This window comes from Methylobacterium sp. 001424705 (genome assembly GCF_059816145.1).
Genome location: NZ_JCBANU010000013.1, coordinates 1 through 57,671, shown reverse-complemented (window position 1 = coordinate 57,671; position 57,671 = coordinate 1). Strand labels below are relative to the sequence as shown.

The following is a 57,671-nucleotide window of genomic DNA, read 5'->3' as shown; positions in this document are numbered from 1 at the left end:
GATCGTCGAGGCTGCGCGCTGCCGGATCGGCAGCGCCTTGCGCCTGCGTCTGGCCGCACAGGCAGCCTGGCCTTGCAGCGAGACGCGGACGATGGCGGCCTGAGCCGAGGCCGCTCTCAAGGGAACGGTTCTCAGCGGGCCCGGTAGGGTGGCACGCCGGGATCCGGAAGCCAGACGGAATTCGGCGGCTCGCCCGTCTGCCAGAACACGTCGATGGGAATACCGCCGCGTGGGTACCAGAAGCCGCCGATGCGCAGGTAGCGGGGCGCCAGCAACTCGGTGAGGCGCAGGCCGATACCCACCGTGCAATCCTCGTGGAAGGCTCCGTGATTGCGGAAAGCCGTCAGATAGAGCTTCAGCGACTTCGATTCGACCAGCCACTGATCCGGTACGTAGTCGATCACCAGGATGGCGAAATCCGGCTGGCCGGTGACCGGGCACAGGGAGGTGAATTCCGGCACGGTGAAGCGGGCCAGATAGTCGGTGGTCGGATGTGGGTTCGGCACCCGGTCGAGTCGAGCCTCGTCCGGGCTGCCCGGCGGGGGCGTCATCTGTCCAAGTTGCAGGCTCTCGGCGCCTGAAGGCGGTGGCGTCATGGGCAAAATCTTCCGAAGACGAGGAGCGGACCACGTCGCAGGCGTCAGGCCTTATGACGAAATCCAATCATTTCGCCAGTCATGTGTCACCGACGAGTGGCAGGCGCGGGGTCCGCGTGCCATATGGAACGTATGAGCGACGAAAACACGGCTACCTACCCCTACACCCTGGAGATCCAGCCGCCCAAGGCGCCGGGCAGTCCATACCAGTGGGCGATTCGCCGGAAGGGGAAGCTGATTCAGCGATCCGACCGCAATCATCCCACCGAAGCCAAGGCGCGCGAGAACGGGATGGCCCAGATCGAGTTGCTTCTATCGGGCGCCGGAGACCGCTGACGCGATCCGGTCCAGACGGGACGCGGCAGATTCTGTCGGCCCGAAGGCAGCGGGTCACCGAGGGCGCTTGCCGGACGCGAAGCGTTGGCGGATAAGCCTCGGCGGGATCACCCCATCCCCGATGCGGCCAAATGGCGGCGTCCGGGAGGGGCCCGGCCTCACGCGATTGAGGCCTCGACAAGCCGAAACGTCCGGAAGGCGCCTGCATGACCGCGATCACCAACATCGCCGCCCGTGAGATCCTCGACAGCCGAGGCAACCCGACCATCGAGGTCGACGTGCTGCTCGAGGACGGCTCCTTCGGCCGCGCAGCCGTGCCGTCAGGCGCCTCCACCGGCGCGCACGAGGCGATGGAGCTGCGCGACGGCGACAAGGGCCGCTACGGCGGCAAGGGCGTGCGCAAGGCGGTCAACGCCGTGCAGTCCGACATCCTCGACGCCATCGGCGGCATGGATGCCGAGGACCAGATCGCCATCGACGAGGCGATGATCGAGCTCGACGGCACCCCGAACAAGAGCCGCCTCGGCGCCAACGCGATCCTCGGCGTCTCGCTGGCCGTCGCCAAGGCTGCTGCCGAGACGGCCGGACTGCCGCTTTATCGCTACATCGGCGGAACGCAGGGTCGGGTGCTGCCCGTACCGATGATGAACATCATCAACGGTGGCGCGCATGCCGACAATCCGATCGACTTCCAGGAATTCATGATCATGCCGGTGGGCGCATCGTCGCTCGCCGAGGCCGTTCGCATGGGCGCCGAGGTGTTCCACACTCTGAAGGGCGCTCTGAAGAAGGCCGGCCACAACACCAACGTGGGCGACGAGGGCGGCTTTGCCCCGAACCTGCCTTCGGCCGAGGCCGCCCTCGACTTCGTGATGCAGTCGATCCAGGCCGCCGGCTTCAAGCCCGGTACCGACATGGTCCTGGCCCTGGACTGCGCCGCGACGGAATTCTTCAAGGACGGTGCCTACCACTATGAGGGCGAGGGGCAGACCCGCGATATCGAAGCACAGGTCGCCTACCTCGCCGGCCTCGTGGATGCCTATCCGATCCTGTCGATCGAGGACGGCATGTCCGAGGACGACTGGGAGGGCTGGAAGCTGCTCACCGACCGGGTCGGCGACCGTTGCCAGCTCGTGGGCGACGACCTGTTCGTGACCAACGTCACCCGCCTCTCGCGGGGCATCGCCGAGCAGACCGGCAACTCGATCCTGGTGAAGGTCAACCAGATCGGGTCGCTCACCGAGACGCTGGCGGCCGTCGACATGGCCCAGCGCGCCGGCTACACCGCCGTGATGTCCCACCGCTCCGGCGAGACCGAGGATTCGACCATCGCCGACCTCGCGGTCGCGACGAATTGCGGACAGATCAAGACCGGCTCGCTCGCTCGCTCGGATCGGTTGGCCAAGTACAACCAGCTGATCCGCATCGAGGAGGGCCTCGGCTCGCAGGCGCTCTATGCCGGTCGCAACGCCCTGAAGGCGCTCGCACGCCGCTGAGGACTCGCGAGCGCGCCTGCAAAGGCGCCTGAGTGAATCCGACACGGCCGCGAAGTCCTTCGCGGCCGTGTTTCGTTGCAGGCCGTGCCCTATGTCTCGTCCATGTCCACCTCCCAGACCGCGCGCCCCGCGCTGACCGTCTATTACGACGGCGCCTGTCCTCTCTGTGCCGCGGAAATCCGGCTGTACCGGCGCTCCGAGGGGGCCGAGCGCATCGCCTGGGTCGATGTCGGGGCCGAAGGCCCTGCGGAACTCGGGCCCGGCCTCACGCGGGGTGCGGCCCAGGCGCGCTTCCACGTTCGGCGCCCCGATGGTGCCCTGGTCTCGGGGGCCGCCGGATTCGTCGCACTCTGGGCCGTGCTGCCGCGCTGGCGCTTCCTCGCATGGCTCGCCCGCCTACCGGGCGTGCTCGGTCTGGGCGAGTTCGCCTACCGCCTCTTTCTGCCGTTGCGGCCCTGGATCGCCCGGCGCGTTCGGGGCGGTGGACCACGCTGCGACAAGGCTTGCGGATAGGGCGCGCGTGGGCGCAGGAGCAGGGACGGAGCTCACTCCTGCGAGGCGGCGCATGCTCAATCCCATCCAGGCCTTCTGGCTCCGGCCGCGCCTCCTCGTCAGCGTCGGGCTCACCCTGGTGCTCGCCCTGATCCTGCCCTTCGCCGACCTGTCTGTCCGGCTTCTGATCGGTTGGTGTCTCGGCGTTCTCGTCTATTGCGGGCTCATCGTCGGCAAGGCTGCACGCCAGTCACGGGATTCCCTGCGGGCCGAGGCCTCGCGCCTTGATGACAGCGCCTTCACGGTCACGCTCTTCGCGATCCTGGCGGCGGCGGCGAGCTTCGGCGCCGTGGCCATGCTGGTTCTCGGAGGAAACGGCAGCGAAGCCTATCGCCTGACTCACCTGGCCCTCGCGGCCGCCACGATGATCTGTGCCTGGCTCTTCGTGCAGGTCGTGTTCACGGTGCACTACGCGCACCTCTACTACGGCGCCGATGCCGACACGTCCCGCGGCGGCCTCGACTTCAACGGCGACGAGAACCCAGACTTCTGGGACTTCTTCTACTTTTCCGCGACGATCGGGGCGACGTCCCAAACCTCGGACACCGACATCACCAGCAAGACGATGCGCCGGGTCGCCACGGTGCAGACGATCTATGCCTATGTCTTCAACACAAGCGTCCTGGCGCTGGCGATCAACATGGCGGCGGGTGTCGCCCAGCATTGAGCCTACAGGCGGCGCCGAACATCAGGGCGCGGCCTCCAGGGCTTCTCGAGCGTCCGCGTGATCGTCCACCGTAGCCTCCGGTGCCTCCTGCAGGTCCGGAGCTCGATCGCTGCGGCACAGGCTGATGAGGATCGGGAAATGGTCGGACTGGATATGGGGCAGGCGCTCGATCCGGCCAAGCAGGAAGTCGGCGCTGAAGAAGATATGATCGAGGGGCCAGCGCAGCAGCGGCCACTTCGCGTTGAAGGTCGGATAGAGACCGCGCCCGATGCGCGGATCGAGGAGCCCGCTGATCCGCTGGAAGAGGTCGTTGGTCTTGGACCAGGCGACGTCGTTGAGATCCCCCGCCACAACGGCGGGACGCCCCTCCGCCTTCACCTCGCGGGCCACCAGGACGAGCTCGGCGTCGCGTGCGGCGCTGCTCTGGCCCGGGTGGGGCGGGCGCGGATGCACGCCGAAGAACGTGAAGGTCTCGCCGGAACGCAGGGTCACGCCGGCGCGGACGGAGGGGACGTCGTCCTCCAGGAGGAAGCGCACCTGCGGGTCGGTGAGGGGGAGCTTCGAATAGAACATCAGCCCGTAGGTGTTGCCCTGCGGCTGGGCCAGCACGTGAGGATAGCGGGCCCGCAGGGGTTCGAGCGCCTGCGCCCAGGCTGCGTCGGTCTCGACCAGCAGCAGCAGGTCGGGGTCCTGAGCGGCGATGAGATCGAGGATCGGTGCGTAGGCGCGGTTGGACTCGAGCACGTTGGCGATCATGATCGACACGCCGGCGTCGGAGCGGCAGGCGCCGGCCTCCGCGGCCACGGCCTGCGGCGAGGACAGACGCGTGAACGGGTAGATGCAAGCCACTTGGTAGGCTAGGGCTGCCACGAGGCCCGCGGCGAGCATCAGCCCCGGGGCATCGGGGGCGACGAGAAGCAGGCCCAGGATCACCGGCACGATCAGGGCCGCAATCTGCAGTCGCGGAAAATCGAAGGTGCGGATGAAGCCGGAATTGCTCGGAACGAACGGCAGCAGCGTCGCTGCCACGAGGAGCACGCCGAAGGCCTTCAGGCCCAGTGCCATCCATGTCCCCGCCACACTTCACCTCCCGTGCCGTCGCCGGCACGCCGTGGCCGAGCGTTGCGAAACGTCCCAGGGCCGGAATGGTGCCCGCATGGCCCACCGGGAGGTCGGTCATGGAGCCTGACGCCGAGGAGACTGCCGCAGCGCGCGCACGGGTCGACGCGCTCCTCGCCCGCCTCGAATCCGCAGCCTTCATCGGCTTTTCCGGTGGCGAAGCCCGCGACCTCGGCGGCCTGCCCCTAGGGCGGGAAGCCCTGGCGGCCCGGCTCGGCGAGACCCCGCAACCACCGGCCTGGTGGGACCCGAAGCAGGCCGGATTCGCCCTCGCCGGTGCCGATCTCAGCGACGCGCACCTTGAGGACACGGATCTCACCGGCGCCAACCTCGCGGGGGCCAATCTCGCCGGGGCCCTCGGACGCTCTGCGGGCTTCGCCGGCGCCACGGTGGAGGAGGCGAATTTCGCCGGTGCCGATCTCAGCGGCGCCCGCTTCACCGGCATTGCCGGCGGCGAAGCCAATTTCGACGACGCCATGCTGGAGGATGCGCATTTCGGGGGCGCTGCGATGCGATTCGCCAAGCTCCGCCGGGCGCTCCTCGACGGCGCCAATTTCGACGGCGCAGACCTCTGGGGGGCCGACTTCACCGGTGCAGATGCCGACTACACGCATTTCCGCGGTGCACGCCTGGACGAGGTCAAGCTCGTGGGCGTCAACCTGACCTACGCGGATTTCGAGGGCGCCAGCCTGAAGAAGACCCAGCTCAGCGGGTCACGCCTGCGAGGGGCCAACCTCACCGGGGTGAAGCTCGACGGGGCCGACCTGTCCGGGGCCGACCTGTCCGAGACCAGCCTGGTGCGGCTCAATCTTTCCACCTGCGACCTGCGCCATGCGCGCTTCGCCGGGGCCTGGCTCAACGGCACCCGGATGCGGGTGGACCAGCTCGGCGGCGCGGTGGGCGAAGAGATCGCCCGGGACTACGTCGCCGCGCAGGCGAGCTACCTCGCCCTGGAACAGAACTTCAAGAGCATCGGCAGCCAGGATGCGGCGAGCTGGGCCTACAAGCGGGGCCGCCGGATGGGCCGGTTTCACGCGGGCGCCCAGGCACGGGCGGCCTGGGAGAAGCGCGTGGGCCCGGACCTCGCCCGCCACGGCTATCAATGGGTTGCCGACCGCTTCGTGGAGTGGCTCTGCGACTACGGCGAGAGCCTGTCGCGCATCGCCCGCGCCTTCGTCATCCTGATCTTCGTCTTCGCGGTTCTCTACGGCTTGACCGGTGGCCTGATCCCGGAGGGGGGCGACGGGGGGGCGACCTACAATCCCCTGGATCTCGTGAGCTACAGCGCCCTGAACATGATGACCGCCAATCCCCCCGAAATCGGCGTGAAGCCGGTCGGGCGCGTCACCAACCTGCTTGTGGGCATCGAGGGCGCGGCCGGCATCATCCTGATGGGCCTGTTCGGCTTCGTTCTCGGCAATCGGCTGCGGCGCTGATCGACCAACCCCGATCGGCCGTTCTGCCGCCATGACCTCACTCACCGCGCGCCTCGCCGGACTCTACGAAGGAAATACCGACGGGGCGCATCGCTTCCGCTACGGCCTCCTCGTCTTGGACGTGACCACCGTCGCCTACGTCGTGGTGACCTCGTTCCTGCCGCGCGCGCCCTGGATCGAGGGAATCGACGTCGTCCTCGGCCTCGTCGTCCTCCTCGACTTCCTGGCGCGCCTCGCCATCAGCCGGAACCGGGCGCAGGAATTTCTGCACCTCTCCACCTGGGCGGACATCGCCGCGGTGGTATCGTTCCTCGCGCCGGTGGTGGGGGAGGGGGTCGGCTTCCTACGCATCCTCCGGACCCTGCGCCTCCTGCGCACCTACCAACTCCTCGATCGCCTCCGCGCCGACAGCACCGTCTTTCGCGCCAACGAGGACGCGATCCTGGCCGCCACCAATCTCGCGGTCTTCGTCTTCGTGATGACCGGGATCGTCTACGCCACGCAGCACGGCAGCAACCCGGCGATCGGCAACGCCATCGACGCGCTCTATTTTACCGTGACCTCGCTGACGACCACCGGCTACGGCGACATCACCCTGCCGGGCCCGACCGGACGCCTGATCTCGGTCGTCGTCATGATCTTCGGCGTAACGCTGTTCCTGCGTCTCGCCCAGGTGCTGTTCCGCCCCCCCAAGGTACGGTTTCCCTGCCCGGCCTGCGGCCTGCAGCGCCACGACAGCGATGCGGTTCACTGCAAGGCCTGCGGCACGCGTCTCGCCATCCCGGACGAAGGTGCCGATTGAGCGGATATTGCACCGGGCGCGGTGAGCCCCGGGATGAACGGAAACGGCGCCGGCGCGTTTGCGAGCGTCGGACCCGTGATCCTGTTTCTCCGATCCTGTCGTGGTGGGGCTGGAGCACAACACCATCGCCGCCGCGACCACGCCGGCCCTTCCTCCCGCCCGCCCGGGCGTCAACCCCGTGAACCGCATCGCATGACCAGCGCCTACCCGAAGCGTCCCGATCGTGGTTGGCGCAAGCCCCGCATCCTCGCGGGCCTGCCGAGCTCCCCCCTCGCCCTGGTGCTCATCGGCATCGCGGTGGCAGCCGGCATCGGAAACTATCTGGCCGGCGAGGCCAGTCGCACCGAAGCGGCGCGCCAGCACGCGATCCTCAGGGAGAGCGAGCGCCTGCTGTCGAACATGGTCGAGCTCGAGACCGGCATGCGCGGCTACGTGCTGTTCGGTGAGGAACCCTACCTCGAGCCCTATCAGGCGGCCCAGAACACCATCGACGGGCAGCTCGATACCATCGAGACCCTGACGAAGCAGACCGATGCCCAGGCGCCCGAACACATGCGCGACCTGCGCCGTTTCGTGGAAGCGAAGCGGAACTACGCCGCCCACGTCATCGACCTGCGCCGGAACCAGGGCTACGACGCGGCCGTCTCGCTGGCTCGCCTGGGGGAGGGCAAGCGCACCATGGACGGCGTGCGGGGGGCCGCCAAGGGTGTCCAGAACCACGCTACCGCTGTCCTCGCCGTCAGCGAGGAGCGGGACCGGGTGCTCTCACTCGTGCTGCTGCTGGTGTCGATCGCCTCGGCCCTGGGTGCGGTCGGGCTGCTCGGGCGCCTCGCCTTGGTGCGCCGTCGCGACGAGCAGCGCACCGCCGCCCTCCTCGACGGCGTCTTCGCCAACGCACCCGTCGGCCTCGGCTTCCTCGACCGTGACCTGACGATTCAGAACATGAACCGGGCGCTCGCCACCATGAATGAGCGCGGATTCGGCGCCGATCTCGGTGCGCCGATCTGGGCGAACGTACCGACGCTGCAGGAGCAGCTCATCCCGAAGCTCAAAGCCGCCCGCGACGAGGGCTTGGTGACCACCAACGTTGACGTGGCGGTGCCCACCCCGAGCGCACCACGCGGGGTGCGCCACTTCCAGATGAGCTTCTATCCCCTGCGCGGACGGACCGGCTCCGCACGCACCGGCGGCGCCCAGGCCGACGGCGTCGGACTCGTGGTCTCGGACGAAACCCTGCGCAAGCTCTCCGAGGAGCGCATGCGCCACAGCGAGGAGCGCTTCCGCTCCCTCACCGAGGCCACCACCGCCATCGTCTGGACGACCAATCCGGAAGGCGGATTCGAGGTGACCCCCTCCGAATGGACCCGCTTCACCGGTCAGACGCCCCAGGAGGCCGCCGGAGCCGGATGGCTGGGCTCGATTCATCCCGACGACCGCGAACGCACCAACGCGGCCTGGCTCCAGGCCCTGGAAACCCTCGCGCCCTACGAGATCGAGCACCGTGTCCGCCGCCAGGACGGGGTGTGGCGGATCATGTCGGCCCGTGCCGTCCCGATCCTGGAAGAGAACGGCAGCATCCGCGAATGGGTCGGCACCCATTCCGACGTCACCGCCCGCAAGGAAGCGGAACTCGCCCTGGAGGCCGCCAAGGAGGCGGCCGAGGAGGCCAACCGCGCCAAGAGCCAGTTCCTGGCCAACATGAGCCACGAGTTGCGGACCCCGCTCTCGGCGGTGATCGGCTATTCCGAGATGCTGCAGGAGGAGATCGAGGATCTCGGCGAGGAGGGACTCCTCGCCGACATGCGCAAGATCGAGGCGAACGCCCGCCACCTGCTGGGCCTCATCAACGATGTCCTCGACCTTTCGAAGATCGAGGCCGAGCGCATGGAGATCTATGCCGAGGCCTTCCCGGTAGCCGAGACCGTGCGCGACGTCGCCGCCACCGTGGAATCGCTGGTCGACAAGAAGGGCAACAGCCTGGCCCTCGAGATCGCGGACGACCTCGGCGAGGCGCAGACCGACCAAACCAAGCTGCGCCAGTGCCTCATCAACCTCCTGAGCAATGCGGCGAAGTTCACCGAGGCCGGGCGCATCACCCTGGGGGTCACCCGCACGGCGCGCGAGGGGGCCGACTGGCTCGTCTTCCGCGTGACGGACACCGGTATCGGCATGACCCCCGAGCAGCAGGCCAAGCTGTTCCAGCGCTTCACCCAAGCCGACGCCTCGACCACCCGCCGGTTCGGCGGCACCGGCCTCGGCCTCGCCATCACCCGCGCCTTCGCCGAGATGCTGGGTGGCCGCATCGAGGTGGAGAGCGAGAAGGGAGCCGGCACGACCTTCACCCTAGCGGTGCCGGCGACCTACGTGCCTCCAAACCCGCTCGCGGCGGCTCATCAGGACCACGACTCTCTGCACCGGACCGGCGAGGCACGACCGATCGTCGGCGGCCATGTCCTGATCATCGACGACGACGCCGCGACGCGCGATCTCCTGGCGCGCTTCCTGGAACGCGACGGCTTCACCGTGGCCACCGCCCGTGACGGGCGCGAGGGCGTGGAGCGGGCCCGCGAGCTCAAGCCCCGGGTGATCCTCCTCGACGTGACGATGCCGCGCATGGATGGCTGGTCGGTGCTGCGTACCCTGCGGGCCGACCCGGAACTCGGCGCGACCCCGATCATCATGGTGACGGTGCTCGACGAGCAGAACCTCGCCTTCTCGCTGGGCGCCACCGACTACCTGCAGAAGCCGATTGAGTGGGGCCAGCTCAAGTCGGCCATGGAGCGGTTCAAGCCCTCCGAGCACAAGGGCCCGGTGCTGATCATCGATGACGATCCGGATGCCCGCGAGCGCCTCTCCGCGATGCTGACCCGCGAGGGCTGGCGCGTCGCCTCGGCCGAGAACGGTGTGGCCGGCCTGGAGGCGACGGCGGCCAAGAAGCCCTGCCTCATCCTCCTCGACCTGATGATGCCGGAGATGGACGGCTTCGGCTTTCTGAGAGCCCTGCGCGAGCAGGCCGAGTGGCGCGATATCCCGGTCGTCGTCCTCACCGCCAAGGACATCACGGCCGACGACCGCAGGCGGCTCGCGGGGCGTGCGGATCGGGTCCTGCAGAAGGGCGGCCTGAGCCTGACGGATCTGGCCGAATCCCTACGGCCGCTGGTGGCCCCCGGGGTCTGACGACGCCAGCCCGGCGGGCGCTCCGCGCGCGCTTGCCGGCCCCTGCGGGGCGGCCTATAGCCCTGGACCCACCATGACAGCCGCCCCTCCCAGCTTCCCCCACCGGCACCTGCTCGGGATCGAGGGGCTCACCCGACCCGACATCGAGATCCTCCTCGACCGGGCGGAGGACGCCGTAGCCCTCTCGCGTCAGGTCGAGAAGAAGCGCACCACCCTGCGCGGCCGCACCCAGATCAATCTGTTCTTCGAGCCCTCGACGCGGACGCAGAGTTCCTTCGAGCTCGCCGGCAAGCGCCTTGGAGCCGACGTGATGAACATGTCGGTGGCCTCGTCCTCGGTGAAGAAGGGTGAGACCCTCATCGACACCGCCGCCACCCTCAACGCCATGCGGCCCGATATCATCGTGGTGCGCCATCACGCGGCCGGCGCCGTGCACCTCCTGGCCCGCAAGGTCGACTGTGCGGTGGTCAATGCCGGCGACGGTGCCCACGAGCACCCGACGCAGGCGCTCCTCGACGCGCTGACGATCCGGCGCAACAAGGGCCGGATCGAAGGTTTGCGGGTCGCGATCTGCGGCGACGTCCTGCACAGTCGCGTGGCCCGCTCGAACCTCATCCTGCTGCAGGCCCTCGGTGCGCGGGTCCGGGTGATCGGACCCTCGACCCTGCTGCCCACCGGCATCGAGCGCTTCGGTGTCGAGGTCTTCACCGACATGCGCAAGGGCCTGGAGGGCTGCGACATCGTCATGATGCTGCGCCTGCAGCGCGAGCGCATGAACGGCTCCTTCGTGCCCTCCGTGAAGGAGTATTTCCGCTATTTCGGCCTCGATGCCGACAGGCTGCGGCTGGCCGCACCCGACGCCCTCGTGATGCATCCGGGCCCGATGAACCGCGGCGTCGAGATCTCTTCGGAAATCGCCGACGGGGCGCAGTCGCTCATCAGAGAGCAGGTCGAGATGGGCGTGGCCGTTCGCATGGCGGTGCTGGAAGCTCTGGCGACGCATCTGCCGAACGCGTGAGGCGGCTGCGGCGTCTGCCCGCCTACAGGCTGAGCAGCGCCCCCTCCGCCTCCGGCACCTCCTCCGAGAATACCACCCGCGCGCCATCGAGCCGGGCCTTTCCGCCCGCGACGAGAGCCAAGGCTTGGGGATAGAGCCGGTGCTCCTGCACCAGGATGCGAGCGGCAAGGGCGTCGGAATCGTCGCCGGGCCGGACCGGCACGGCCCCCTGTGCGATGATGGGGCCGGCATCGAGCTCGGGCACGACGTAATGCACGGTGCAGCCATGCAGCCGCACCCCGGCGGCGAGCGCCTGTTCATGGGTGTGCACGCCCTTGAACAACGGCAGCAGGGAGGGATGGATGTTGATCATCCGGCCGGCCCAGGTCTCGACGAACCCGGCGGTGAAGATCCGCATGAATCCGGCGAGACACACGAGGTCGATACCGGCCGCCTCCAATTCGACGTTCAGCGCGGCGTCGAAGGCCTCCCGGCTCGAATAGGCCCTGTGATCGAGGGCACGGGTCGGGATGCCACGCTCAGCGGCGTAGGTCAGGCCGGGCGCTTCGGGCCGGTTGGATGCCACCAGCACGATCTCGGCGGGATAATCCGGCGCCTCGGCCGCCGCGATCAGCGAAGCCATGTTCGAGCCGCGCCCCGAAATGAGGATCGCGACACGGGTCTTGCCTCCGACCGATGATGTCTGCGCGGCCGCCATCAGAAGGCGAGCCGGCCTTCGAAGGTCACGGGCTCGGCCCCACGCGGGGTGATGCGGCCGAGGCGGACCGGGGAGGCACCACCCAGGTCGAGGGCCTTCGACACGGCGCTCACGCTCTCGGGCGCCACCACCACGACCATGCCGATGCCGCAGTTGAAGGTGCGCAGCATCTCGGATTCGGCGACTCCGCCGACCTCCGACAGCCAGCCGAAGACCGGGGGCGGGATGATCGCGTCGAGGTCGATGCTGATGCCGACGCCGTCGGGCAGCACCCGGGGCAGGTTGTCAGGGAAACCGCCGCCGGTGATGTGGGCGAGGGCCTTGATCCCATCGGTGGTGCGCAGGGCCGCCAGCAGCGGCTTGACGTAGATCTGGGTTGGCTCCAGCAGGGCCTCGCCGAGGGTCCGGGCAGGCTCGAAGGGCGCGGGATCGTCGTAGGACAGGCCGCTCTTCTCGACGATGCGGCGCACCAGCGAAAAGCCGTTGGAATGGACGCCCGAGGACGGCAGGCCCAGGACGACATCGCCGGGCACGATGTTGCCGCGCGGCAGCAGGGTCCCGCGCTCGGCCGCCCCGACGCTGAAGCCGGCCAGATCGTAATCGGAGCCGTCGTAGAGGCCCGGCATCTCGGCAGTCTCGCCACCGATCAGCGCACAGCCGGCGAGCCGGCACCCGGCCGCGATGCCGCGCACGATGTCGGCGCCCACCCCCGGCACCAGCTTGGCGGTAGCGAAATAGTCGAGGAAAAACAGCGGCTCGGCGCCCTGTACGATGATGTCGTTGACGCACATGGCCACGAGATCGATGCCGATGGTGTCGTGCCGGTTCGTCTCGATGGCAATCTTCACCTTGGTGCCGACGCCGTCATTGGCCGCCACCAGGATCGGATCCTTGAAACCTGCGGCCTTCAGATCGAACAGGCCGCCGAACCCGCCGATCTCGGCATCCGCCCCCGGCCGGCGCGTGGCGCGCACCAGCGGCTTGATCGTCTCGACCATGGCGTTGCCAGCATCGATGTCGACGCCCGCGTCCGCGTAGGTCATTCCGTGTCTGGGCTCGCCGGTCATCCGCGCCGCTCTCCGAAGGTCCGTGTTCCGCGACCTCTAACCGCTCCCGCGCGCCTTCGCGAGTCCGTCCTCGCAGCGAGCGCATCGCAGGTCGCGGGGATTCGCACCAAGGTCCGCAGCCGAGGCTCCGACAGCGGCGCACGCGAAACGTCGGCATGCGCCCTGCAGCCTTGACCGCGTCCCCTCCCGTTCCCACTGTTGATCCGCGAACGGCGACGTCGCGCACACGACGATTGGGACGGGGAACGGCCGATGCGCGGCAGGGCGATGATCGGGCTGATGGCCCTCGTGGGCGTCGCCCTCCTGCTCTATCTGCTCGCCGACGTCATGCTGCCCTTCGTGGCGGGCCTCGCGTTGGCCTACCTCCTCGACCCGATCGCGGACCGACTCGAGCGCCTTGGGCTCGGGCGGCTCTCGGCCTCGCTCCTCATCCTTGCGGTCTTCGTCGTCGGGCTCGTGGTGGCCCTGCTTCTCGTGGTGCCGCTCGCCGCCAATCAGGTCTCCGCCCTCGTGGCGACTCTGCCCGGCATGGTCTCACGGCTGCAGGGCATCCTCGCCGAACGGGCCGGCCCACTGCTGCAGCGGGTGGGAGGCGCCGACGTGCTCACCGATCTGCAGTCGCAGGTCGGCACCTTGGTGGGACAGGGCGGCACCTGGTTCCTGACCTTCCTGAAATCCTTGTGGTCGGGCAGCCAAGCGCTGATCTCCATCGCGTCGCTCCTCGTCGTCACGCCCGTGGTGGCATTCTACCTCCTCGTCGATTGGGACCGGATGATCGCGACCCTCGACGGCTGGGTGCCTCCCCGGCATCGCCCGGTGGTCCGGCGCCTCGGGCGCGAGATCGACGGGGCGGTGACGGGGTTCGTCCGCGGGCAGACCCTGGTCTGCCTCATCCTCGGTACCTTCTACGCCGTCGGCCTCTTTTTCGTCGGATTGAACTTCGGCGTTCTCATCGGCCTGATCGCCGGCTTCCTCACCTTCATCCCCTACGTGGGGACGCTGACCGGCTTCCTGCTCTCGGTCGGGGTCGCCCTGGCGCAGTTCTGGCCAGGTTCCGACTGGCTGCATATCGGCCTGACCATCGGGGTGTTCGTGGTGGGACAGTTCCTCGAAGGCAACATCATCTCGCCCAAGCTCGTGGGCGAATCGGTGGGTCTTCACCCGGTCTGGCTGATGTTCGCACTCCTCGCCTTCGGCTCGCTGTTCGGATTCCTCGGGCTGTTGCTGGCCGTTCCGGTGGCGGCGTCCATCGGCGTGCTGGTCCGCTTCGTCCTGGAGCGTTACCTCCAGAGTCCGCTCTACTACGCGGACGCACCCGCGCTCCTGTCGAAGCCTGAACCCTGAATGGCAACCCGCGACACCGTCCCCCCGAAGCAGCTGGCCTTCGACCTGCCGGCCGACCCGCGCTACGGCCGCGAGGACTTCCTCGTAGGCCCGGCCAACGAGGCTGCCTATACGCTGGTCGAGGCTTGGCCCAACTGGCCCGACACGGTGTGCCTGCTCACCGGACCACCGGGGAGCGGCAAGAGCCATCTCGCCTCGATCTGGGCGACCCGCTCCCACGCCTGGACGGCCCAGGCTTCAGAGATCACCGCTGCGACGGTGCCGCGCTTCCTCTCCAACGGCGCCCTGGTGATCGAGGACATCGACCGAGTGGGAGCGGACGGGAGCGCGCCCCGCGACGAGGCGGCCCTGTTCCACCTCCTCAACCTCGCGCGCGAACGGGGCTGCCCGGTGCTGGTCACCTCCGCCACCTCGGTGGAGGGGCTGGGCCTGACGACGGCGGACCTGCGTTCCCGCCTGCGCCTCGCCCCCGGCGCCACCATCCTGCCCCCGGACGACGCCCTGTTGCGCGCGGTCCTCGTCAAGCTGTTCGTCGACCGGCAGCTGGTGGTGGATCTCGCCATCGTGGAGGCCCTGGCCCTGCGGATCGACCGCTCTCTCGGGCGCGCCCGAGAAGTGGTCACCGCCCTGGACCGGGATGCCCTGAGCCGGGGTCGACGCATCACCAAGCCACTGGCGCTGGCGGTGCTGGAGCGCCTTGGCTTCGGGGCCGAAGAACCGGAGGACGAGGACGAGACGGATCCCGGGGATCATGCCCCGATCTGACGGCGGCCTGGCTACACGACCAACGGCCGAAGATCGTCATGCAACCGTCACAAACGCCGGCCCGGCCCATGCTACGACGCCGACCCTCGAAGACCTGTAGGAGACGAACTCTTGGCGGACATGGACTCGGACACGACCGCATCGGATGCCGGAACCCCGCGTGTCACCGAGGGCCGCACGCGGGCTGCCCGGCCCGCCGCCCGGCGGACCGGGCAGCCCGCAGCGGTAGCCTCCAAACCTCAGCCGGGGAAGACGATCCGGGACGCGCTCGCGGATGCCAAGGCGCCCGTATCCAATGCCCTGCCCGATGCCGATCTCGACCTGCCGCCTCCCGGAGACCTGCCGCTCCCTCCCGCCGACGGCCTCCCAGGTGCGGAGGCGCGTGATTCCGTGCGGGAGGCAGGGCTCGCCCTGCGCCACTCGCCCGAGCGCTTCGTCAACCGCGAACTGTCCTGGCTCCAGTTCAATCGCCGGGTGCTGGAGGAGGCCTCGAACGCCAACCACCCCCTCCTGGAGCAGGTCCGGTTCCTCTCAATCTCGGCCAACAACCTCGACGAATTCTTCATGGTGCGGGTCGCTGGCCTGCACGACCAGGTTCGTGCCGGTCTCGTCCTGCCCTCGCAGGACGGCCTGACCCCGGCCGAGCAGCTGGCGCGGGTGGGAACCGAGGTCTCTCGCCTCGCCCTCGACCAGCAGGCGCGCTGGCGCGAGCTGCGCGGTGAACTCCTCGGCGTCGGCATCGAGCTCATGGAGCCCGCGGGCCTGACCCAGGATCACAAGGCGTGGCTGGAGGACTACTTCCTCAACCACGTCTTTCCGGTCCTGACGCCGCTCGCCATCGATCCGGCGCACCCGTTCCCGTTCATCCCGAATCTCGGCTCCACCATCGCACTGATGCTGGTGCGCCCCCGCGACGGCCGGACCCTACGCGCGTTGATCCGTCTGCCAGCGGTGCTCGACCGCTTCGTGCGCCTGCCGGATGCCGAGAACGATGCGACCGCCCGCTTCATCGCCATCGAGCAGGTCATCGTGCTGTTCACCGGGCGGCTCTTCCCCGGCTATGCCTTGCGCGGACAGGGCGCGTTCCGCGTCATCCGCGACTCGGACCTCGAGATCGAGGAGGAGGCCGAGGATCTCGTCCTGCATTTCGAGACGGCCCTCAAGCAGCGCCGCCGCGGCGTCGTCATCCGGCTGGAGGTCGAGGCCGGGATGCCCGAGGACCTGCGTGCCTTCGTGGCCGACGAGCTCGAGATCAGCAGCGACGCGGTGATCTTCGTGGAGGGGATGCTCGCCCTCAACGAGCTATCGCAGATCGTCGGCATCGATCGGCCGGACCTGAAGTTCAAGTCCTACAACCCCCGCTTCCCCGAGCGCATTCGCGAGAGCGGCGGCGACGTCTTCGCGGCGATCCGACAGAAGGACTTCATCGTCCACCACCCCTACGAATCCTTCGATGCGGTGGTGCAGTTCCTCGCCCAGGCCGCCCGCGACCCCAACGTGGTGGCGATCAAGCAGACGCTCTACCGCACCTCCTCGAACTCGCCGATCGTTGCGGCCCTGGCGGAAGCCGCCGAGCTCGGCAAGTCGGTGACGGCGCTGGTCGAGCTGAAGGCCCGCTTTGACGAGGAGGCCAACATCCGCTGGGCGCGCAACCTGGAGAAGGCCGGCGCGCAGGTCGTGTTCGGCTTCATCGAACTCAAAACCCATGCCAAGCTGTCGATGGTGGTCCGGCGCGAGGGCGACCGCCTCGTCACCTACTGCCACGTCGGCACCGGCAACTACCATCCGATCACCGCGCGCATTTACACCGACCTGTCCTTCTTCACCGCCGATCCCGCCGTGGCGCGGGACGTCAGCCGGATCTTCAACTTCATCACCGGCTACGCCGAGCCCGCCGAGCTGGAGCGGATGTCGGTCTCGCCGTTGACCCTGAAACCGCGCCTCTTGGAGAACATCGAGGCGGAGGTGGCCCATGCGAAGGCCGGACGCCCGGCCGCGATCTGGATCAAATGCAACTCGCTGGTCGACCAGCAGATCATCGATGCGCTCTACGACGCCTCCCAGGCGGGGGTCCAGATCGACTGCGTGGTGCGCGGCATCTGCTGTCTGCGCCCGGGAATCCCGGGGCTGTCGGAGACGATCCGCGTCAAATCGATCGTCGGGCGCTTCCTGGAGCATGGACGCATCTACTGCTTCGGCAACGGTGTCGGGCTGCCCCACCCCAAGGCCGTCGTCTACATCTCGTCAGCCGACCTGATGAGCCGGAATCTCGATCGGCGCGTCGAGGCGCTCCTGCCGATCACCAATCCAACGGTGCATCAGCAGGTGCTGGACCAGATCATGCTGGCCAATCTCCTCGACAACCGCCAAAGCTGGCGTGTACTGGCGTCTGGTGCCAGCGAACGGATCCAACCTGCCGAAGGGGAGGAGCCGTTCAATGCGCACAAGTATTTCATGACGAATCCGAGCCTCTCCGGGCGCGGCAAGTCGTCGAAGAAGTCGAGCCCGCGCGCCCTGAGCCGACGCGCGCAGCGTGGCTGACGGACCGTCCAGAGGAGCCCGCATGGGCCTCGACCCAGCCCGCCCCGCGCCCGTCCAGGGCATCCCCTTGTCCGGGGCCGGGGACCACATCGAGCCGGTGGCGATCATCGACATCGGCTCGAACTCGGTACGGCTTGTCGCCTATGACGGCCTAACCCGGGCGCCCACTCCGCTCTATAACGAGAAGGTGCTGTGCGGCCTCGGCCGCAACGTGCTCTCCACGGGCCGCCTCAACGAGGAGGCGGTGCGCCGGGCACTGGTCGCGCTCGCGCGCTTCCGCGTGCTGTGCGAAACCATGCGCGTGTCGCGCACCTTCGTGCTGGCCACCGCCGCCGCGCGCGACGCCGAGAACGGCCAAGAATTTCTCGCCGCGGCGGAAGCCGCCTGCGGCCAGCGCATCGAACTGCTCTCCGGCCGGCGCGAGGCCGAGCTCTCGGCGCTCGGCGTCATCTCGGGCTTCCACGCGCCCGACGGGGTCGTGGGCGACCTCGGCGGGGGCTCCCTGGAACTGGTGGATGTGCGCGGGGCCACGGTGGGGATGGGCGTGACGATGCCGCTCGGCGGCCTTGCCCTCCAGGATCTCTCGGGCGGCTCGGTCAAGAAGGCCCTCAAGATCGTCCGGGAGAACCTGAAGAAGGCGGCGCCCCAGCTGGAGACCCTGCGCGGGCGCAGCTTCTACGCCGTCGGGGGGACGTGGCGCGCGCTCGCGCGGCTGCACCAATCGGCCCGGGGATACCCGCTGCACGTCATGCACGGCTACAGCGTCGAGCCGTCGGACGAGCTGAACTTCCTCGAAGTGGTGGAGCGCACCGACGCGGCCCTGCTGCAGGATGTGGAGAGCGTCTCCGAAGCGCGCCGTCCCCTCCTCGCTTACGGGGCCGTGGTGCTGGAAGAGATCATCCGGATCGGACGTCCGCGCGAGCTCGCCGTCTCCGCCAGCGGCGTGCGCGAGGGCCTGCTCTACGAGCAGCTCGACCGCGACGCACGCCTTGCCGACCCGCTGCTGGCGGCGGCGGCCGAATTGAACACCTTGCGTGCCCGCTCGCCGGGCCATGCGGAGGACCTCATCACCTGGAGCGACCGCTTCATCGCCAGCCTCGATCAACCGGAGACTGCCGACGAGCGTCGCCTGCGCCACGCAGCCTGCCTCCTGTCCGATATCGGCTGGCGGGCGCACCCGGATTACCGCGGCGAGCAGAGCGTCAACGTGATCACCCACGCGGCTTTCGTCGGGATCGACCATCCAGGCCGGGCCTATCTGGCACTGGCCATCTACTTCCGCCACGAGGGAATCGCCCCCGAGAAGGCGAGCCCGATGCTGCGCAACCTGGCGGGCCCCCGCCTGTTCGAGCGCGCCCGTCTGCTCGGCGCCCTGCTGCGCCTCGCCTTTCCGCTCTCGGCCGGCATGGCGGGAGCCCTCGGGCGGATTCCCGTCACCATCGAGAGTGGCCGGGTGACGCTGACCCTTCCCGCGGACCTGGGTTCCCTTCCCGGTGATCGGATCCTCAACCGGGTGCGCGGTCTCGGTCGCCTGTTCGGCCTCGAAGGCCGGATCGTCGCAGCGGATTGAACCAAAACACAAGCGGAACCGTTTTCCGCGTCCGGCAAGGAGAATTACGGACATGAAGTCACTCTGTGCAGCGGCGGTTCTGGGGCTGACGGTCCTCGGCTCGGTGAGCCCTGTCCTGGCCCAGCCCTACCGCGGATACGAAGACGGCTATCGCGGCCGCGACGACGGATATCGGGGTAGGGACGACGGATATCGTGATCGCGATGGCGATTTCCGGGACCGCGGCCGCGGCTCCGGCCGACGGGACTATGGCTTCGACGAGGCCGAATACCTGCGCTGCAACCCCGATGTCCGCCGGGCCGTCAATCGCGGCCAGATGGAATCCGGCGCCGCACATTATCGGGTCTTCGGCCGTCGGGAAGGTCGGCGCCTGAGCTGCTGACGCACGCGATCGAAGTCGGCAACTCGGGGCGACGTCTCCGAGGGGCCGGCCCCGGTGCTGAGCCCAGGCTCCGTATAACTTCGTTCGGAGGGCACGAGCTGGGAGGCGGCAGCGAGAGCCGCGGCTCCGCCTCGGTTAATCTGTCTGTGCGGTCGAGACATCCCCGAGCAAAGACCGGGAGCCGCCGGACCGCCCGGATCGCGGGCTCAAGCCTCTCGCTCGGAACGTGGCGCTCGCGACCGGGACCCGCCCCGGTCGGTTCGGGGCGGCCCCTTGAGTCAGAAGGGCCTGACAGCGATGACGTGTTTCCAGGATCATTTTTCGGCCCATGCGGCCGAGTATGCAGCGCACCGACGGACCTAATCAGGGGGCCCTGGCCGATGCGCTCGCGGATGCCGCGCCGGGGCAGTCCGTGGCCCTCGATTGCGCCTGCGGCACCGGGCAGCTCTCAGTCCTGCTTGCCGATCGATTCGAACACGTCATCGCCGCGGATGCGAGCGCCGCGCAGGTTGCCCCTGCGAGGCCGCATGCCCGCGTCGCCTACAGCGTGGCGCCCGCCGAGCGGAGCGGTCAGCCGGCGGCGCGCGCGGCCTCGTGCCGGTCGCGCAGGCAGCCCACTGGCTCGAACTCCCGACCTTCTACACCGAGGTGCGACGGGTCGCGCATCCTGGCGCTCATCACATACTGGGTGCTGCACATCGATGATGCGGCGATCGATGCCGTGACGCAGCGCTTCTATGGCGGAACCCTCGGCCCCTATTGGCCGCCCGAGCGCCGCCACGTCGAAGACGGCTATCGCACGCTCCCGTTCCCCTTCCCGGCCGTTGCGATGCCAGAACTTGCCATCAGGCTGTCCTGGGGACGCTCCGAGCTGATCGGCTACACAGAGACCTGGTCGGCGGTCCGGGCATTGGAAACGGCGTTGGGCCGGGCGCTCATCACGGCATTCCAGGATGCCCTGGCCGCGGCCTGGGGCGCCCCCACCGTGCAGCGGGACATCCGCTGGCCCCTGTCCGTGCGCGCCGGTCGACTCTGACCGGCGCGAAGGCTGCGGATCAGGTTACTCGCACCGGGAAGATCGATTTCTTCACGATGGCGTGGACGCCCCAATTGCCGTCCACCACCTGAGTGATGCCGAAATCCACCGCGACGGACATGAGGGAGATCGCTTCGTCCTCGGTCAGTCCGTGTCCATGCATCAGGAACCGGCGCATCTTGCGGAAGGCATCGCGCATGGCGAGGTCGATGGAGGATTGGGCGAAGATCGCGGTCTGCGCGTCGGGCCCGAGATCGGCCAGATAGTTCGGGTAGCTGAAGCCCGAGAGCACCCAATCCTCGGCCGTCTCGATCATCGGGAAATCGAGGGTCTCGAGGGCCGTGCCCGGAAGGTCCGCCTTCTTGTGCAGGATGAACTGGAAGGTGCCGGTGAGCGAGCACTCGATGGCGGTGCCGCAGAGTTCGGAATCGCCCTGGCTCGCATGGGGGTCACCCACCGAGAACAGGGCGCCCGGCACGGCGACAGGATAGTAGAGGGTCGCGCCCTTGCCGATGCGCCAGTTGTCGATGTTGCCGCCGGTGTAGCTCGGCGGGATCGAGTTCACCATCTCGGCTTCCTTGGGTGCCAAGCCCATTGTCCCGAAATGCGGTCGGATCGGCACGCGGAAGCCCTTGAGCGCATCGAAATTACGCTGCGTGCGGGTGTGGTCCACCGGCAGGCCCGGATAGTCGATGGTCGGGTGGTCGACACCGGACGGGTCCGTCACGCCCGGCCAGCGAAAGCTGTAGACCGCCTGTGCCCAGTCGCGCGCGCCCGTGGCATCGACCTCGTAGATCGTCACCACCTCGCGGGGCCGATCACCGGTGATCATGTCTTTGTAGTGGTAACCCCAGTTCGCAGCGGCGTTGCTCCCGAAGGTGCGGCCCTTGAAGGTCGGGTTGGCCGAGGGGCGGGGCATCACGTCCAGGATGCGGACCTCGAGGACATCGCCGGGCTCGGCTCCACGGATCGCCACCGGGCCGGTACAGATATGCACGCCGAGGCCGCCGCCGGGTCCGAATTTGGTGTCCTCCGGGCCGGCCCCGCGCCGGGCGACGCCCTTCTTCTCCTTTGTCCAGAGAAAGACGCTCTCTGCACCGGGATCGCCGTTGACCATGCGCTCGGCATCGTCGTTGGCATGGTGCGTCAGGGTTTCGATGGTGACGTAATCGCCGGAATCGATCTCGATCTGCGGTTTCAGGCTGCGGCTGAAATAGCCCCAATGCACGGTCTCGGCCGTGGCCGGCAGGTGGTAATGCGCCGTCCGCTTGGGGCCACGCTGCGCGCTCGCCTGGGCAAGGGCGACACCGGGCAACGTGAGGCCACCGGCCATCAGAGCGGCGGCGCCACCCGAGGCGACGAAGCCGCTCTTCAGGAAGGCTCGCCGCTCCGGTTCGAGGTCGCCCAGCAGGCGCCGTCGGTGCTCGGGAAAGTGGCTACAACTCGGATCGTCACCTTGGCACATCGCGATCTCCCGCCTAACCCATTCAGCAGGAATATTGCATGCAAAGCAGCGGCCACGCTTCCCGGTCCGGAACATCTCGGCAACGAGTCGGACGCTCCTGCGTTTGTTCCTCGGGCGAACGGATTCGTTCGCGTGAGGGGCGCCGACGCACCCGGGCGTCCTCTCCGGTGTCGACGCCGCTTCTGTACACAGGATGCCAAAACCTTTGACGACGGGTGTCGACCGTTCTCAGCTGCACCAAATCATCGCCGGGCTCTCCGAGGGCGTGATCCTCATCGAGCCCGATCAGCGCATTGCCTGGGCCAATGAGGCCGCCCTCGCGATGCACGGGGCGGCTGACCTCGCCGAACTGGGCGGAACGGTCTCGGCATTTCGCGAGACCTTTGTCCTGCGCTACCGCAACAACCACGTCATCACGCGCACGCCGATCGAGCGCGTTCTCGCCGGCGAGACCTTCGATGAGGTCATCGTCAATGTCCGACGAACGGACCGGCCCGAATTCGATGTGATGCAGCGCATCCGCAGCCTCATCATCAGGGATGCGGCGGGCAAGCCCGATTGCCTCGTGCTGATCCTGGCCGACGTCACCTCGCAATTCGCGGCCGAAGAACGTTTCGAGAAGACATTCAACGCGAACCCGGCACCGGCCGTGATCTGCCGGCTGTCAGACCTCCGCCACGTGAAGGTCAATCTCGGCTTCCTGGAAATGACGGGCTATCGCAGCGCGGACATCATCGGGCGCAGCGTCTATGAGGTCGACGTGCTCAACGAGGCCCGCAGCCGGGACTTGGCCATCGCACGCCTCAACGCGGGCGAGACGATCCCGCAGATGGAGGCCTGCCTGCGTTTGCCCGACGGCGGTACCCGGTTCGTCATCGTGGCAGGCCAGCCCATCGACATGGGCGACGAGCCCTGCATGCTCTTCACCTTCGCCGATCTTGAATTGCGCAAGAAGGCCGAGACAGCCTTGCGCCACAGCGAGGAGCGCTTCGCAACGGCGTTCCGCCTCACGCCCGTTCCGACTCTGCTGTGTCGGGCCGATGGCCTCGCCGTGATCGGAATCAACCAAGCCTTCACGCGGACCTTCGGTCATGCGGAGGACGCCGTGGTGGGGCACGAACTCGATGCGATCGGCCTTTGGGCCAACGGCGCTCAGCGCGAGCGCTTCGGCCATGACCTTGCCGCGCAAGGCAGCGTTCTCGGCTTCGAGGCCTGCCTGCGCAGCCGGGATGGAATCGATCTCGACTGCCTCGTCTCGGCCGAGAGCGTCACCATCGGCGACGAACCCTGTCTCCTCGCGGTGCTGCAGGACATCAGCGATCGCAAGCGCTCCGAGCGTGAATTGTTCGATGCGATCGAGACCGTGATGGCCGACACCTCGTGGTTCAGCCGCGGTCTGATCGACAAGCTCGGCAGCCTGCGTCATCCGAGTTCGTCGGAGCCAGCGCCGGTCAGACCCGACCTCACCCGCCGCGAGGGCGAGGTGCTCCGCCTGATCTGTCAGGGCCTCGGCGACGGCGCCATCGCCAAGCGCCTGGGGCTGACCCCCAACACCGTGCGCAACCACGCTGCCGCACTCTATCGGAAGCTCGGCATTCATCGCCGCGGCGAGGCCATCATCTGGGGACGGGACAACGGCTTCGCATCGTAGGTCGCGGTCGCGTCTCTGCCCGAGCCGCCGCGTCCGTTTCGGATCAGCTCCCTCGGCAAAGAACCGCCCGCTCCCTGTTGGAAGCGGGCGGTTCTCGAGGTCCCCGGCGGGGGTGCCCTGGAGCCGATGCTAGAGCGCCGCTCGAATCGCCGCGGCGATGCGCTTCAGGCCGGCCTCGACTTGACCGCCCTTGATATGGACGCGCAGGGCCCGGCGTCTGCGCTCGGCCAGGACCGCGAAATCGCCCCGGGCCTGGGCCGCCACCACCGTGCCGAAACCGAGGCTGCGACCGGGAATCGCGAGATCCGCCGAGGGATCGGCCGTGATCTGCAGGAACACGCCAGTATCGGGCCCACCCTTGTAGGCCTGACCGGTGGAGTGCAGGAAGCGCGGCCCGAATTCGAGGCAAGTGGCGAGGCGGCGCGTGTCGCGCAGCGCCACCCGGGCCTCCTGCAGGATCGCGTGGTGGCCGGGATTGCGGGCCACATAGGCCAGGAGCGCGACGTAGTCGCCGTCCTTCGCCCGGGCGAGATGGGCCGCGATGGCCGCCTCGAGCCCTTCGGTGGCCCGGGGCAGGGCGCCGGCATTGCACGGATCCGCGTAGAGGGCCATCGTCTCGTCGGCGAAGATCGGTGTCTCGCCCGGCAGGGCACCGCTCTTCTCGGCCGCATCGAACAGCTTCTTCGTCTCGATCTTGCTCGCCTCGACGTCGGGCTGGTCGAAGGGATTGATACCGAGCATCGCGCCCGCGACCGCCGTGGCGATCTCGAAGCGGAAGAATTCCTGTGGCAGCTGCTCCTCGTTGGCCAGGGTGATGTGCGCCACCGGGTGGCCTTCTCGCTCGAGGTTGCGCACCGCCTCGTCCTGGTGAGGATCGGCGCGGCCGTCGAGGCGCAGGTAGACGAAGAAGCGGTCGCGGCCGTAGACGGCGGGTACGTCGACGGGCTCGCCGTCGATGGGGATCAGGCCCTTGCCCGCCTTGCCGGTGGATTCGGCGATGAGTTGCTCGGCCCAGGCGCCGAAGGTGTCGATGCCGGGGGACGCGACGATCGTGACCTTGTCACGGCCAGCGCTCAGCGCAGCCGCCCCCATGGCGGTGCCGAGGAGCACGCCCGGGTTCTGGGCAGGCGGCACGGCTGGGCCACAGGAGCGGACCATGGTCCGGGCGGTGTCGAGGAAGGACCTCACGTCGATACCTGAGGCCGCCGCCGGGACGAGGCCGAACGCCGACAGGACCGAGTAGCGCCCGCCGATCTGCGGCACGCCGTAGAAGATCTTTCGGAAATTGTCCGTCTTCGCGGCCTTTTCCATGGCCGAACCCGGGTCGGTGACGGCGACGAAATGGGCACCGGCCTTGTCGGCCCCCACCGTCTCCTTCATCCGGCCGAGGAAGTAATCCCGGAAGACGTTGGGCTCGAGGGTCGAGCCCGACTTGCTCGCCACGATGAACAGCGTGGTCGGCAGGCTGATCGCAGCCTCCGTCTCGCGGACCTGATCCGGATCGGTGGAGTCGAGAATCCGCAGACGGGGGAAGCCCTCGCGGCTGCCGTAAGTCTCGGCGAGCACTTCCGGGCCGAGGCTCGAGCCGCCCATTCCAAGAACGACGACGTCGCTGAAGCCGCCCGCCCGCACGTCCTCGGCAAAGGCCTCGTAGTCGGCGACATGGTCGAGCTCGTCCTCGACGATGCGCAACCAGCCGAGCCAGCGGTCTTCGTCCGTCCCGCTCCAAACGGTCTTGTCGTGCGCCCAGAGCCGGCGGATCTTGCCGGACGCGCGCCACTCCTCGACCGCCTTCTTGGCGGCGGCGCCGAGCGTCTCGCCCAACACGAGAGTCTGCGCGTCGAGCTTCGGCCCCAGGAAGTCGATGCGCTTGGCCGCCACCGCACTGAGGAGCTTATCGGCGGCGTCGATGAAGAGTTGCACGCCCTCGTCGACCAGGGTGTCGGCGACCGTCTCGATGTGGATGCCGGCCTCGGCGAGGCGCGCCATCACGGCCTGCGCGCCCGAGACGTCGCTCTCGATGGCGGCCTTGACGGTGCCGTGATCGCGGAACGCGTCCATGGTGGCCGGCGGCATGGTGTTGACGGTATCGGGGCCGATCAGCGCCTCGACGTAGAGAACGTCGGAATAAGCCTTGTTCTTCACGCCCGTCGAGGCCCAGAGCAGGCGCTGCGCCTTGGCACCCTTCTGCGCGAGGGCCTGCCATTGCGGCTCGGCGTGGATAGCCTTGTAGCGCTGGTAGGCGAGCTTGGCATTGGCGATGGCGACCTTGCCCTTGAGGTCGTCGAAGCCGCCGGCCTCGTCCAAGGCCTTGTCGACCGCGACATCGATCCGGCTGATGAAGAAGCTCGCAACGCTCGCGACCTTCGATACGTCACCGCCTTTGGCCGCGAAGGCCTGCAGGCCGGCGATGAAGGCGCGGGCCACCGCCTCGTAGGTGTCGACCGAGAACAGAAGGGTGACGTTGATGCTGATGCCGTCCGCGGTCAGGGCCTGGATCGCCGGAATGCCCTCCCGGGTCGCCGGCACCTTCACCATCAGGTTGTCGCGGGCCACCATCGCGTGGAGGCGGCGGGCCTCGGCCAAGGTCTCCTCGGTGTCGAGAGCCAAGTAAGGCGACACCTCAAGACTGACGTAGCCGTCGGCGCCGTCGCTCTCGTCGTAGACCGGGCGCAGCACATCGGCGGCGGCCTGGATGTCGGCCACCGCGCAACCTTCGTAGAGGTCGATGACGCGGGCATCGCCTTGATCCATCACGGATTTCAGGGCGTCATCGTATTCCGACGATCCGCCGATGGCCTTCTCGAAGATCGAGGGGTTCGAGGTGACGCCGCGCAGGCCGTCCTCGTCCACCAAAGCCTTCAGCTTGCCTTGCGCAACGAAGCCGCGGGCGACGAAATCGAGCCACACGGCCTGCCCCTGTTCGGGAAAGAGAGCCTTGAGCGGGTTCATGGGAAACTCCTCGTCGTCCGGGCGCCGGGCGGGGAGACCCGTCGCCGACATCCATCACCGGTTCTGTGCATCTCCCCCCAACGAGGGGAGGAGAGGATGGTAGGGTGGCCGGTCACGCTGACCGGCTGGGGAAGCTGGCGGCGCCGACTCGGCCCTCGGCCCTCCCCCAGAAGGGGAGGGGAAAACGTTCGCGCCGCCTACTTCCTGTGTCGAGCGATCTGATCGCGGGCGGCCTGGAGCACCTTCTCGGGGGTGAAGCCGAACTTGGTCTGCAGGTCCTTGATCGGCGCCGAGGAGCCGAAGGTGTGCATGCCGATGATCGTGCCCGCCGAGCCCGCAAAGCGGTCCCAGCCGATCACCGAGCCCTGCTCGACGGCGACGCGGGCCAGCACCTCGGGGATCAGCACGCTGTTGCGGTAGCCCTCGTCCTGACGCTCGAACAGGTCCCAGGACGGCATCGAGACGACGCGGGCCTTGACACCCTCTGCCGTCAGCGCCTCGTAGGCCGAGACACAGAGCTGTACCTCCGAGCCCGTGCCGATGAGGATGACCTCTGGCGTTCCCTCGCAATCGGCGAGGACATAGGCCCCCTTGGCGGTGCCGGACGCCGCGGCGTACGTCGACCGGTCCAGGGTCGGCAGCGGCTGGCGGCTCAGCGCCAGCACCGCCGGCTGATCCTTCAGGCTCATGATCACCCGATAGGATTCCGCGACCTCGTTGGCGTCCGCCGGGCGGAGGGTGACGAGCCCCGGGATCGCCCGCAGCGTCAGCAGTTGCTCCACCGGCTGGTGGGTGGGACCATCCTCGCCGACGCCGATCGAATCGTGCGTGAAGACGTGGAAGACCGGCACCTCCATCAAGGCCGCCAAACGAATCGGCGGGCGCATGTAGTCGGCGAAGACCAGGAAGGTGGCGCCGTAGGCACGCAGACCGACGAGGCCGAGGCCGTTCACGATCGAGCCCATCGCGTGCTCGCGCACACCGAAGTGGATGTTGCGGCCACCCGGTTCGAAGGGTGTCAGAGAGCCGGCTCCCTCGAAGGTGAGATTGGTCTTGTTGGACGGCGCGAGATCGGCCGAGCCGCCCAGCATGAACGGCACGTGCTGCGCGATGGCGTTCAGCACCTTCCCGGAGGACTCACGGGTGGCAAGGCCCTTGGCGTCCGCTTCGAAGACCGGGATGTCCTTGTCCCAGCCGGCCGGCAACCGGCCCTCGAGATAGGCATCGAGTTCCTCGGCATGCACCGGGTCCGCGGCCTTGGCCTCGTGGAAGAAGCCCTCCCAGGTGGCGTAGAGTTCGGCACCGCGCTTGCCGATGCCATTGCGGAAGTTGTCGTAGACCCCGTCGGGCACCAGGAACTGCGCGTCCTCGGGCCAGCCATAGGCACGCTTGGCCCCCTTGACCTCGTCCTCGCCGAGCGCGTCCGAGTGGGCCTTGGCGGTGTTCTGCTTCTTGGGCGCGCCGTAGCCGATGATCGAGTTGACGACGATCAACGTCGGGCGGTCGCTGGACTGGAGGAAGGTCTCCAGAGCCGACGAGACCGCGTGGACATCGTTGGCATCGGCCACGCGCAGGACCTGCCAGCCATAGGCAAGGAAGCGGGCCGCGACCTCCTCGGAGAAGGCGAGTTCGGTGTGGCCCTCGATCGTGATGGTGTTGTTGTCGTAGATCCAGCACAGGTTCGACAGACGCAGGTGCCCGGCGATGGAGGCCGCCTCCGAGGCGACGCCTTCCATCAGATCGCCGTCCGAGCAAATGGCGTAGACGTTGTAGTCGAACAGCGGCAGGTCGGGCCGATTCAGGCGCTCGCCCAGAAAGCGGCCGCCCATCGCCATGCCGACGGAGTTCGCCACGCCCTGACCGAGGGGACCGGTCGTGGTCTCGACGCCGGTGGTGAAGTGGTACTCGGGATGGCCGGGAGTCCGGCTGTCGAGTTGGCGAAAATTCTTGAGGTCGTCGATGGTCAGGGCGGGCGCGTTGCCGCCGTCCTTCTCGGTCACGCCGGCGAGATGGATCAGGCCGTAGAGCAGCATCGAGGCGTGACCGGCCGAGAGCACGAAGCGGTCGCGATTGGGCCAGTGCGGGTGCGCCGGGTCATAGCGCAGGTAGCGGTTCCATAGGGTGTAGGCCACCGGCGCCAGCGCCATAGGGGCGCCGGCATGGCCTGAATTGGCCTTCTGCACCGCGTCGATGGCGAGCGTCCGGAGCGTGTCGATGCTGAGCTTGTCGATCTCGCTCAGGGCCGCGTTCGGCTTGGTATCTGCTCCGCTCATCTCTCGTCGTCCTTCATCTGTGGGCTTGTTCGCCTGGAGCGTCCGAAACGCTCAGGCGTCGCACCGTTGGGGTGCAGGCGTGGTCGCACCCGGAGATTCGGCTTCCGCAGAGCCGCTGCTCCGCTCCCTGGCCGGCCCCTTGGCCCGGCTGTAGTTGAGAATGGTGTTCACCAGCGTGACGTGGCTGAAAGCCTGCGGGAAGTTGCCCACGAGGCGCCGGGCCTTCACATCATACTCCTCCGCCACCAATCCGACATCGTTGCAGACGCCGATCAGCCTCTCGATCAGCGCACGCGCCTCGTCGCAGCGCCCGAGACCGATGAGGTTGTCGGCGTACCAGAACGAGCAGGGCAGGAACGCGCCCTCGTCGCCGGGCAGACCGTCGGTGGTCTGGTTCTCGGTGTCGTAGCGCAGCACGAAGCCGTCGCGCATCAGGGTGTGCCCGATGGCCTCCACGGTGCCGACCACCCGCGGGTCGTCCTGGGGCAAGAAGCCCATATGGGCGATGAGCAGCAGGCTCGCGTCGAGTCGCTTCGAACCGTAGGACTGCACGAAGCTGTTCAGCTCAGGGTCGAAGCCCTTGGCGCAGACCTCCGCGTGAATCTGCTCGCGGATCTCGCGCCAGCGCGCCACCGGCACGTCACGAGCCTCCTTGGGCCGGTGGCTCAAACCGGTGGTCCGAATCTCATCCTGCTCGCGGGTCTCGGCCTCCTCGAAGGAACGGATGGCCCGATCGAAGGCGACCCAGGCCATGACCTTCGAGTGAACGAAGTGCCGGCGTCCGCCGCGCACCTCCCAGATGCCCTCGTCGGGCGTACACCAGACCTTCTCGAGATGGCGCAGCAGCGCTTCGCCGACGCGCCAGCCGTCGGCATCGCCCTGGAGGCCGCGTTGGTGCGCCTGATAGAGCGCGTCGAAGATTTCGCCGTAGACGTCGAGCTGGAACTGCTCCACCGCCGCGTTGCCGATGCGCACGGGCTTCGAGTTCTCGTAGCCGGGCAGCCAATCGAGCTCGATCTCGGGCAGCATGCGCTCCCCGGCGATGCCGTAGAGGATGTGCGCCTGCTCCGGGTTCCCAGCCACGGCGCGCACCAGCCAGTCGCGCCAGGCGCGGGCCTCGTCGAGGTAGCCGCCATCCATCAGGGCGATCAGCGTGAAGGTGGAATCGCGCAGCCAGCAGAACCGGTAGTCCCAGTTGCGTACGCCGCCGAGATCCTCCGGCAGGGACGTGGTGGGCGCGGCCACGATGCCGCCGGTCGGCTGGTAGATCAGCGCCTTCAGGGTGAGCAGCGAGCGCTTCAGGATCGCGTCCCAGGGTGTGCCGGAAGCAGCGCGGCTGGACCAGTCGCGCCAGTAGCGATCGGTCTCGAACAGCACCTTGCGCGGCTGGATCGGCGCCGGGTCGTCCTCGTGGGATGCCCCGTAGCTCAGGGTGAAGGCCACGCTCTGACCGGCTTCCACCGTGAATTCCGAGACGGTGGTCTGATCCTGGCCGAACGTCGGCACTAGGGTGCGCAGCACCACCTTGTGCGGTCCGGAGATCGCGCGGAGATCACCGAGTTCGTTGTGCGAGACCCAGGGCACCGCCAATCCGTAATCGAAGCGGACGCGAAGGCGCATCCGCATGGGCACGGTCCCCTCGAGCCCCTCGACGATCCTGACGAGATGCGCGCCATCGTTGGCCGGCATGTAGTCGGTCACCCGCACGACGCCGGCGGCGGTCTCGTGCCGGGTTTCCAGGACGAGGCTGCCCTCGCGATACTGGCGCGTCGTGGCGGCCGCATCGGTAGGGCCGAGCTTCCAGTAGCCGTGATCCTCCGTGCCGAGCAGGGCGGCGAAGCAGGCGGCGGAATCGAAGCGGGGCCAACAGAGCCAGTCGACGCTGCCGTCGCGGGCGATCAGCGCAGCGGTACGGCCATCGCCGACGAGCGCGTAATCCTCGATCCGTCCGGCCATCCAGGTCCTCGTCCTCGCGACGTCGACCGTCACGGGGCCGCGCAGCATCGCTGAGCGTCCACGTAGTCTTCGAAGGCGGCAGGGTCCAGGGTCAGGGGCGCTTTTGCTGGCCCGCCAACGCTTCGAAAGCGTTCAGCGGAGGCGCCCGATCCAACCGGAGACGGCGGCACCGAGGGTTGCGGTCTCCGCGCCGAGGGCCGCGCCCTGGTCGCTCACGAAGGTACCGGCGGCGGCGGTCTTGGCGCCCATGAAGGCGCCGGCAGCGGCGCCCGCCTGGGTCACCGCGCGGATCGTCGGCGCGAACGGCAGGGCGAGGTCGGGCAAGGTCGCGTCAGGCAGGCCGATCCCGGGCAGCACGCCCTCGTCCCCCTCGGCGGCGGCATGCGAGACCTCGGCCTCGGCCGCGAAGGGCAGGGCCTTCTCGCGAACCTGCGGCAGTCTCGCTGGGGCCTGCGGTGCCCTCTCGGAAACCTGCGGCGCCTTGTCGGTGGTCGGCGCGACCTTGGCGGCTGCAAGGCGCGGATGCTCGAACCCGCGCGGAGCGGCGAGGCGGGCAGGCCGAGGCACGGTCCTGTGGGCTTGGGCGGCGGGCTCGGCCTGGGCGACGATGACCAGTGGGAACTGGGACTGGAAGGCAAGAGGGGCCGGGATGAAGGGCGCCACCGCCGTCGCCTCCGGTGCGGCAGCCACCGCTGTCGCCGGAACTGAGGCCGGTGCCACAGGGGCCGGCTCGTGGCAGAGATAGGAGGCTGCCCCGAGGATCACCGCCATGGCCAGCGTCGGCAGGAGGGGCGGCGTCACGCCACGCGCGGAACCCGATTCGAACGCCGTCTGATCGGGGGGCGTTTCGAACGCCGTCTGATCGGGGGGCGTGCAGCCTGACATCCGGGGCACCTCGCTGTGCGTTTCAGCAACCGGTCCGATCGCCAGCGCCATTAGCCGGGCTGTTTGCGGCGGAACCTGGGCTGTTTCCTCTCCAAACGGTAATGTTTCGCCGGGCATGCGGCTTGCCTTCCCGGTGATGACCCTCCTGTTCCCCGCCTTCCGAACGCCACGCCCGCGCCCACAGCGTCATGTGCCTTGTCATCCCCTCGACCGGCATGCGACCTGCCGGGACCGCCCCAACCCCGATTCGCGTCCCCGGACACCGATGACCGAGCCGACCCTGACCGTCGCCGTGATCGACCCGAGCCGTGCCCGCGCCGCGATCCTCGAGGAGGGCCTCATGGCGGCGGGCTTCACCCGCGTCGTGGTTCTGCCCGACACCGCCGACCTGCCGGCCCGGGTGGCGGCCCTGAACCCGGACGTGGTCGTGATCCACCTGGAGAGCCCGAGCCGGGACATTCTGGAGCAGATGTCGGGCCTGTCCCGACACGTGGAGCGGCCGGTGGCGATGTTCGTCGACCGCTCGGACGTGCCGATGATGCAGGCGGCGATGGATGCGGGCATTTCCGCCTACGTCGTCGACGGATTGCAGCCGCAGCGCATCCGCTCGATCCTCGACGTGGCGATCCTGCGCTTCAACGCCTTCGCGCGGCTGCAACGCGAATTGTCGGAGGCGCGGGGCGAGCTCGCCGACCGCAAGCTCATCGAGCGGGCCAAGGGTATCCTGATGACGGCCAAGGGCCTCTCGGAGGAGGAGGCCTACCGGACGATGCGGCGCAAGGCCATGAACGAGAAGCGGAAAATCGCCGACATCGCCCGCGCCATCGTGACCGCGGCGGATCTCCTGGGATGAGAGGCCTGCCCCGATGAGACTCGCTCTCGGATACGTGCCGCTCATCGACGCGGCGCCCCTGATCGCCGCCGTGGAGGGGGGCTTCACCGCCGCCGAAGGCCTGGCGGTGGACCTCGTCAGTGAGCCCTCCTGGGCGACGCTCCGGGACAAGCTGGCGCTCGGGCACCTCGACGGCGCGCACATGCTGGCGCCCCTCGCCCTCGCCAGCGCCCTCGGCATCAGCGGGCCGGAGACCGACCTGGTGGTGCCCCTCGGGCTCAGCCTCAACGGCAATGCGGTCACGGTCTCGCGCCCGCTCTGGGCCGAGATGGCGCCGGAGGCCGACGATCTCGACTCGATGGCACGCGCGTTTTCCCGTGTCGCACGCGTGCGGGTCACACAGGGTCGACCCCTGACGCTGGGCACCGTGCACCCCTTCTCGTGCCACACCTACCAGCTCCGGATGTTCGCGGCCCGCGGCGGGCTCGACCTCGACGCCGCGACCCGGCTGGTGGTGATCCCGCCGCCCTGGATCGCCCAGGCCCTGCGCTCCGGGCAGATCGACGGGTTCTGCGCCGGCAGCCCCTGGAACAGCGTGTCTGTGGCCGAGGGATACGGCCGCATCGTCGCCCTCGGCTTCGAACTGGCCCCGGACTGCCCGGAAAAGGTGCTGGCGCTGCCAGCCTATGCGGCGGAGACGAGTGCGGCCCTGGTCCGCGCGGTGCGTCGGGCCGGGCGCTGGTGCGCGGCGGCCGAGAACCGGGGCGAGCTGGCAAGCCTGCTCGCCCATCCGAGCCATCTCGGCATCGATCCGGGCCTCGTCCGCCGGGCCCTGGCCGGCACCGTGGTGGTCGATCCGGACGGGACCGAGCGGCCCGCGTCGCGCTTCGTCGTGTTCGGCGCCGCGGCCGAGCGGCCGGTTCCCGACCAGGCCGACTGGCTCCTCGACCAGATGGGACAGGCCGGTCAGATCACGCCCACGCCCGCCCTGTCCGCCCGTGCCCGGGCGATCTACCGGCCCGACCTGTACGCAGCCGCCGGCTGAGAGGCCGCTGCCGCGGGCATCGGCAGGGTGCCCGCGGATTGTGCAGCGCAGCGCGTGGCGCGCAGGCAGGCAGACCGGGCGGCCGATCTCGCGGTCCGGCCTGGTTTCTCGCATCCGCACGGGCTCCGAAACCGAAGGCGGCCGCTGAGACGTTTCTGACAAAAACCTTTGATCGGAACCGGTTGGAGCGCATCCGGGATGCCCGGCATCGCAATGGTCCGGCGGCCGCACCAGACTTGGCACGCCCCGTGCAAAGCATCAGGGGCTCGCCAACGATGACGAGCCTTATCCGTCGGCAGAGCCGCTGACCCGAGTCCCCCACGGAACGCCGATCGTGCGTTCGATGGATGTGCTTGGTCGGCGGTTTTTTTCTTTGGCGGATGTCCATGATTGCGAGGGTTTCGGGTTCGATGACTGACGGTGTCCGCAACAACCGCCGTGACCTCCTGAAGGGGGCCGCCGCGACGCTGTCCCTGGCGGCCCTCGCCCGCACGGCCCTGCCGGGGGGCGCCTTCGCGCAGGGGGCCGGCCCCGAGGTGAAGGGCGCCAAGCTCGGGTTCATCGCCCTCACCGACGCGAGCCCGCTCTTCGTGGCCAAGGAGAAGGGCTTCTTCGCCAAGCACGGCATGCCCGACGTCGAGGTGCTCAAGCAGGCGAGCTGGGGCACCACCCGCGACAACCTCGTCCTCGGCTCCGAAGGCAACGGCATCGACGGCGCCCACATCCTGACGCCGATGCCCTACCTGATCTCGGCCGGACGGGTGACGCAGAACAACGTGCCCGTGCCGATGCAGATCCTGGCCCGGCTCAACACCAACGGCCAGTGCATCTCGGTCGCCAAGGAATACCTCGACCAGAAGGTTGCCCTGGACGCCAAGGTGTTCAAGGCGGCGATCGAGAAGAAGAAGGCCGCCGGCAAGTCGGTCAAGGCGGCCATGACCTTCCCGGGCGGCACCCACGACCTCTGGATCCGCTACTGGATGGCCGCCGGCGGCATCGACCCGGACAAGGACATCGAGACCATCGTCGTGCCGCCGCCCCAGATGGTGGCGAACATGAAGGTCGGCACGATGGACTGCTTCTGCGTCGGCGAGCCGTGGAACGCCCAGCTGGTGCAGCAGGGCCTCGGCTACACCGCGCTCACCACCGGCGAACTCTGGAAGGACCACCCCGAGAAGGCCTTCGCCATGCGGGCCTCCTTCACGGAGAAGTACCCGAACGCCACCAAGGCTTTGCTGATGGCGGTGCTGGAAGCGCAGGCCTGGTGCGACCGGCCCGAGAACAAGGACGAGGTCGCCGCCATCGCGGCCAAGCGCCAGTGGATGAACGTCCCGGTCTCGGACGTCGCCGGCCGCATCAAGGGCACGATCGATTACGGCGACGGCCGCGTGGTCGAGAACAGCCCCTTCGTGATGAAGTTCTGGAACGACAACGCCTCGTATCCCTACCAGTCTCACGACCTCTGGTTCCTCACCGAGGACATCCGCTGGGGCAAGTTCGACGCGCAGACCGACACCAAGGCGCTGATCGCCAAGGTGAACCGCGAAGACCTCTGGCGCGAGGCGGCCAAGGCCCTCGGCGTCACCGCGATCCCGGCCTCCATCTCCCGCGGAAAGGAGACCTTCTTCGACGGCAAGGTCTTCGATCCGGCCGATCCCGCCGCCTACCTGTCCAGCCTCAGCATCAAGAGGATCGCGTGATGGCCAACACCACCACCCTCGCGGCCAGCGCCGCCGCCGCGCCGGCCAAGCCGAAGCGGGCGCCCCTCGTCACGATGGCCACCCTGAACACCATCGCCAAGAACCTGATCCCGCCGGTCGTGGTGCTGATCGCGTTCCTGGTGATCTGGGAGATGCTCTGCTCGCGCCCCGGCGCCGGCCTGCCGCCGCCCTCGCGCGTCGTCACCGAGGCCTGGGACATCATCGCCCACCCGTTCTACGACAACGGCGGTACCGACAAGGGTCTGTTCTGGCACATCTCCGCCAGCATCCAGCGCGTCGCCCTCGGCTTCGCCCTGGCCACCGTCGTGGGCATCCTCACCGGCACCCTGATCGGGCAGTCGGAATGGGCCATGCGCGGCCTCGACCCGATCTTTCAGGTCCTGCGCACGATCCCGCCGCTGGCCTGGCTCCCGCTGTCGCTCGCCGCGTTCCGGGACGGACAGCCCTCCGCGATCTTCGTGATCTTCATCACGTCGATCTGGCCGATCATCATCAACACGGCGGTGGGCATCCGGAACATCCCGCAGGACTACCGCAACGTGGCGGCGGTGCTGCGCCTGAACCCGCTGGAGTTCTTCGCCAAGATCATGCTGCCCTCGGCGGCCCCCTACATCTTCACTGGCCTGCGCATCGGCGTCGGCCTGTCCTGGCTCGCCATCGTGGCGGCCGAGATGCTCATCGGCGGCGTCGGCATCGGCTTCTTCATCTGGGACGCGTGGAACTCCTCCCACATCTCCGAGATCATCGTCGCCCTCGTCTATGTCGGGATCATCGGCTTCATTCTCGACCGCTTCGTCGCCTTCGTCGGCACCCTGGTCACCCGCGGCACCGCGACGGCCTGAGGAGGGATTCCCATGAGCTATCTCAGCATCGAGAACGTCGGCATCAGCTTCACCCGCGCGGGCCGCACCAACGAGGTCCTGCGCGACGTCAGCGTGAAGATCGACAAGGGCGAGTTCGTCTCGCTGATCGGGCATTCGGGCTGCGGCAAGTCGACGGTGCTCAACATCGTGGCCGGCCTGCTCAAGGCCTCCACCGGCGGCGTGCTCCTCGAAGGCAAGGAGGTGAACAGCCCCGGCCCGGACCGGGCCGTGGTGTTCCAGAACCACTCGCTCCTGCCCTGGCTCACCGTGCGCGAGAACGTGGCGCTCGCCGTCGACAAGGTCTTCAAGGGCAAGAAGTCGAAGGCCGAGCGCAACGCCTGGATCGACCACAACCTGGCGCTCGTGAACATGACCCACGCCGCCGACCGGCGCCCGAGCGAGATCTCGGGCGGCATGAAGCAGCGCGTCGGCATCGCCCGCGCCCTCGCCATGGAGCCGAAGGTGCTGCTCCTCGACGAGCCCTTCGGGGCCCTGGACGCGCTCACCCGCGCCCATCTCCAGGACTCGCTGATGGACATCCATGCCCGGCTGAAGAACGCCGTGATCATGATCACCCACGACGTCGACGAGGCGGTGCTCCTCTCCGACCGCATCGTGATGATGACCAACGGCCCCTCGGCCACGGTGGGCGAGATCCTGACCGTCGACCTCGAGCGGCCGCGCCGCCGCCTCGATCTCGTGGAGGACGCGACCTACACTCACGCCCGCGCCGAGGTGCTGGAGTTCCTCTACGCGCGCCACGCCAAGCCCGCCATCGCGGCCTGACGGACGGATCGCGAGCGATGCGGGAACGGCTGGTGGTGATCGGCAACGGCATGGCGTCGTTGCGCTTCCTGGAGCGCCTGACCGAGCGGGCGCCGGGCCTGTACGACGTCACCGTCGTCGGGGCGGAGCCGCAGGCGGCCTACAACCGCGTGCTGCTCTCCTCGCTGCTGGGCGGCGAGGTCGACGAGGCCGGTTGCGCCTTTCGGGGCCTCGACTGGTACGCCGATCACGGCATCCGCCTGATCACCGGCGCGCCGGTGACCGCGGTCGACCGCGAGAACGGCCTCGTGATCGTCGGCGAGACCCACGTCCTGCCCTTCGACCGGCTCGTGCTCGCGGTGGGCTCCCTGCCGATCCGGCTGGCCAAGCCCGGCATGGACCTGCCCGGCGTGCTGACCTTCCGCGACCTCGCGGACGTGGCCGCCATCCGCCGGGCGGCGGTGGAGCACGCCCGGGCCATCGTGATCGGCGGCGGGCTCCTCGGCCTGGAGGCCGCCGTCGGCCTCGCGCGGCTCGGCGTCGACACCACGCTCCTGCACGTCATGGACCGGCTGATGGAGCGCCAGCTCGACCACGCCGCCGCCGGCCTGGTGAAGCGGGCCATGGAGGCGCGCGGCGTCAGGGTGCTCCTCAAGGCCGACACCGCGTCGGTCGATGGGGAGGGCCGGGTCGAGCGCCTGATCCTGTCCGATGGCACCGTGCTGCCGGCCGACCTCGTGGTGATGTCGGTGGGCGTGCGGCCCAACGTGGCGCTGGCCCAGAATGCCGGGATCGCGACCGCGCGCGGCATCCTGGTGGACGATCGGATGCAGTCGTCGGATGCCCGCATCTCCGCGCTGGGGGAGTGCGCCGAGCACCGGGGCCAGGTCTATGGCCTCGTGGAGCCCGCCTACGAGCAGGCCGAGGCCCTGAGCCGCCACCTCATGGGCGAGGACGCGGCCTATCTCGGCACCGCCCTCTCCACCAGCCTCAAGGTCTCGGGCCTGCCCGTGTTCTCCGCCGGCCAGATCGAGGCGCCGGAGGGGGCCGAGACCGTGCTGATGTCGGATCCCGGCCTCGGCCTCTACCGCAAGCTCGTCGTCGCCGAGGACCGGCTGCTGGGCGCGGTCTTCGTCGGCGACATCGCCGAGCAGGGCTGGTGCAAGGAGCTGATCCGCACCGGCGCCTCGATCGCCGAGCACCGCGACGACCTCCTGTTCGGGCGCCCCGCGCCCGCATCCCAACCCCTCGCAGCGTGAGGAGGCTACCCATGGCCGATGCATTCAACGCCGAGCAGAAGCGCTATCTCGAAGGCTTCGCCTCCGGCATCAGTGCCGCCCGGATGACCGGCGGCCTGGCGCTCGCACCGGGCGCCGCCGCCCCGGCCGAGCCCACCGGCCCCGACGCGATTCACATCAAGGCGCAGGACGCCACGGTGAAGGCCGGCGGCAAGCTCTGCGAGCAGGAGAAGTGGAAGCGCGCCGAGAACCCCTTCGACGGCCACAACCGCCTCATCGCCGAGGCTCAGACGGGCAAGGCCCCGAAGCCCGAGGACAATTTCCGCTGGCGCTACCACGGGCTGTTCTGGGTGGCCCCGGCCCAAAATTCCTACATGTGCCGGCTGCGCATCCCCAACGGCATCCTGCACCACTGGCAGTTCGCCGGCATCGCGGATCTGGCCGATGCCCATGGTGGCGGGTACAGTCACGTCACCACCCGGGCCAACCTGCAGGTCCGCGAGATCGCCCCCGAGCACGGCCAGCCCTTCCTCGACGGGCTGATCGACCTCGGGCTGACCGCCCGGGGCGCCGGCGCCGACAACATCCGCAACGTCACCGGCTCGCCGGTGGCCGGCATCGATGCGCAGGAACTCCTCGACACGCGGCCGCTCGCCAAGTCCTGGCACAACCACATCCTCAACGACCGCTCGCTGTTCGGCCTGCCGCGCAAGTTCAACGTCGCCTTCGACGGCGGCGGCGTGATGCCGGTGCTGGAGGAGACCAACGACATCGGCTTCCAGGCCGTGCGGGTGGGGGAGGGCGCGAGCGTCGCGCCGGGCGTGTGGATGCGCCTCGTGCTGGGCGGCATCTCGGGCCACCGGGACCTCGCCCGGGACACCGGCGTCGTGCTGCGGCCGGAGGATTGCAACAAGGTCGCCGACGCCATCCTGCGCGTCTTCATCCAGAACGGCGACCGCACCAACCGCAACAAGAGCCGGATGAAGTACGTCCTCGACGCCTGGGGCTTCGACAAGTACCTCGCTGCCGTCGAGGCGGTGCTGGGGACCACGCTCGACCGGGTCGACCCGGCCCACATCGCCCCGCGCGGGCCCATGGACCGCTTCGCCCATGTGGGCGTGCACCGGCAGGTCCAGGACGGCCTGAACTGGGTCGGCGTGATCCTGCCCGTCGGCAAGATGACCACCGACCAGATGCGCGCCCTGGCGGCGATCGCGTCCGAGTGCGGCGACGGCGCCATCCGCATGACCGTCTGGCAGAATTTCCTGTTTTCCGGCGTGCCCGACGCCAGGGTGGCGGAGGTCCGCGCCCGCGTGGCGGCCCTCGGCCTCACCACCGAAGCGTCGAGCATCCGTGCCGGCCTCGTCGCCTGCACGGGCAACCGCGGCTGCAAGTTCGCCGCCTCCGACACCAAGGGCCACGCCCTCGTCATCGCCGACCACATCGAGGCGAACCTGACGGAGCTCGACGTTCCGGTGAACGTCCACCTCACCGGCTGCCACCACTCCTGCGCCCAGCACTACATCGGCGACATCGGGCTCATCGGCGCCAAGGTCGTGGTCTCGGAGGAGGGCGACACGGTCGAGGGCTACGACATCGTGGTCGGCGGCGGCTTCGGCGACAGCCCGAAGATCGGCACCGAGATCTGGAAGGCCGTGCGGGCCGAGGATTGCCCAGCCCGCATCGAGGCGCTGCTGCGCAGCTACCTCGCCCGGCGCATCGGCCCGGAGGAGAGCTTCCAGGCCTTCACCGCCCGCACCGGCCCCGAGTCGCTGCGCCACATCGCTGAAGAGCAACCCGTCCTGAAGGCCGCCGCATGAGCGAGCACGTCACGCCCCCCCTGGTCCTCATCCCCGAGACCGCCCCGTTCGACCCGGACCAGCGCGCCTGGCTCTCGGGCTACTTCGCCGCCCTGCTCGGCCCCGCGGTGGAGGGCGCCACGGCCCTCGCGCCCGGCGAAGCGCCCGGCGGCGCGCAACAACTCGCGGACAACGACGACGCGCCCTGGCACGATCCCTCGCTGCCGCTGCCCGAGCGGATGGCGATGGCGAAGGAACGGCCCGAGCCGCAGAAGCTGATGGCCGCCATGGCGCAGCAGGATTGCGGCCAGTGCGGCTACAACTGCGCCGACTACGCCAACGCGATCTTCCTCAAGAACGAGGAGCGCCTGAACCTGTGCCAGCCCGGCGGCAAGGACACGCTCCGGATGCTGAAGAAGCTCGAGGAGGAGTTCGGGGCCGGCGGCGGCGCCGCGCCGAAGACGTCCGAGGACGCCGCCCCCAAGGCCGCTCCCGCGCTCGGCCCCCTCGGCTACTGCCGGGAGAACCCCGTGGAGGCGACCTTCGTCTCGCGCACCCGCCTCAACGCACCGGGGGGCGAGAAGGAGACCTGGCACGTCGAGATCGACCTCACCGGCACCCCGATCGACTACGTGGTCGGCGATTCCCTCGGTCTGTTCCCCGCCAACGCCCCGGCCCTGGTCGACGCGGTGATCGCCGAGCTCGGCGCCCGGCCCGAGCGCCGGATCGGGGCCAAGACCCTGCGCGACCGGCTGCTGACCGACTACGCCCTGGGCGGCGCGCCGGACGGGCTTTACCAGCTCCTCTCGCTGCTCACCGCGGGCGAGGCCCGCCGGAAGGCGCAGGCGCTGGCCGCCGGCGAGGACCCGGACGGCGACGCCGCCCATCTCGACGTGCTGGGCGCCCTCCACAAGTTCCCCGGCGCGCGCCCCGACGCGGAGGTGTTCCTGGAGGCGCTGGACGAGCTGCAGCCGCGGCTCTACTCGATTTCGTCCTCGCCGAAGGCCGATCCGGGCCGGGTCTCGCTCACCGTCGACGCGGTGCGCTACAGCCACCGCTCGCGCCTGCGCCTCGGCGTGGCCTCGACCCATCTCGGCGAGCGCATCCCCGAGGGCATGCGGGTCAAGGTCTACCTGCAGAAGGCGCACGGCTTCGCCCTGCCGGAGGATCTCTCGAAGGACGTCATCATGGTCGGGCCCGGCACCGGCATCGCGCCGTTCCGCGCCTTCCTGCGCGAGCGCGACGCGACGGCAGCGCCGGGGCGCAACTGGCTGTTCTACGGCCACCAGCGCCAAGCCTCCGACTTCTTCTACAAGGACGAGCTCAACGCCCTGAAGGACCGCAAGGTGCTCACCCGGCTGTCGCTGGCCTGGTCCCGCGACGGCGCCGAGAAGACCTACGTCCAGGACCGCATGCGCGAGACCGGCGCGGAGCTGTGGACGTGGCTCGAGGGCGGCGCGCATTTCTACGTCTGCGGCGATGCCAAGCGCATGGCCAAGGACGTGGAGCGGGCGATCATCGACGTCGCCGGCCAGTTCGGGGGCAAGAACCCCGACGAGGCCGTGGCCTACCTCGCCCACCTCAAGAAGACCGGCCGCTACCAGGCCGACGTGTACTGAGGCGCAGCCCCTCCCCCTCGCGGGAGGACGGCCGCGGAGGGGGGTGGACGAGGCCCCGCCCCGCGCCCCCCGACCCTTGCTCCACGCCACGACCCCGCTCTCCGCCGAGGATTCCGCCATGACCGCGCACGTCCAGGCACCGCCCGCCTCCGTCAAGACCACCTGCCCCTATTGCGGCGTCGGCTGCGGGGTGGTCGCCACGCCGGACGGGCAGGGCGGCGCGGGCATCGCCGGCGACACCGCGCACCCGGCCAACTTCGGCCGGCTCTGCTCCAAGGGCTCGGCGCTGGGCGAGACGCTCTCCCTCGACAACCGCCTGCTTCACCCGCAGGTGGACGGCGTCCGGGCGAGCTGGGAATCGGCGCTCGGCACCGTGGCGGGGTCCCTGCGCCGGATCGCCGAAGAGCACGGGCCGGACGCGATCGCGTTCTACCTCTCGGGCCAGTTGCTGACCGAGGACTACTACGTCGCCAACAAGCTCGCGAAGGGCTTCCTCGGCACCCCGCACGTCGACACCAACTCGCGCCTGTGCATGTCGAGCGCGGTGGCCGCCCACCGGCGCGCCTTCGGCTCGGACACCGTGCCGGGCTGCTACGAGGACCTGGAGGAGGCCGACCTCATCGTCCTGGTGGGCTCGAACACCGCCTGGTGCCACCCGATCCTGTTCCGCCGCATGATCGACGCGCGGGCGAAACGCGGCACCAAGCTGGTGGTGATCGACCCCCGCCGCACCCAGACCGGCGCGGAGGCCGACCTCTTCCTCGGCCTGAAGGCCGGCACCGACACGGCCCTGTTCTCCGGCCTGCTGGTGCACCTTGCCAGCACCGGCTCCCTGGACTACCGTTTCGTCCTCGACCACACGAGCGGCTTCGACGGCGCCCTGGAGCGGGCGCGCGCCATCGCGCCGACGATTCCCGCCACCGCCGCCGCCACGGGCCTGTCGGAAGCCGACGTGGCCCGGTTCTTCGAGCTCTTCGCGCGGACGAAGCGCGTCGTCACCGCCTTCTCGCAGGGGGTGAACCAGTCGGCGCAGGGCACCGACAAGGGCAACGCGATCATCAACTGCCACCTCGCCACCGGCCGCATCGGCCTGCCCGGCGCGGGGCCGTTCTCCCTCACCGGCCAGCCCAACGCCATGGGCGGGCGCGAGGTCGGGGGCCTGGCCAACATGCTGGCCGCCCACATGCACTTCACCCCCGAGGAGGTGGACCGGGTCCGCCGCTTCTGGTCGGCGCCCAACATCATCACGGGCGAGGGCATGAAGGCGGTCGCCCTGTTCGAGGCGATCGAGCGCGGCAAGATCAAGGCCCTCTGGGTGATGGGCACCAACCCGATCGTGTCGATGCCCCGCGCCGACCGCATCCGCGCGAGCCTGAAGGCCCTCGACCTCTACGTCGTCTCGGAGGCGGTGGCCGACAGCGACAGCGCCCGGGCGACGGGACGCCGGACCGTGCTGCTCCCGGCCCTGGCCTGGGGCGAGAAGGACGGCACGGTGACGAATTCCGAGCGCCGGATCTCGCGCCAGCGCAGCTTCCTGACACCGCCCGGCGAGGCCCGGGCCGACTGGCAGATCATCTGCGACGTCGCCAAGCGCCTCGGCCACGGCGAGGCTTTCGCCTATTCGGGCACCGCCGCGATCTTCCGGGAGCACGCCGGCCTCTCGGCCTTCGAGAACAACGGCACCCGCGACTTCGACCTCGGGGCCGTCAGCGACCTGGCCGACGCGGCCTACGCCACGACCGCCCCGCTGCAATGGCCGCTGCCGAAGCGCGGCAAGGCCCGCGCCCGACTCTTCGCCGACGGCCAGTTCTACACCTTCGACAAGCGCGCCCGCTTCGTGGCCGTACAGGCCCCGACGCTCGCCGAAGGGGTGAGCGGGACCTATCCCCTCGTCCTCAACACCGGCCGGGTCCGCGACCACTGGCACACGATGACGCGGACAGGGAAGAGCCCCCGGCTCTCGGCCCATCGCGCGGTGCCCTTCGTGGAGATCCACCCGGACGATGCCGCTCCACTGGGGCTGAAGGAGGGGGACCTCGCCCGCCTCAGCACGCCGCATGGCAGCGCGACCCTGGAGGCGATGGTCACCGACGCGGTGCGGCCGGGCAACCTGTTCGCCGCCTTCCACTGGAGCGCCGCCACCGCCTCGGATGCCCGCGTCGGCGCCCTGGTGCGCGGCGTGCCCGATCCGGTCTCGGGACAGCCCGAGCTGAAGGCGACCCCGGTCGGCCTCGCCCCGGTGCCCTATCGCAACCGCGGCTTCCTGCTGACCCGCGGCGAGCACACCCTGCCGGAAGGCTGGTGGTGGGCGCGGGCCACGGTCGCCGGCGGCTCGGGGCTCCAGTTCGCCACGCAGGAGAGCTCCCGCGCCGTGGCACTGATGATGCGCGGCCTGTTCCAGGGCCACGAGCTCGCCGAATATGCCGATCACGCCCGCGGACGCTACCGCTGCGCCGTCTACGAGGCCGGCCGCCTCGTCGCCTGTCTGGCGCTGGGCCCCGCCGAGGCCCGCCCGGGCTGGGACGAGGCCAAGGCGCTGTTCGCGGACCCGGAGCCCGCGGCCTCGGCCCGACGTGCCCTCCTGACGGGCCGCGCCGAGACGGCCTCGGCCGGTCCCACCGTCTGCGCCTGCCACGGGGTCGGCCTCGACGTCATCACGGGGGCCATCGCCGCGGGGGCCGGTACCGTCGAGGCGGTGGGTGCCGCCTGCAAGGCCGGCACGAATTGCGGCTCGTGCATCCCCGAGATCCGCAAGATGCTGCCCGCGGCGCTTGCGCGCGACGCCGCATAGGCTCACTTTCGGCCCAATCGACACCCATCTCCGAGCCTCATGAGCACGCCCCGCATCCCCCGTGAAACCCGGCCCGCCGGCCCCGAAACGACGCGTGGCGGAGCCCCGGCCGGCCTCGAGCCCCTGGCCGTCCTCCCCGTCTTCGTGCCGCTGCAGGGCAAGCGCGCGGTGCTGGCCGGTTCCAATGGCGGTGCGCCCTGGAAGGTGAAGCTGCTCGCCGCCGCCGGGGCCCACGTGGACGTCTATGCATCCGAGCCGAGCGACGAGCTGCGCGCGGTGCCGGGCGAGATCGTCGCGGGCTCCGTCACCCTGCACGAGCGCCCGTGGCACGCCGAGGACCTGGCGGGGTCCGCCTTCTGCATCGGCGCCATGGAGGACGAGGCGGACTGCGTCGCCTTCGTCGCCGCCGCCCGGGCGACCGGCGCCATCGTCAACGCGGTCGACCGGCCGCACCTCTGCGACGTGAAGTTCGGCGCCATCGTCAACCGCTCGCCGATGGTGGTGGGCATCTCGACCGAGGGCGCCGCCCCGGTCTTCGGCCAGACCGTGCGGGCCCGGATCGAGGGCATGCTGCCGCGCGGGTTCAAGGCCTGGATCGGTGCCGCCCGCGACTGGCGCGAGGAAGTCACCAGCCGCTTCCACGGCTTCTCGGACCGCCGCGCCTTCTGGGAGCGCTTCACGGATCGCGCCTTCGCGGAACCCGACCGTGTGCCGACGGACCAGGACCTCGCCGAACTCCTGGGACAGACCGAGGCCGCGCCGAAGGGTGGGGCCGTGACCCTCGTCGGCGCCGGCCCGGGGGACGCCGAACTCCTCACCCTCAAGGCCCTGCGCGCTTTGCGCAACGCCGACGTCATCCTGTACGACGACCTCGTGGCGCCGGAGATCCTCGACTATGCCCGCCGCGAGGCCCGCACCATGCTGGTGGGCAAGACCGGGCACGGCCCGTCCTGCCGGCAGGACGACATCAACGCGCTGATGGTGCAGCTCGCCAAGTCCGGCAAGCAGGTGGTGCGCCTGAAATCCGGCGACCCCCTGGTGTTCGGCCGGGCCGGCGAGGAGATCGATGCCTGCCGGGCCGCCGGCATTCCCGTCAGCGTGGTGCCGGGCGTCTCCGCGGCGCAAGGGGCGGCGGCCTCGCTCTGCGTCTCGCTCACCCACCGCGACGCGGCGCGGCGGCTGCAATACGTCACCGGCCACGACCGGCGCGGGGCCTTGCCCGAGGATCTGAACTGGGGCGCGCTGGCCGATCCGAGCGTGACCACCGTGGTCTACATGCCCAAGAAGACCCTCGGCGTGCTGCTCGAGCGGGCGATCGCCGAGGGCCTCGCCCCCGCGACCCCGGCCCTTCTCGTCTTCAATGCCACCCGCCCGAACCAGCAGGTGGTGGAGGGCACGGCCCACGATCTCGCGGCCCGGGTCGAGGCCGCCGGTCTCGACGGTCCGGCCCTCCTCATGGTGGGCGACGCCCTGCGCCGCGGGGGTGCCGAGGCGGCGATCGCGGCGATCGAGCCGGACAAGCTCGCCATCTGAAGCTGGCCCGGCCCGGCGACGGTCCGGTGGCGACGGTTTGGAGCATTGCTCGGGGGCGGCGCCTGTGGTCTGAAGCCGCCACTTCCCTGGATCGCAAGGCCGTTTTCCATGCGTCGCACGCTCCTGCCCCTCCTCGCCTTCGCGGTCGGCCTCGTGGGGCTCTGCGTCGCCGCCTTCGTGGTGCTGGCGCCCAAGACCCAGGAGGCCGGGACCAGCAGCGTCGGCGGCCCCTTCACCCTGACCACCCAGGACGGCCAGCGCGTCACCGAGCGGGACTATGCGGGCCGGACGCATCTCGTGTTCTTCGGCTTCACCCACTGCCCCGACGTGTGCCCGACCACGCTGCAGCAGATCGGGGACGTGCTCCGGGCCCTCGGACCGAAGGGCCAGGACGTGCGCGCGCTGTTCATCGCCGTCGATCCCGAGCGCGACACGCCCGCGGCCCTGAAGACCTACCTGGCGAGCTTCGACCCGCGCATCGTCGGCCTGACCGGCTCGCCGGAGGAGGTGAGCGCGGCGGTGAAAGCCTATCGCGCCTATGTCCGCAAGGTGCCGACCAAGGACGGCGACTACACGATGGAGCACACCGCCCTGGTCTACGTGATGAACGGCCAGAACCGCTTCCTCAACGCGCTCAATCTCGCCCGCCCGCCCCAGGAGGCGGCGGCCGAGCTCGCCAAGATGCTTTAGGTACGCAGGTGCTGTAGGCACGAGGCTGTCAGGATCGCGTGGCGCCGCGGGGCGCCGGGCCGTCGGCCCTGACGACGGCGGGGGCCGGTGCCTCCCCGAAGCGTCCGCCCCGGAGCGACCATGACCGTCCTGTCGGCCTTCCCGATCACACCCTCGAACGCCGACGGCCAGGTGGACCTCGGCGCCTTGCAGGCTCTCCTGCAACCCCTGGTCGCGGCCGGGGTCGGCTCGATCGGCCTGCTGGGCAGTACCGGCACCTATCCGTTCCTGGCGCGCCACCAGCGCCGCCGGGCCGTGGAGGCCGCCGTCGCGGCGGTGGCGGGCCGCGTACCGGTCCTCGTCGGGGTCGGCGCCCTGCGCACCGACGAGGCGGTGCGGATGGCCCAGGACGCCAAGGGCGCCGGGGCCGAGGGCGGGCTCCTGGCGGCGATGTCCTACACGCCGCTCACCGAGGATGAGGTCTTCGTGCATTGCGAGACGGTGGCGCGGGAATCCGGCCTGCCGCTCTGCCTCTACGACAATCCGGGCACCACCCATTTCCGGTTCACCCCGGCCCTCGTCGGCCGCCTCGCCCGGGTTCCGGGCATCGTCGCGATCAAGAGCCCGGCGCCGGAGCCGGGCGGGGCGGCGGAGCATCTCGGCGCGCTGCGCGCGGTGGTGCCGGCCGGGTTCTCTCTCGGCTACAGCGGCGACTGGAACGCGCTCGCGGCCCTGCTGGCGGGGGGCGAGGCCTGGTACAGCGTCGTCGCCGGGCTGTTCCCGCGGCCCGCCCTGGCGATCGTCCGGGCCGTCGAGGCCGGCGACACCGCCAAGGCGCAGCGCCTGAACGCCCGGCTCGCGCCGCTCTGGGACCTGTTCCGGACCTATTCGAGCCTGCGGGTGATCTATGCCTGCGCCGATCTTCTCGGCCTCTGCCGCGCGGCGCCGCCGCGGCCGATCCTGCCGCTGGAGGGGGAGGCGCGCCGGCGGGTGGCCGACACCCTCGCGGCGCTGGAGCTCGGCTGAGCCGGACCGCCCTCACTGCGGGCGCAGCGCACCGGTGCGGGAGGTGCGGGCGAGGCCGTGCTCGGTCTTGTTCCAGCGGTTCGGTGCGCGGACGAGCTCGTACAGCCCCGACCAGGCGGCGAGGCTGATGAGCAGGAAGTAGACCGGCATCCCCGGCACGGTGGTCAGGAGGTCGAACCAGCCGCGCCGGACGCAGCCGAGGGCCGCCGGCAGCAGCATGGCGAGCAATCCGGCGACGAACAGGGTGACGGAGGCGCCGGTGGGGAGGTTCGCCCAGAACCCGCCCTGGGCCGGGGACCCGTTCCACGCGAAGGCCGCGAAGTCGTAGGCCGCCCGGCCCATCAGGAACGGGTAGGCGAGGGCGGAGATCACCGTCCCGGGCACCAGGGCGACGGCGCAGAGGGTGCCGAGGGGGCCCAGCTGCCGAAGCGTCCGGCGGGGGGCGCGGGCGTGGGTGAGGCTGGTCTGCAGGAATCCCTTCATCCAGCGGGTGCGCTGGTGCAGCCAGGGCCGGACCGCGCGCGGCGCCTCCTCCAGGGTGTCGCTGCGCAGGTCGCCCACGCGGTAGCCCGCCCGCGCCAGGCGGATGCCGAGGTCGGCATCCTCGGTGACGTTCCACGCGTCCCAGCCGTGGAGTTCGCGCAGGACGCCGGTGCGAAAATGCGTCGAGGTGCCCCCGAGGGGAATCGGCACGCGCCAGGAGGCGAGGGCCGGGATCAGGACGTCGAAGAGGGCGGCGTACTCGATGGCGAAGCAGCGCGTCAGGCGTCCGTCGTCCATGTTGTCGATGACGAGGCGGCCCTGGAGGCAGGCCGTGATGCGGGAGGCGCGGGCGAAGCGGGTGGCCGCCGCGCGGAGCTGACCCGGGTCGGGCACGTCCTCGGCGTCGTAGACCACGAGGCAGGCCCCGCGGGCCAGGGGCAGGGCGGCGTTGAGGGCGCGCGGCTTGGTCCGAGGCAGGCCCGCCGGCACCCGGACGATCTCGAACCGGGCCGGAAGCGCCGCCGTCGCCAGGGCCGCGTCGGTCTCGCGGTCGTCGGCCTCGATCACCAGCTTGATGTCGAGCTTGGCCGCCGGGTAGTCGAAGCGCGACAGGGCCGCCACGAGCCGTGGCACGACCGGAGCCTCGCGGTGCAGCGCCACCAGCACCGTGTAGACCGGCAGGGCAGTGTCCGGCAGCGCCGCCTCGGGCGGCCGGTCCGCCTCGACGCTGACGGCGGCGATGCGGACCGTGACCATGACGAGGAAGCCGAGCTGCATCAGGGTCCAGGCGCCGACCAGCACGGGGGCGGGGAGAAACGCCGCGGCGATGCCGACGGCCCCGAGAACGAGGCCCGCGATGGCGAGGTGCGGCCCCTGCGTGTCCGCCCCCAGCGCCCAGTCGGGCCGGTGGCGCTGGAGCGTATCGGCGGCGGCGGCCGCGATGCCCACCGGGTTGGCGGCGAACGCCGCCGCCTGCAGGGCCCGCGGCGTGGTGATGGCCGCGCGCGTACCCGTCCGCAGCAGCGCGGCGATGGCGGCCCCGCGGGGGGCGCGGACCGTGGCGGGCCCCGGGGCCATCAGGGGCGCGACCCCGGCCACGAGGCTGTCGGGATAGCGGGTGCCCTCGCCGAGGCGCAGGTCGCCGGCCAGGAACGGGACGCCGAGGGCGGCGGCGAGGCCGCGGTAATAGGCCTCCTCGGTGATCAGGTCGGCGTGAATCAGGGCCGCGGCGGCATCGGTGCCGCAGGTCCGCGCCAGAGCGGCGGCCCGCGCCAGGCGGCCCGCGTCGAAGCCTTGGCGCGCGAGGAACGCGATCTCGGGCGGCAAGGGGTCAGACAGCAGGGGCGCGGTCCGGCCGTCGGGTGTGCTGAAACCGCGAAGCGACACCGTGCGCGACCTCCCGGCGGCCCGTGGATGTGCTAGGGGAGGGCCGTGAGCCAGTCCGTTTCCACGCGCAACCCGCGCGCCACGATTGCAACTTCCGCGTTTGCCGGCCGAAAGGCAAGGCGGCGTCGGGGCCGGGCGGCGGCTTGTGCACTGGCCGCGGCCGTGTGCGGCCTCGGCTCCGCTCCGGCGGCCCGTGCCGAGGGCGTGACGATCCCCAACTTCTGGAACCCGCGCGCCCGCCAGGAGCGCATGGAAACCCAGCCGAGCGCGCGCACGGTCCGCTTCCTCACCGACGACGACTTCCCGCCCCTGCACTTCGCCGGCCCCGACGGCACGCCCACCGGCTTCGTGGTGGAGCTCGCCCGCGCGGTCTGCGAGCGCCTGGCCATGACCTGCACGGTTCAGGCCCGGCGCTTCGACACCCTCCTCGACGCCCTGGCCGAACGGCAGGGGGACGTGGTCGCCGCGGCGATCCCCCTGACGCCGGCCCTGCGCGCCCGCTTCCTCGCCACACGCCCCTATTTCCGCTGGCCGGCCCGCTTCGCCGCCCGCACCGACAAGGGCCTCCCCGCCCCCTCGGCGACCGCCCTGGCGGATCGGAGCATCGGCGTGGTCGGCGGCACCGCCCACGCGGCCTATCTGAAGGCGTTCTTCCCCAAGGCCGCCGCCAAGGACTTCACCGACCTCGCCACCGCCGAGGGCGCCCTGCGCCGGGGCGAGGTCGACTACGTCTTCGCCGACGGCCTCAACCTCGCCCTCTGGATCGGCGGCGTCGAGGCCGCGGGCTGCTGCGCCTTCATGGGCGGCGACTACCTCGAGAACCGCTACTTCGGCGAGGGCATCGGCCTCGTCACCCGCTCCGACGACCCGGCCCTGTCGCGGGCGCTCGACGACGCGCTCCAGCGCCTCTGGGACGAGGGGAAATACGCCGAGCTGTACCTGCGGTTCTTCCCGGTGAGCCCGTTCTAGGAACCGGCGCGCCGATCCCGCAGCCCGGCCCTCTGCCCGAGGCGACCGGGCGTTGAGGCGGGCCGCATCCCGCGCACCGAGGAGCCTTCCACCATGCTGCTCTACGAGCACCCGCTCTCGTCCTACGCCCAGAAGATCAAAATCGCGCTGCGCGAGAAGGGCGTGCCGTTCACGGCGGAGCTTCCCGAGAGCTTCGGCACGGGACGGGACGCGGGGCCCTTCGCGGCCGCCAATCCCCGCACCGAGGTGCCGGTGCTCCTCGACGGGGACGTGACGCTGTTCGAATCCACGGTGATCCTCGAATACGTCGAGGAGCGCTGGCCGGAGCCGCCCCTGCTGCCGGCCGAGCCCGCGGCGCGGGCCTTCGCACGGCTCACCGAGGAGGTCTGCGACACCCAGTACGAGGCGGTGAACTGGGGGTTCGGCGAGGTGCTGTGGTTCCGCCGGGCCACCGGAGACCTCGCCGCGCATCTGCGCGCCCAGGCGGCGGCGCAGACGGCGGTGCTCCAGGGCTGGCTGTCGGAGCGCCTGGGCGCAGCCGCGTGGTTCGGCGGTGCAGGCTTCGGCTGGGCCGACGCGGCGGCGGCCCCGATGGTCAACCGCTCGGTGCATTACGGCCTCGGGCCGGCGCCGGGGACCCCGCTCGCCCGCTGGCACGCCCGGGTGAGCGCGCGCCCCGCGGTGGCGGCGACCTTCGCCGAGTTCGACGCGGCCGCCGCCCGGATGGCCGAGGCCCCCGACCTCTACACTTCCGGCGGACGCCGCCGCGAATACCGCGACCATCGCCTCGACTGGATGATCCGGTCGGGCGGCATCGAGGTCGTGCTCGCCGGCCTGCGCGACGGCAACGTCCGCTTCTCCTGGCCGGCCCCCCTGGCCGAACCCGTCCCCGGGTGATCGCCCCTCAGAGGCGCAGGCGCCCGGCACCGGCCGCGACCGCGAGCAGGAGGGCGGCCACTGCGAGGAAGGCCAGGGTCAGGCTGGTGGCATGGGCGAGGAGCCCGATCGCGGCGGGGCCGGCGAGCACCCCGGCATAGCCCAGCGTGGTCACGGCCGGGATCGCGAGGGCGGCGGGCACGGTCTCCTGCCGGCCGGCGGCGGTGAACAGCACCGGCACGATGTTGGCGCAGCCCGCCCCCACCAGGGCGTAGCCGAGGAGCGTCGCCGGCCAGAGCGGCACCGCCGTCGCGAGGCCGAGCCCGGCGGCGGCGAGGAGCGCGCCCAGGACGACGATGCGGCGGCGGCCGATCCGGCGCACGAGGGCGTCGCCGGTGAGGCGGCCCGCCGTCATGGTCAGCGAGAAGGCCGCGTAGCCGAGGCCGGCCCGGGCCGGATCGAGGCCGCGCTCCTGGATCAGGAAGACGCCGCTCCAGTCGAGGGCCGAGCCCTCCGTGAGGAAGACCACGAAGCACAGGAGCCCGATGCCGAGCACGGGGCCGCGCGGCAGGGCGAAGGCCGGGCCGCCGGGACCCCCCGCCACCGCCGGCAGGATGCCGGGCAGGGCCACGAGGAAGGCGGCCGCGATGGCGGCGACCACCCCCAGGGTCGCGGCCGCCGGCGTCAGGCCGAGGCTCAGGAGCGCGCTGAAGCCGGCGGCCCCCAGGATGCAGCCGAGGCTGTAGAGGCCGTGGAAGCCCGACATCATCGGGCGCTCCGCCCGGCGCTCCACCGCCACCGCCTGAAGGTTCATGAGGCAGTCGAGCAGGCCGAGGCCGATGCCGAGGCCGGTGAGGGCGGCGGCGAGGACGGGCAGGCCGGCGGCGCGGGAGAGCACCATCAGGGCCGTTCCGGTGACGAACACGGCGACCGCCAGCACGGGGCGGGTGCCGAAGCGACCCGCCAGGGCGCCCGCCACCGGCATGGTGGCCAGGGAGCCGATGCCGAGGCAGAGGAGGAGCAGGCCCAGCCGGCCGTCATCCAGACCCGCCCGCGCCTTCACGAGGGGCACCAGGGGCGCCCAGGCCGCGACGCCGAAGCCGACGATGAGGAACAGGAGCCGGGTGGCGCGCGTCTCGGCGGGGCGGGCCGCCCGCGCGATCGCGCGAAGCGCGGCGGGTGCGGCCCGCGTGATCTTCGATCTCGCCGGGACGGAGCGTGCGGACAGGGAACGGGGAGACATGGAGCGCGCGGGCATGGAGCGGACCGACATGGAGCCTTTCGGGTGCGCCGGACGGGGCCGTGCAACGGAACGGGACGGTGTCTCGCAGACACCCGCGGCGATGGTGTGAAGCCGGACGGCGCCGGGAACACGTCAGACCCGCGGCCGGTGCATCGGCCGCTGCGCCCGCCACCGCCGTTGCGCGGCCCGGCGGGAACGAAGGCGCAGGACCTGCGGGATCCTGTCGCCACCGCGGCCGTCAGCGCCCGCCGTCGGGTGCCCGTCTCGAGTCCGTCGGAATGCCGCTGCCGGCATCGAGGTTCGCGTCGACGCAGCTCCGGCCGGGAGGGGGGAGGGCGTCAGGTGCGACAGCACGGCAAGCCCGAGGGGACACGGGCGCGGCATGAGACGCTCGGGACCGGAATCCGGCGGAGCGCCGTCAGACCGCACACGGTTTCGACCGCGTTTCCAGGGCCGGATGCCAGTCGATCGATCCGCGTTGACCCTCCGGGTCGCCCTCCCTACGGTGCCGGCCTTCGCGATCTCCCGTTCCCCCATCCTTGCAGAACTGACGCTGTCCCCATGCCGTCCCCGCTTCCCTCCGACCCCGATCTCATCGCGGCGGCCGCCACCGCCGCGGCCTGGCCCTTCGAGGAGGCGCGCAAGCTCGTGGCGCGGCTGGAACGCCGCCCGAAATCGGAAGTCCTCTTCGAGACCGGCTACGGACCCTCGGGCCTGCCGCATATCGGCACCTTCGGTGAGGTCGCGCGGACCTCGATGGTGCGCCACGCCTTCCGGGTCCTCACCAACGACAGCGTGCCGACCCGGCTGATCGCCTTCTCGGACGACATGGACGGCCTGCGGAAGGTGCCGGACAACGTGCCGAACAAGCCCCTGCTGATCGGTGCCCTGAACCAGCCCCTGACCCGCGTCCCGGACCCGTTCGGCACCCATGACAGCTTCGGCGCGCACAACAACGCCGAGTTGCGCCGCTTCCTCGACGCCTTCGGCTTCGACTACGAGTTCCGCTCGGCGACCGAATGCTACCGTTCGGGCGTGTTCGACACGGCCCTCCTCACGGTGCTGGAGCGCTACGACGCCGTGATGGCGATCATGCTGCCGTCGCTGCGGGCCGAGCGCTCCGCGAGCTACTCGCCGTTCCTGCCCATCCACCCGGTGACGGGGGAGGTGATGCAGGTGGCCATCGACGAGGTCCGGGTCTCGGCCGGGACCCTGGTCTGGCGCGACCCCAAGACCGGCGAGGGGTACGAGACTCCGGTGACCGGCGGGCACGCCAAGCTGCAGTGGAAGCCCGACTGGGCGATGCGATGGGTGGCCCTTGGCATCGACTACGAGATGGCCGGCAAGGACCTGATCGATTCCGTCAAGCTCTCCGGCGAGATCGCCAGGGCGTTGGGCGGCGAACCGCCGGAGGGGTTCAACTACGAACTCTTCCTCGACAAGGACGGCAAGAAGATCTCGAAGTCGAAGGGCAACGGCCTCTCGATCGACGAGTGGCTCGTCTACGGCACGGCCGACAGCCTGGCGCTGTTCATGTACAACAAGCCGCGCGAGGCCAAGCGCCTGTTCGTCGAGATGATCCCGCGCCAGGTCGACGACTATCTGAGCTTCCTGGAGAAGTTCCCGGGCCAGGAGCCGGTCCAGAAGCTCGGCAACCCGGTCTGGCACCTGCATGCCGGGCATCCGCCGGCGGCCGAGGCGGTCGGCAAGGGGGGGGCCCTCACCTTCGCCATGCTCCTCAACCTCGCGGCGGTGGCCAACACCGAGGACCCGGCCGTGCTGTGGGGCTTCATCCGCCGCTACGACCCGGATGTGGGGCCGGAGACCCACCCCGTCCTCGCCCGCCTCGTCGGCCACGCGCTGGCCTACTTCCGCGATCTGGTGCGTCCGGCCAAGACCTACCGGGCGGCCACCGAGGCGGAGCGGGCGGCCCTGGAGGATCTCGCGCAGACCCTCGCGGCGCACGAGGGCTCCGTCGATCCGGAGGGCCTGCAGGCGGTGGTCTACGAGGTCGGACGCCGGCACTTCCCGGACCTGTCCGGCAAGGCCAAGAGCCCGGACGGGCGCCCCGGTGTGTCGCAGGCCTGGTTCACCACGATCTACAACGTGCTGTTCGGTGAGGCGCGCGGCCCGCGATTCGGCTCGTTCATCGCCCTCTACGGAGTCGCCGAGACGCGGGCGCTGATCGCCCAGGCCCTGTCCGGCGCCTTCCTGGCGGACGCCCCGGCCGCCTGACGCGGACGATCCTGCGTCGTCTCCCGGGAGCGGCGCAGAATAATGTCTGCGTCTCGAGGTGCGATTGCGCACAATTGTGCTTGTCGGCGCGTCCCGGGGCGGATAGAACGCCCTTCCACTGGACAGAAAAAAAGGCCGCCCCGGTGAGGGAGCGGCCCGAAGTCTAGGGAGGAAACGCCCAAGAAGGGCACACCGCGGCGACGCCATCGCCGCGGTGCATGGCGATCAGATGCCATCTCGCACCGCACCATGCAATTGCTTCCGTGAGGGAGCGGGCATGCGCCCAGTGCATGAAAACGATTTCAGACACCCCTGTCGTCGGGAGTGAGGGCGGCCTTCGCCGTCAGCTGCCGGTCGGATCCGCCAGGCCGAGCTGCGCCAGGCTGAAGGCCCAGACCCGTTCCTGAAGCGCCGTGTCCCGGCCTCGGGCCGAGGGCGCCACCGGCGCGCACCGGTCGAAATAGAGACCCGTGCGGCCTTCGACCGCGGGCGCGGTGGCGAGGTACAGGGAGGTCGCCGCGCCGTCCGCGGGCTTCGTCATGAACGGGCGGATCAGACGCCAGCCGAGGCCGAACCAACCGCCGGTCTCCGACGCGAAGCCGCTGGCGATGACGCCGGGATGGAGAGCGTTGCTGGTGACGCCGGTGCCTGCGAGCCGCCGTGCCAGGGCCGCACTGAACAGCACGTTGCCGAGTTTGGCCTGGGAATAGGCGGCGATCGCGCTGTAGCGCCGCGCATGGCCGATATCGTCGAAGGCGATGCGACCACGCCGATGCGCCGTCGAGGCCACGTTGACGATGCGGGCCGGCGCACCGGCCTTCAGGTGATCGAGGAGGGCGAGGCTGAGCTGGAGATAGGCGAGGTGATCCAGCGCCCAGGTCCGCTCGATGCCATCCGTCGTGGTGGCGTAGCGGTCGAAGATCGCCCCGGCGTTGTTCACCAGCACGTCGAGGCGCGGATAGAGCGCCCGGACCTCCGCGGCGAGGCGGCGGATCTCGGCCTGGCTCGACAGGTCGGCGACGAAGCCGTCGACCCGGGCTCCCGGCACCGCTCCACGGATCTGCTCGGCCGTGCGGCCGGTGCGGCCGGCATCCCGGCCCACGAGCCCGACCCGGAACCCCGCCCGGGCCAGCCCGAGCGCTGTCTCGGTGCCGATCCCGGAGGTGGCGCCGGTGACGAGGGCGATCCGGCCGGCCACGGACGCCGCCCTAGAACACCGCCTGCCCGATGGCGAAGGCGACGACCACGATGACGATGGCCACAACCAAGAACAGGCCGAACAGGATCCGGGCCAGGGAGCCGGCGCCCGAAGCGATTCCGGTGAAGCCGAGGCCGCCCGCGATGAGGGAGATCACGAAACAGATGAGGGCCCATTTCAACAGGGTCATGCGCAACACTCCAGCTCGCGGAACCGACCGATAACCACCTGGGGACGCAAGCGTTCCGCTCAAGCTCGGCTGTTTTGCGCGGCGTGTCCGGGGGGCGCCGGCCCGGCCGGGCGGGCCTCGGTTCCGGCACGCTCCAGGAGGATGTGCGCCAGGGCATGATAGAGCCCCTCGCGGCAGACCGCCTTCGAGACGGCGTCGGCGATGAGCGCCACCACCATGAGGGGGATCATCAGGGCGTGGTCCTGGGTCATCTCGGTGACGATGACGAAGGCGGTGATCGGTGCCTGCAGGGCTCCCGTCAGGTAGGCGACCATGCCGAGGAGCACGAGGGCGGCCACCGGCACGCCGGAGAACCAGCCCTGCATGGCGGCGCCGAGGCCGGCCCCGACGCTGAGGGAGGGCGCGAACAGGCCGCCGGGAATGCCGCTGATCGCCGAGAGCAGCGACGCGGCGAACTTGAGGGGCGCGAAGTCCGGATGGGACGCCGCGGTGCCGTGCAGGAGGGCGCGCGCCTCCTCGTAGCCGGTGCCGTAGATCGTTCCGCCCGAGGCGAGGCCGCACAGGGCGACCCCGAGACCGCAGGCCGCCGCGAAGGCGACGGGACGGGCGGCGATGGCGGCCCCGAGACGCCCGGGCAGGCCGCGGGCGAACAGGATCACGATGCGGGCGAACCCGCCGCCGGCCAGCCCCCCCAGCGCCCCGATCACCGGCACGGCGATCCAGCCCGGCCCGAACGGCAGGGTGGCGCTCGACGTGCCGAAATAGGTGTAGTTGCCGGTGAGCGCCATGGCGGTGAGCCCGGCCGCCACGATGGCGGCGACGATCAGTCCGCCGGTGCGGGCCTCGTAGGCCCGGCCGAGTTCCTCGATCCCGAACACGATGCCGGCGAGCGGGGTGTTGAAGGCTGCCGCCACCCCGGCCGCACCGCCGGCGAGGATCAGCCCCGGCACGCGTTCAGGCGTGAGGTGGCCGGCGGCCGCCATGATCGCGGCCCCGACCTGCACCGTCGGCCCCTCGCGCCCGGTGGAGGCGCCGAACAGCAGGCCGAGGCTCATCACCACGATCTTGCCCGCCGCGACCCGGAGGGAGACGAGGGCCCGGCGAAGGGCGAGATGGCCGGTCTGGCGCGCCGCGATCACCTGGGGGATGCCGGATCCCTGGGCGTTCGGGAAGACCTCGCGGGCGAGCCAGGCGCAGAGGGCGAAGCCGAAGGGCGTCAGGGCGAGGGCCACCAGGGGCGAGACGCCGAGCACCTGCCGGAACGCGCCCTGGGCGGCATCGGCGAGACCCGCCATCAGGACGGCGGCGAGCCCGACGCCGATGCCGCCGACGAGGAACAGGAGGCGGTGGCGCCACAGCCCGAACGCGTCGCGGGTGGCCCCGCGCAGGCGCCGCATGCGCGGGGCC

45 protein-coding genes (1 of these 45 running past the window's edge) are annotated in these 57,671 nt (G+C 70.1%); 31 read left to right on the top strand and 14 right to left on the bottom strand.

Annotation, left to right across the window (positions count from 1 at the left end; translation table 11 throughout):
* Nucleotides 1-103 carry the end of a Hint domain-containing protein gene (locus tag AC6EUL_RS11745; protein ID WP_499870220.1) on the top strand. It extends 1,817 nt beyond the left edge of the window, so the window shows 103 of its 1,920 coding nt (coding positions 1,818-1,920); the start codon falls outside the window, past its left edge; its stop codon occupies nucleotides 101-103.
* A 28-nt stretch (nucleotides 104-131) separates the two neighbouring features.
* Here AC6EUL_RS11745 and queF read toward each other — a convergent pair whose 3' ends face one another.
* The gene (gene queF, locus AC6EUL_RS11740) at nucleotides 132-596 is read right to left on the bottom strand and encodes a preQ(1) synthase (protein WP_499870219.1); all 465 of its coding nucleotides are present in this window, start codon (nucleotides 594-596) and stop codon (nucleotides 132-134) included.
* Nucleotides 597-728: 132 nt separating this feature from the next.
* Here queF and AC6EUL_RS11735 point away from each other — a divergent pair, with 132 nt between their 5' ends.
* From AC6EUL_RS11735 to AC6EUL_RS11720, 4 genes are all read left to right on the top strand, one after another.
* The gene (locus tag AC6EUL_RS11735; protein ID WP_056183260.1) at nucleotides 729-932 is read left to right on the top strand and encodes a hypothetical protein; all 204 of its coding nucleotides are present in this window, start codon (nucleotides 729-731) and stop codon (nucleotides 930-932) included.
* A gap of 206 nt (nucleotides 933-1,138) precedes the next feature.
* On the top strand, nucleotides 1,139-2,428 hold the full coding sequence (gene eno, locus AC6EUL_RS11730; protein WP_055951092.1) for a phosphopyruvate hydratase: 1,290 nt from the start codon (nucleotides 1,139-1,141) through the stop codon (nucleotides 2,426-2,428).
* A gap of 102 nt (nucleotides 2,429-2,530) precedes the next feature.
* Nucleotides 2,531-2,941, top strand: a complete 411-nt coding sequence (locus AC6EUL_RS11725; protein WP_056350677.1) for a thiol-disulfide oxidoreductase DCC family protein — start codon at nucleotides 2,531-2,533, stop codon at nucleotides 2,939-2,941.
* Between the two features lie 52 nt (nucleotides 2,942-2,993).
* A complete protein-coding gene (locus AC6EUL_RS11720) occupies nucleotides 2,994-3,647 on the top strand; it encodes a DUF1345 domain-containing protein (RefSeq protein ID WP_499870215.1) in 654 nt (217 codons plus the stop codon).
* A 21-nt stretch (nucleotides 3,648-3,668) separates the two neighbouring features.
* Here the strand turns inward: AC6EUL_RS11720 and AC6EUL_RS11715 are convergent, their stop codons facing one another.
* Nucleotides 3,669-4,712: an endonuclease/exonuclease/phosphatase family protein gene (locus tag AC6EUL_RS11715; RefSeq protein ID WP_499870213.1), complete on the bottom strand. Its 1,044-nt coding sequence runs from the start codon at nucleotides 4,710-4,712 to the stop codon at nucleotides 3,669-3,671.
* A 113-nt stretch (nucleotides 4,713-4,825) separates the two neighbouring features.
* On the opposite strand from AC6EUL_RS11715, the gene AC6EUL_RS11710 reads away from it, so the two are divergent.
* From AC6EUL_RS11710 to AC6EUL_RS11695, 4 genes are all read left to right on the top strand, one after another.
* The gene (locus AC6EUL_RS11710; RefSeq protein WP_499870211.1) at nucleotides 4,826-6,202 is read left to right on the top strand and encodes a pentapeptide repeat-containing protein; all 1,377 of its coding nucleotides are present in this window, start codon (nucleotides 4,826-4,828) and stop codon (nucleotides 6,200-6,202) included.
* 31 nt (nucleotides 6,203-6,233) lie between these two features.
* Nucleotides 6,234-7,004 carry a potassium channel family protein gene (locus AC6EUL_RS11705; protein WP_056213524.1) on the top strand — a complete coding sequence of 257 codons (771 nt, stop codon included), beginning with the start codon at nucleotides 6,234-6,236 and terminating at the stop codon, nucleotides 7,002-7,004.
* A gap of 192 nt (nucleotides 7,005-7,196) precedes the next feature.
* Nucleotides 7,197-10,181: a response regulator gene (locus AC6EUL_RS11700; protein ID WP_499870208.1), complete on the top strand. Its 2,985-nt coding sequence runs from the start codon at nucleotides 7,197-7,199 to the stop codon at nucleotides 10,179-10,181.
* 73 nt (nucleotides 10,182-10,254) lie between these two features.
* On the top strand, nucleotides 10,255-11,199 hold the full coding sequence (locus tag AC6EUL_RS11695) for an aspartate carbamoyltransferase catalytic subunit (RefSeq protein ID WP_499870206.1): 945 nt from the start codon (nucleotides 10,255-10,257) through the stop codon (nucleotides 11,197-11,199).
* 22 nt (nucleotides 11,200-11,221) lie between these two features.
* Here AC6EUL_RS11695 and purN read toward each other — a convergent pair whose 3' ends face one another.
* Nucleotides 11,222-11,896, bottom strand: coding sequence for a phosphoribosylglycinamide formyltransferase (gene purN / locus AC6EUL_RS11690; RefSeq protein WP_499870204.1), 675 nt, complete (start codon nucleotides 11,894-11,896; stop codon nucleotides 11,222-11,224).
* The gene (gene purM / locus AC6EUL_RS11685) at nucleotides 11,896-12,963 is read right to left on the bottom strand and encodes a phosphoribosylformylglycinamidine cyclo-ligase (protein WP_056272042.1); all 1,068 of its coding nucleotides are present in this window, start codon (nucleotides 12,961-12,963) and stop codon (nucleotides 11,896-11,898) included. Before purM ends, purN begins: the two co-directional genes overlap by 1 nt.
* 252 nt (nucleotides 12,964-13,215) lie before the next feature.
* Here purM and AC6EUL_RS11680 point away from each other — a divergent pair, with 252 nt between their 5' ends.
* The 6 genes from AC6EUL_RS11680 to AC6EUL_RS11655 all read left to right on the top strand — a co-directional run bounded on the left by AC6EUL_RS11680 (nucleotide 13,216) and on the right by AC6EUL_RS11655 (nucleotide 20,601).
* Nucleotides 13,216-14,307 (top strand): AI-2E family transporter, encoded by a 1,092-nt coding sequence (locus tag AC6EUL_RS11680; RefSeq protein ID WP_056491610.1) that lies wholly within the window; start codon nucleotides 13,216-13,218, stop codon nucleotides 14,305-14,307.
* Nucleotides 14,308-15,072: a P-loop NTPase family protein gene (locus AC6EUL_RS11675; protein WP_056350644.1), complete on the top strand. Its 765-nt coding sequence runs from the start codon at nucleotides 14,308-14,310 to the stop codon at nucleotides 15,070-15,072.
* 120 nt (nucleotides 15,073-15,192) lie between these two features.
* Nucleotides 15,193-17,613, top strand: a complete 2,421-nt coding sequence (locus AC6EUL_RS11670; RefSeq protein ID WP_499870201.1) for an RNA degradosome polyphosphate kinase — start codon at nucleotides 15,193-15,195, stop codon at nucleotides 17,611-17,613.
* Between the two features lie 22 nt (nucleotides 17,614-17,635).
* The gene (gene ppx, locus AC6EUL_RS11665) at nucleotides 17,636-19,183 is read left to right on the top strand and encodes an exopolyphosphatase (protein WP_082487221.1); all 1,548 of its coding nucleotides are present in this window, start codon (nucleotides 17,636-17,638) and stop codon (nucleotides 19,181-19,183) included.
* 52 nt (nucleotides 19,184-19,235) lie between these two features.
* Entirely contained in the window at nucleotides 19,236-19,565 is a 330-nt protein-coding gene (locus AC6EUL_RS11660; RefSeq protein WP_056213546.1) for a hypothetical protein, read from the top strand.
* 328 nt (nucleotides 19,566-19,893) lie between these two features.
* Nucleotides 19,894-20,601, top strand: a complete 708-nt coding sequence (locus tag AC6EUL_RS11655) for a methyltransferase domain-containing protein (RefSeq protein WP_499870198.1) — start codon at nucleotides 19,894-19,896, stop codon at nucleotides 20,599-20,601.
* A gap of 19 nt (nucleotides 20,602-20,620) precedes the next feature.
* On the opposite strand, the gene AC6EUL_RS11650 is transcribed toward AC6EUL_RS11655, so the two are convergent.
* A complete protein-coding gene (locus AC6EUL_RS11650) occupies nucleotides 20,621-22,066 on the bottom strand; it encodes an acetamidase/formamidase family protein (RefSeq protein WP_499870196.1) in 1,446 nt (481 codons plus the stop codon).
* 205 nt (nucleotides 22,067-22,271) lie between these two features.
* Between AC6EUL_RS11650 and AC6EUL_RS11645 the strand changes: the two genes are divergently transcribed.
* Nucleotides 22,272-23,717 (top strand): helix-turn-helix transcriptional regulator, encoded by a 1,446-nt coding sequence (locus tag AC6EUL_RS11645; RefSeq protein ID WP_499870194.1) that lies wholly within the window; start codon nucleotides 22,272-22,274, stop codon nucleotides 23,715-23,717.
* 129 nt (nucleotides 23,718-23,846) lie between these two features.
* On the opposite strand, the gene AC6EUL_RS11640 is transcribed toward AC6EUL_RS11645, so the two are convergent.
* The 4 genes from AC6EUL_RS11640 to AC6EUL_RS11625 form a co-directional block, all read right to left on the bottom strand.
* Entirely contained in the window at nucleotides 23,847-26,669 is a 2,823-nt protein-coding gene (locus AC6EUL_RS11640) for a bifunctional transaldolase/phosoglucose isomerase (protein WP_499870192.1), read from the bottom strand.
* Between the two features lie 197 nt (nucleotides 26,670-26,866).
* Complete coding sequence (gene tkt / locus AC6EUL_RS11635; RefSeq protein ID WP_056350648.1) at nucleotides 26,867-28,942, bottom strand: transketolase; 2,076 nt, start codon at nucleotides 28,940-28,942, stop codon at nucleotides 26,867-26,869.
* Between the two features lie 51 nt (nucleotides 28,943-28,993).
* Nucleotides 28,994-30,898: a glycoside hydrolase family 15 protein gene (locus tag AC6EUL_RS11630; protein ID WP_499870190.1), complete on the bottom strand. Its 1,905-nt coding sequence runs from the start codon at nucleotides 30,896-30,898 to the stop codon at nucleotides 28,994-28,996.
* A 132-nt stretch (nucleotides 30,899-31,030) separates the two neighbouring features.
* Entirely contained in the window at nucleotides 31,031-31,699 is a 669-nt protein-coding gene (locus AC6EUL_RS11625; RefSeq protein WP_499870188.1) for a hypothetical protein, read from the bottom strand.
* A 349-nt stretch (nucleotides 31,700-32,048) separates the two neighbouring features.
* Between AC6EUL_RS11625 and AC6EUL_RS11620 the strand changes: the two genes are divergently transcribed.
* From AC6EUL_RS11620 to AC6EUL_RS11565, 12 genes are all read left to right on the top strand, one after another.
* Entirely contained in the window at nucleotides 32,049-32,636 is a 588-nt protein-coding gene (locus AC6EUL_RS11620) for an ANTAR domain-containing response regulator (protein ID WP_056213559.1), read from the top strand.
* 13 nt (nucleotides 32,637-32,649) lie between these two features.
* Nucleotides 32,650-33,660, top strand: coding sequence for a CmpA/NrtA family ABC transporter substrate-binding protein (locus AC6EUL_RS11615; RefSeq protein WP_499870185.1), 1,011 nt, complete (start codon nucleotides 32,650-32,652; stop codon nucleotides 33,658-33,660).
* A gap of 410 nt (nucleotides 33,661-34,070) precedes the next feature.
* Nucleotides 34,071-35,360, top strand: a complete 1,290-nt coding sequence (locus AC6EUL_RS11610) for a CmpA/NrtA family ABC transporter substrate-binding protein (protein ID WP_499870183.1) — start codon at nucleotides 34,071-34,073, stop codon at nucleotides 35,358-35,360.
* Nucleotides 35,360-36,223: a nitrate ABC transporter permease gene (gene ntrB / locus AC6EUL_RS11605; protein ID WP_056213565.1), complete on the top strand. Its 864-nt coding sequence runs from the start codon at nucleotides 35,360-35,362 to the stop codon at nucleotides 36,221-36,223. The genes AC6EUL_RS11610 and ntrB overlap by 1 nt, the downstream gene beginning before the upstream one ends.
* Before the next feature lie 12 nt (nucleotides 36,224-36,235).
* Nucleotides 36,236-37,030, top strand: a complete 795-nt coding sequence (locus AC6EUL_RS11600; RefSeq protein WP_056272007.1) for an ABC transporter ATP-binding protein — start codon at nucleotides 36,236-36,238, stop codon at nucleotides 37,028-37,030.
* A 17-nt stretch (nucleotides 37,031-37,047) separates the two neighbouring features.
* Nucleotides 37,048-38,268 (top strand): NAD(P)/FAD-dependent oxidoreductase, encoded by a 1,221-nt coding sequence (locus tag AC6EUL_RS11595; RefSeq protein WP_056272003.1) that lies wholly within the window; start codon nucleotides 37,048-37,050, stop codon nucleotides 38,266-38,268.
* Nucleotides 38,269-38,279: 11 nt separating this feature from the next.
* Complete coding sequence (locus tag AC6EUL_RS11590; protein ID WP_499870180.1) at nucleotides 38,280-40,067, top strand: NirA family protein; 1,788 nt, start codon at nucleotides 38,280-38,282, stop codon at nucleotides 40,065-40,067.
* Complete coding sequence (locus AC6EUL_RS11585) at nucleotides 40,064-41,665, top strand: sulfite reductase subunit alpha (RefSeq protein WP_056271997.1); 1,602 nt, start codon at nucleotides 40,064-40,066, stop codon at nucleotides 41,663-41,665. Before AC6EUL_RS11590 ends, AC6EUL_RS11585 begins: the two co-directional genes overlap by 4 nt.
* Nucleotides 41,666-41,783: 118 nt before the next feature.
* Nucleotides 41,784-44,456 carry a nitrate reductase gene (locus tag AC6EUL_RS11580; RefSeq protein ID WP_499870178.1) on the top strand — a complete coding sequence of 891 codons (2,673 nt, stop codon included), beginning with the start codon at nucleotides 41,784-41,786 and terminating at the stop codon, nucleotides 44,454-44,456.
* Between the two features lie 39 nt (nucleotides 44,457-44,495).
* Nucleotides 44,496-45,989, top strand: a complete 1,494-nt coding sequence (gene cysG, locus AC6EUL_RS11575) for a siroheme synthase CysG (protein ID WP_499870177.1) — start codon at nucleotides 44,496-44,498, stop codon at nucleotides 45,987-45,989.
* Nucleotides 45,990-46,097: 108 nt separating this feature from the next.
* Nucleotides 46,098-46,679, top strand: a complete 582-nt coding sequence (locus AC6EUL_RS11570; RefSeq protein WP_499870175.1) for an SCO family protein — start codon at nucleotides 46,098-46,100, stop codon at nucleotides 46,677-46,679.
* Between the two features lie 120 nt (nucleotides 46,680-46,799).
* Nucleotides 46,800-47,684, top strand: coding sequence for a dihydrodipicolinate synthase family protein (locus AC6EUL_RS11565; protein ID WP_499870173.1), 885 nt, complete (start codon nucleotides 46,800-46,802; stop codon nucleotides 47,682-47,684).
* A gap of 12 nt (nucleotides 47,685-47,696) precedes the next feature.
* On the opposite strand, the gene AC6EUL_RS11560 is transcribed toward AC6EUL_RS11565, so the two are convergent.
* On the bottom strand, nucleotides 47,697-49,553 hold the full coding sequence (locus tag AC6EUL_RS11560) for a glycosyltransferase family 2 protein (protein WP_499870171.1): 1,857 nt from the start codon (nucleotides 49,551-49,553) through the stop codon (nucleotides 47,697-47,699).
* Nucleotides 49,554-49,703: 150 nt separating this feature from the next.
* On the opposite strand from AC6EUL_RS11560, the gene AC6EUL_RS11555 reads away from it, so the two are divergent.
* Together AC6EUL_RS11555 and AC6EUL_RS11550 are read left to right on the top strand one after the other, a co-directional pair.
* Entirely contained in the window at nucleotides 49,704-50,522 is an 819-nt protein-coding gene (locus AC6EUL_RS11555; RefSeq protein ID WP_499870292.1) for a transporter substrate-binding domain-containing protein, read from the top strand.
* 93 nt (nucleotides 50,523-50,615) lie between these two features.
* Complete coding sequence (locus tag AC6EUL_RS11550) at nucleotides 50,616-51,419, top strand: glutathione S-transferase family protein (RefSeq protein WP_056213591.1); 804 nt, start codon at nucleotides 50,616-50,618, stop codon at nucleotides 51,417-51,419.
* Nucleotides 51,420-51,426: 7 nt separating this feature from the next.
* On the opposite strand, the gene AC6EUL_RS11545 is transcribed toward AC6EUL_RS11550, so the two are convergent.
* The gene (locus AC6EUL_RS11545) at nucleotides 51,427-52,641 is read right to left on the bottom strand and encodes an MFS transporter (RefSeq protein WP_499870169.1); all 1,215 of its coding nucleotides are present in this window, start codon (nucleotides 52,639-52,641) and stop codon (nucleotides 51,427-51,429) included.
* A gap of 561 nt (nucleotides 52,642-53,202) precedes the next feature.
* Between AC6EUL_RS11545 and AC6EUL_RS11540 the strand changes: the two genes are divergently transcribed.
* Nucleotides 53,203-54,876, top strand: a complete 1,674-nt coding sequence (locus AC6EUL_RS11540; protein ID WP_499870167.1) for a lysine--tRNA ligase — start codon at nucleotides 53,203-53,205, stop codon at nucleotides 54,874-54,876.
* A gap of 343 nt (nucleotides 54,877-55,219) precedes the next feature.
* Here AC6EUL_RS11540 and AC6EUL_RS11535 read toward each other — a convergent pair whose 3' ends face one another.
* From AC6EUL_RS11535 to AC6EUL_RS11525, 3 genes are all read right to left on the bottom strand, one after another.
* Nucleotides 55,220-56,074, bottom strand: a complete 855-nt coding sequence (locus AC6EUL_RS11535) for an SDR family oxidoreductase (RefSeq protein WP_056350666.1) — start codon at nucleotides 56,072-56,074, stop codon at nucleotides 55,220-55,222.
* Between the two features lie 10 nt (nucleotides 56,075-56,084).
* Nucleotides 56,085-56,264, bottom strand: a complete 180-nt coding sequence (locus AC6EUL_RS11530) for a DUF1328 domain-containing protein (RefSeq protein WP_056213599.1) — start codon at nucleotides 56,262-56,264, stop codon at nucleotides 56,085-56,087.
* A gap of 59 nt (nucleotides 56,265-56,323) precedes the next feature.
* A partial coding sequence (locus AC6EUL_RS11525) for a chloride channel protein (RefSeq protein WP_499870164.1) occupies nucleotides 56,324-57,671 on the bottom strand: 1,348 nt, incomplete at its 5' end.

Coding starts and splice junctions, on each gene's coding strand:
- AC6EUL_RS11550 (WP_056213591.1), top strand. CDS start 50,616: ATGCTGCTCTACGAGCACCCGCTCTCGTCCTACGCCCAGAAGATCAAA.
- AC6EUL_RS11715 (WP_499870213.1), bottom strand. CDS start 4,712: ATGGCACTGGGCCTGAAGGCCTTCGGCGTGCTCCTCGTGGCAGCGACG.
- AC6EUL_RS11695 (WP_499870206.1), top strand. CDS start 10,255: ATGACAGCCGCCCCTCCCAGCTTCCCCCACCGGCACCTGCTCGGGATC.
- AC6EUL_RS11570 (WP_499870175.1), top strand. CDS start 46,098: ATGCGTCGCACGCTCCTGCCCCTCCTCGCCTTCGCGGTCGGCCTCGTG.
- AC6EUL_RS11660 (WP_056213546.1), top strand. CDS start 19,236: ATGAAGTCACTCTGTGCAGCGGCGGTTCTGGGGCTGACGGTCCTCGGC.
- purN (WP_499870204.1), bottom strand. CDS start 11,896: ATGGCGGCCGCGCAGACATCATCGGTCGGAGGCAAGACCCGTGTCGCG.
- AC6EUL_RS11620 (WP_056213559.1), top strand. CDS start 32,049: ATGACCGAGCCGACCCTGACCGTCGCCGTGATCGACCCGAGCCGTGCC.
- purM (WP_056272042.1), bottom strand. CDS start 12,963: ATGACCGGCGAGCCCAGACACGGAATGACCTACGCGGACGCGGGCGTC.
- AC6EUL_RS11650 (WP_499870196.1), bottom strand. CDS start 22,066: ATGTGCCAAGGTGACGATCCGAGTTGTAGCCACTTTCCCGAGCACCGA.
- eno (WP_055951092.1), top strand. CDS start 1,139: ATGACCGCGATCACCAACATCGCCGCCCGTGAGATCCTCGACAGCCGA.
- AC6EUL_RS11725 (WP_056350677.1), top strand. CDS start 2,531: ATGTCCACCTCCCAGACCGCGCGCCCCGCGCTGACCGTCTATTACGAC.
- AC6EUL_RS11600 (WP_056272007.1), top strand. CDS start 36,236: ATGAGCTATCTCAGCATCGAGAACGTCGGCATCAGCTTCACCCGCGCG.
- AC6EUL_RS11565 (WP_499870173.1), top strand. CDS start 46,800: ATGACCGTCCTGTCGGCCTTCCCGATCACACCCTCGAACGCCGACGGC.
- AC6EUL_RS11615 (WP_499870185.1), top strand. CDS start 32,650: ATGAGACTCGCTCTCGGATACGTGCCGCTCATCGACGCGGCGCCCCTG.
- AC6EUL_RS11670 (WP_499870201.1), top strand. CDS start 15,193: ATGGACTCGGACACGACCGCATCGGATGCCGGAACCCCGCGTGTCACC.
- queF (WP_499870219.1), bottom strand. CDS start 596: ATGACGCCACCGCCTTCAGGCGCCGAGAGCCTGCAACTTGGACAGATG.
- AC6EUL_RS11700 (WP_499870208.1), top strand. CDS start 7,197: ATGACCAGCGCCTACCCGAAGCGTCCCGATCGTGGTTGGCGCAAGCCC.
- AC6EUL_RS11545 (WP_499870169.1), bottom strand. CDS start 52,641: ATGTCTCCCCGTTCCCTGTCCGCACGCTCCGTCCCGGCGAGATCGAAG.
- AC6EUL_RS11735 (WP_056183260.1), top strand. CDS start 729: ATGAGCGACGAAAACACGGCTACCTACCCCTACACCCTGGAGATCCAG.
- AC6EUL_RS11680 (WP_056491610.1), top strand. CDS start 13,216: ATGCGCGGCAGGGCGATGATCGGGCTGATGGCCCTCGTGGGCGTCGCC.
- AC6EUL_RS11585 (WP_056271997.1), top strand. CDS start 40,064: ATGAGCGAGCACGTCACGCCCCCCCTGGTCCTCATCCCCGAGACCGCC.
- AC6EUL_RS11655 (WP_499870198.1), top strand. CDS start 19,894: ATGCGGCCGAGTATGCAGCGCACCGACGGACCTAATCAGGGGGCCCTG.
- AC6EUL_RS11705 (WP_056213524.1), top strand. CDS start 6,234: ATGACCTCACTCACCGCGCGCCTCGCCGGACTCTACGAAGGAAATACC.
- ppx (WP_082487221.1), top strand. CDS start 17,636: ATGGGCCTCGACCCAGCCCGCCCCGCGCCCGTCCAGGGCATCCCCTTG.
- AC6EUL_RS11540 (WP_499870167.1), top strand. CDS start 53,203: ATGCCGTCCCCGCTTCCCTCCGACCCCGATCTCATCGCGGCGGCCGCC.
- AC6EUL_RS11710 (WP_499870211.1), top strand. CDS start 4,826: ATGGAGCCTGACGCCGAGGAGACTGCCGCAGCGCGCGCACGGGTCGAC.
- AC6EUL_RS11720 (WP_499870215.1), top strand. CDS start 2,994: ATGCTCAATCCCATCCAGGCCTTCTGGCTCCGGCCGCGCCTCCTCGTC.
- AC6EUL_RS11530 (WP_056213599.1), bottom strand. CDS start 56,264: ATGACCCTGTTGAAATGGGCCCTCATCTGTTTCGTGATCTCCCTCATC.
- AC6EUL_RS11640 (WP_499870192.1), bottom strand. CDS start 26,669: ATGAACCCGCTCAAGGCTCTCTTTCCCGAACAGGGGCAGGCCGTGTGG.
- cysG (WP_499870177.1), top strand. CDS start 44,496: ATGAGCACGCCCCGCATCCCCCGTGAAACCCGGCCCGCCGGCCCCGAA.
- AC6EUL_RS11610 (WP_499870183.1), top strand. CDS start 34,071: ATGACTGACGGTGTCCGCAACAACCGCCGTGACCTCCTGAAGGGGGCC.
- ntrB (WP_056213565.1), top strand. CDS start 35,360: ATGGCCAACACCACCACCCTCGCGGCCAGCGCCGCCGCCGCGCCGGCC.
- AC6EUL_RS11595 (WP_056272003.1), top strand. CDS start 37,048: ATGCGGGAACGGCTGGTGGTGATCGGCAACGGCATGGCGTCGTTGCGC.
- tkt (WP_056350648.1), bottom strand. CDS start 28,942: ATGAGCGGAGCAGATACCAAGCCGAACGCGGCCCTGAGCGAGATCGAC.
- AC6EUL_RS11580 (WP_499870178.1), top strand. CDS start 41,784: ATGACCGCGCACGTCCAGGCACCGCCCGCCTCCGTCAAGACCACCTGC.
- AC6EUL_RS11630 (WP_499870190.1), bottom strand. CDS start 30,898: ATGGCCGGACGGATCGAGGATTACGCGCTCGTCGGCGATGGCCGTACC.
- AC6EUL_RS11590 (WP_499870180.1), top strand. CDS start 38,280: ATGGCCGATGCATTCAACGCCGAGCAGAAGCGCTATCTCGAAGGCTTC.
- AC6EUL_RS11675 (WP_056350644.1), top strand. CDS start 14,308: ATGGCAACCCGCGACACCGTCCCCCCGAAGCAGCTGGCCTTCGACCTG.